We start from the raw sequence: 56,636 nt of genomic DNA, 5'->3' as shown, positions 1-56,636 counted from the left end.
GATGGTGTCGATGACGATGGGTTGTTCGCCGTCGCGGACCGCCGCCGCCTCGATCACCGCGACCAGGGAGCGTGCCTTGTCGGGGCTGTCGATATAGGGCTTGGTGACCATGCGGATCTCGACGTTCTCGAACTGGGCCAGCAGGCTGCGGCCCAGGGTTTCGGCGGTGATGCCGGTGCCGTCGGAGATAAAGAAGGCGGTACGTGGCATGCGGAGGACTCATGGCAGGGAATTTTCCCGATTGTCCCGGCTGGCGGCCCGGCCGGCAACTACAAGAATCGCCGCAAAAGGGCGATTGTTGTAAAAAATCTTCAGTGACTTCGCTGTTAGACCAATGGCGTAGGCGTCCCGCCATTGGTAGGGTGAAGCCCTCTAGTCAAGGTGCCCGCCTTTCGGGCGTCGCAAGGAATAAGGGGGTCGCGTGGAAGAGTACATTCTGTGGTTCGATCAACTCGGCATGGATGATGTCGAACGCGTCGGCGGCAAGAATGCCTCCCTGGGGGAGATGATTTCCAATCTGGCCGGGGCCGGCGTCAGCGTGCCCGGCGGCTTCGCTACCACCGCCCATGCCTACCGCGAGTTCCTCGCCCACGAGGGCCTCAACGAACGCATCAATGCGGCCCTGGCCAGCCTCGACGTGGATGACGTGGCCGAGCTGGCCCGGGTCGGCGCCGAGATTCGCCAGTGGGTGATCGATACCCCGCTGCCGCCGACCTTCGAGACGCACCTGCGCGCGGCCTACGACGCCCTGCTCGCCAAGCACCCCAACCTCAAGGTGGCGGTGCGCTCCTCGGCCACTGCCGAGGACCTGCCGGACGCCTCCTTCGCCGGCCAGCAGGAGACCTTCCTCAATATCGAGGGCTTCGACAACATCAAGCGCGCCGTCCACGAGGTATTCGCCTCGCTGTTCAATGATCGCGCCATCTCCTACCGGGTGCACCGCGGCTATGCCCACGAGAACGTGGCGCTCTCCGCCGGTATCCAGAAGATGGTGCGCTCCGAGACCGGCGCCAGTGGCGTGATGTTCACCCTGGACACCGAGTCCGGTTTCCGTGACGCCGTCTTCGTCACCGCCTCCTGGGGTCTCGGCGAGACGGTGGTGCAGGGGGCGGTCAACCCCGACGAGTTCTATGTCCACAAGCCGACGCTGGCCGCCGGTCGCCCGGCGGTGCTGCGCCGTAACCTGGGCTCCAAGCTGATCAAGATGGTCTACACCGACGATGCCAGCGCCGGCAAGTCGGTGGCCACCGTGGACGTGCCGCTGGCCGAGCGTGGCCGCTTCTGTGTCCATGACGACCAGGTGATGGACCTGGCCCGCCAGGCGGTAATCATCGAACAGCACTACCAGCGCCCCATGGATATCGAGTGGGCCCTCGACGGCGACGACGGCAAGCTCTACGTCGTCCAGGCCCGCCCGGAGACCGTGGTCTCCCAGCAGGAGGGCGGCAAGCTGGAGCGCTTCCAGCTCAAGGAGAAGGGGCGCACCCTGGTCACCGGTCGTGCCATCGGTCAGCGCATCGGCCGTGGCGCGGTGCGGGTGATCCTCTCCCCGGAGGAGATGGACAAGGTCCAGGAGGGCGATATCCTGGTCACCGACATGACCGACCCGGACTGGGAACCGATCATGAAGCGTGCCTCGGCCATCGTTACCAACCGCGGTGGGCGCACCTGCCACGCGGCGATCATCGCCCGTGAGCTGGGGATCCCGGCGGTGGTGGGCTGCGGCGATGCCACCGAGGTGCTGGCGGAGGGCCGCGAGGTCACCGTCTCCTGCGCCGAGGGCGATACCGGTCACGTCTACGAGGGCCTGCTCGACTTCGACTGCCGCACCTCCAGCGTCGATGCCATGCCGGAAATCCCCTTCAAGATCATGATGAACGTGGGCAACCCGGATCGTGCCTTCGGCTTCGCCGGCCTGCCCAATGCCGGGGTCGGCCTGGCACGCCTGGAGTTCATCATCAACCGCATGATCGGCGTGCACCCCAAAGCGCTGCTGGACTACGACACCCTGCCGCTGGAGCTGCAGCAGACCATCGATGCCCGCACCGCCGGCTACACCGACCCGGTCAGCTTCTACGTGGACAAGCTGGTGGAGGGGATCAGCACTCTGGCCGCGGCCTTCTACCCCAACCGGGTCATCGTGCGCCTGTCGGACTTTAAGTCCAACGAGTACGAGAACCTGATCGGCGGCAAGCTCTACGAGCCCGGGGAAGAGAACCCCATGCTCGGCTTCCGTGGCGCCTCCCGCTATATCTCCGACGCCTTCCGGCCCTGCTTCGAGCTGGAGTGCCAGGCGCTGAAGCGGGTCCGCGACGAGATGGGCCTGGATAACCTGGAGATCATGGTGCCCTTCGTGCGCACCCCCGACGAAGCCCGCCAGGTGGTCGAGCTGCTCGCCGACAACGGCCTCAAGCGTGGCGACAACGGCCTCAAGGTGATCATGATGTGCGAGCTGCCGGCCAATGCGCTGCTCGCCGAGGAGTTCCTGGAGCACTTCGATGGCTTCTCCATCGGCTCCAATGATCTGACCCAGCTGACCCTGGGCCTGGATCGCGACTCCGGGATCATCGCCCACCTCTTCGACGAGCGGAACCCGGCGGTGAAGAAGCTGCTGGCCATGGCCATCGCCGCCTGCAAGGCCCAGGGCAAGTACGTGGGCATCTGCGGCCAGGGGCCCTCCGATCACCCGGACCTGGCCAAGTGGCTGATGGAACAGGGCATCGACTCCGTCTCCCTCAACCCGGACGCGGTGCTCGAGACCTGGTTTATGCTGGCCGGCGAGACCCTGGAGTAACGCCTTCCGGCGGCTCCATCGGGCCCGGGCGACGCTGTCGCCCGGGCCTTTTCGTGTCGAGTGGTTCGTCTCGGCCCTTTGCGGTGAAGTCGGGCTATGCTGATACCCTGACCGAATCCCCAGACAAGGAGTGTTGTGATGGCCATGCGCTTTCCCCGCCGCCGCCTGGTCCCGGCGGCGCTGATGCTGTCCTTGAGTGTCCCCGCCGCCCAGGCCGATTTCCAGTACGATCTGCCCGCCATTGCCCCGGAAGTCGCCTCCGAGACCACCGACAAACCGGGCTGGGCGACCCAGCGCTTCGCGGTGGCCGCCGCCAACCCGCTGGCCACCGACGCCGGCTATCAGGTGTTGCGCGCCGGCGGCTCCGCCCTCGATGCCGCTATCGCCGTGCAGATGGTGCTGACCCTGGTGGAGCCCCAGTCCAGCGGTATCGGCGGCGGCGCCTTCCTGGTCCATCACGACGGCGAGGCGGTGGTGGCCTATGGGGGGCGCGAGACCGCCCCCGCCGCGGTGGACGAGACCCTCTTCCTGGATGAGCGCGGCGAGCCCTTGCCCTTTATGGACGCCGCCGCCAGTGGCCTCTCGGTGGGCGCGCCCGGGACCGTGGCGATGCTCGAGCTGGCCCATAGAGAGCAGGGCCAATTGCCCTGGGCCTCCCTCTTCGAGCCCGCCATCGCCCTGGCGGAGCAGGGGTTCCCGGTGAGCCGACGGCTGCACGACAGCCTGGCGGCGGAGCAGCCCCTGCGCGACGATCCCCTGGCCGGGCCCTTCTACTACCCCGGGGGCGAGCCCCTGGCGGTAGGCGAGACCCTGCGCAACCCGGCCCTGGCGGCCATTCTGCGGGAGATCGCCGCCCACGGCAGCGAGGCCTTGCGGCAGGGGCCCATCGCCGAGGACCTGGTGGCGCGGGTGCAGGGCCACGCCGGGCGTCCCGGCAGCCTCAGCCTGGCGGACCTGGCCGGCTACGAGGCACGCCGCCGGGAGGCGCTGTGCAGCCCCTGGCGCGCCTATCGAGTCTGCGGCTTTCCGCCACCGTCCTCCGGCCATCTGACGGTGATGCAGATCCTCGGCCTGCTCGAGCGGTTGCCGGCGGTGCCCCCCCTGGACGAGGCGGGCAGGCCCAGCGAGCCCTGGCTGCATCAGTTCCTGGAGGCCTCGCGGCTGGCCTTCGCCGACCGTAACCGTTATATCGCCGACCCGGACTTCGTAGACGCCCCCGGCGGCGACTGGTCGCTGATGCTCGATCCGGACTATCTGGCAGGGCGCGCCGCGCTGATCACTGAGGCCAGCCTGGGCAGCGGCGGCGCCGAGCCGGGGCACCCCGGGCCGCTCACCACCGCCTGGGCGAGCCAGCCGACCCAGCCGGAGTATGGCACCAGCCATATCAGCATCGTCGATGAGGCGGGCAACGCCCTGGCCATGACCACCACCATCGAGTCCGCCTTCGGTTCGCGGATCATGGCCGATGGCGGCACCGGGCTCGCCGGGGGCTACCTGCTCAATAACGAGCTCACCGACTTCTCCTTCGTCCCGTCCGATGCGGCGGGCGTGCCCATCGCCAACCGGGTGGAGCCGGGCAAGCGCCCCCGTTCCAGCATGAGCCCGACCCTGGTCTTCGATGGCGAGAGCGGCGACCTGGTGGCGAGCCTCGGGTCGCCGGGTGGCGCGGCGATTATCCACTACACCGCCAGGTCACTGGTGGCCATGCTCGACTGGGGGCTGGATGCCCAGCGGGCCCTGGACCTGCCCCATGCCATCACCCTGGGCGGGCCGGCCTACCTAGAGGAGGGGCGCTTCCCGGCAGCGACCCGGGAGGGGCTCGCCGAGCGCGGTCATGAGGTCCAGGAACGGGAGCTGGTCAGCGGCCTGCAGGCGATCCGCGCCACCGAGTCGGGGTTCTTCGGTGGCGCCGATCCTCGTCGCGAAGGCATCGTGATGGGGGAGTGATGGGGGAGGGATCGGTGGCGCGCGAACGCCAGGACCCCGGCGTCGCGAAGGCATCGTGATGGGGGAGTGATGAGGGATTAGTCCTGAACTAGCTGCGTAGCCAGTTACGCAGCTTGATCAGCAGCAGCTCGCCGTCGCTGAGGGTGTCGCGCTCGGCGAGCAGCGCCGCCAGGCGCTCGGGGCGGTCGGTGATAATGGCGTCCACCCCCAGGTCGATCAGCCGCGACATTCGCGCCGGGTCATTGACCGTCCAGGCATGAATCTCATAGCCGTGGCGCCGCGCCAGGCGTACCTCGCCGGCGGTGATGCGGTTGTGGCGCAGGCCCAGTGCATCGAAGCCGCGGCGTTCCAGGGTGCCGGGCAGGATCAGCTGGGCGAGCAGGGTGAGGCGCAGCCGCGGCTCGCGCTGGGCGATCAGTCGTTGCACCGCCGGCGACTGGGTGGCCAGCCGGGTCTCGGCGATCACGTCGGGATCACCGCAGCGTGACCACAGTGGCAGAGGCTGCGTCTCGCGACAGCGGCGGCGCTGCACGGCCTCCTGGCGCAGGGCCCGCAGCACGCCATCCAGCAGGGCCGCCTCCTGCCCCGGGTCGGGCTTGAGATCGATCATCAGCCCGGCGTGCCCGCGCACCGCGGCCAGCGCCTCCTCCAGGGTGGCGATACCGAGGCCGGCATGGGCATCGCCGAACCAACTGCCCAGGTCGACGGCCGCGAGCGCCTCGAGGCTCAGCTCGCTCAGCCGGCGCGGGTCGCCGGCCAGGCGGCGCAGGGTCGCGTCATGATAGAGCACGACCCGCTGGTCGGCGGTAAGCCGCACGTCCAGTTCCACCGCGTCGGCGCCGTCGGCGACGGCCCGCTCGATGGCTGGCAGGCTGTTCTCCGGGGCCAGCGCCGAGCTGCCCCGGTGGGCGATAATGGCCACCTCGTCGCGCAGCTCGACTCGGTTGAGCACCAGGCCCGCCTGAACGGCGAGGACGATGATCACCGCCACTTCCAGCAACCAGGCCAGGCGCTCCGGGTGAGCCCCGTGGCGAGGCAGGCGCAGGCGCGTAGGCTCCAGGCGCATCAGTAGGGCGCCGGAGAGCAGGCTATTGGCGGCCAGGCCCAGGAAGGTCAGCGCCAGGGTCAGCAGCAGGTAACCGAGCAGATAGAGCAGCATGGCCGGAACCAGCAGGGCCGCGTGCTCCGGGACCCGTGACAGCAGGGGGGTGAAGAGCCGATCGTAGCCCCAACTGCTCAAGGGCGGCAGCAGCAGGATCAGCGCCAGCAGGCTCAGCAACAGCAGGGCGATGCGCCCCAGGTGGCCGTGGGTCAGCCGCCAGCTGCGTCCGAGTGCCTGGCGTGGCGTGTCGTCCTCCAGTACCAGGGCCGGCAGGGCCAGGCTCCAGCGCAGATAGAGGCCGGCGGCCAGGATGGCCCAGCTCAGCGTCGGCAGCAGGGCGGTGGCGAGGAAGGCCCAGAGGGCCGGGGGACGGCCGTGCTGCACATAGTAGGGGTCCAGGTCACCGAGGAAGTGCGCGTAGAGCAGCGCCACCACCAGGGCGAAGGGGGCGAGCAGTAGCAGGTGAGCGCCGACCTGGAGGCTCGCCAGGCCGGCCAGCCGCGGCAGCCGCCAGAAAACCCGCCCCAGGGCCTCGAAGGCGCGCCGATAGCGGTTGCCCTGAGGGCTGACCGCCACCAACAGGAAGCCGGCCTGCTGCAGGTAGAGCATCACGAAGGTCAGGGCCAGGGTGGCCAGCAGCCAGAGGCCCCCGGGGGCGCTAGTCAGGGCGCCGAGCAGGTCACTGGTGGCGATCACCGGCCGCCCCAGCTGCCTCAGCAGGGTGGCCAGGCTCCAGGCGATGGCCGGCAGCAGCACCAGGGAGGCGAGCAGGGTAAAGGCGAGGTGATAGGCGAGCAGGGGACGCCGGTGATCGACCAGCGCACGCAGCACATCCTTGGCGAGGGTGGAAATCCGCATAGGGCCTCGTGGTTACCACAATGCCTCGAGCCTGCCACCGAGCGGTCGTCCTTGGCAACGAGGCCGCCGCGACCGCCAGGGTTGGCAAGGCTCCTGTGCCGTAAAGCTTAGGAGTCGCCTGGGGGCCTGCCAGCGCTGAGGCGTGCTGACCATCCTTGGCTATTCCCGCCATGAGATCCCTGGTCGAGAAAATAAAGGTAGTGATCATTCGCTATAAAACGGGTGATAAATTCTGTTTTTTTATTTGTTGGTAGTCGTTATACCATGCGCGCTTCGTTTTTCTAGACAATCAGAATGGGCAGTACCTATGACGAAGCGCATGTTAAGCAGTATCGGCGTGCAGGTGGTGATCGCCATGCTGGTGGGGGCCCTGGTGGGGGGCCTGATGGGCGAGGCCGCGGCGGTTTTTGCGCCACTGGGGCGTCTCTTCATTCATCTGATCATGATGCTGGTGGTGCCGCTGATCGTGGTGGCCATCGTCTCCGGGGCCGCCGGCCTCGGCGCCAGCCCGGCGGCGGGACGCATCGGCCTGGCCACCTTCGCCTTCTTTATGCTCACCTCGGCGGTGGCCGTGGCCCTGGCGCTCGCCATGGGGGCCCTCTTTCAGCCCGGTAGCGGCCTGGCGCTGGGCGCCGTGGAAGCGATGTTCTCCGCCGAGTATGCCGATCGCGGCGAGGTGCCCGGGGTCTTCGCCACCCTGCTGGGGATGATTCCCACCAATGTTTTCGCCGCCCTCGGCGACGGCAATATCCTGCAGATCCTGGTGTTCTGCCTGTTCCTGGGTCTGGCCCTGTCGCGGCTCGATAGCGAGCGCACCGCACCGCTGATGGCCGGCATGTCGACCCTGATCGACGCCCTGGTGTGGATGCTCAACGTCGTGATGCGCTTCGCCCCCGTGGGCGTCTTCGGGCTGATGGCGGATGCGGTGGGCACCTTCGGCTTCGATGTGCTGATGCTGGTGTCGAAGCTGTTCGGCGTCTATGTGCTGGCCATTGCCCTCTACGGCTTCGTCTTCTACCCCCTGGTGGTCAAGGGCGCCACCGGCATGCCGGTACGCCACTTCCTGGGCCGCATGAAGAAGCCCCAGGTGGTGGCGCTCTCCACCGCTTCTTCCATGGCCACCCTGCCGGTGACCCTGGAGGTGGCGACCCGTGAACTGGGGGTGTCGCGTGCCACTTCCGCCTTCGTGCTGCCCCTGGGGGCGACCATCAATATGAGCGGCAACGCCATCTACTATGGCCTGGTGGCGATGTTCTTTGCCCAGTTGTTCGGCGTGGAGCTGGGCCTGGGCGCCTACCTGGCGATCATCTTCACCGCGACCCTGGGGGCCATCGGCCAGGCCGGGGTACCGGGTCCCTCCTTCCTGGTGGTGGCGGTGCTGCTCGCCGCGGGCATTCCGGTGGAGGGGCTGCCGCTGCTGTTCGCCCTGGATCGGATCTTCGACATGATCCGCACCGCCCTGAATATCACCGGCGATGCCGCCTGCGCCACGGTGGTGGATCGTCTGGTACCGGAAGCCAGCGAGGTCGAAGCCGAGGCGCATCCGGTGTCGTCCCAGGCCACTTGAGTTGCCCCCGTATCGGGCATAAAAAAGCCGCCGCGGCTCTGCCGCGGCGGCTTTCTGTGCGTCATGCCCGAGGCTCAGGCTTGTAGGGGAAGCTCGGCCTCGGCCACCAGGATGCCGTTGTTGTCGGCATAGAGCCACTGCCCGGGAGCCAGGGTCACGCCAGCGAAGGTGACCGGGATATCGCGGCTACCTTCGCCGCGCTTCTCGCTCTTGCGCGGATGGGCACCGAGGGCCTGGATACCCAGCTCGGTCTCCGCCAGCACGTCCACGTCGCGCACGCAGCCGTACATCACCACGCCGGCCCAGCCGTTGTCGGCGGCCTGTTCGGCGAGCATATCGCCGAGCATGGCGCAGCGGCTGGAGCCGCCGGCATCCACCACCAGCACCGCGCCCTCGCCGGGCTCGGCCACCGCCTGCTTGACCAGGGAGTTGTCCTCGAAGCACTTGACGGTGCGGATGGGGCCATGGAAGGCCTCCCGGCCCCCGAAGTTAACGAACAGCGGGTCCAGGACCCGAACCTCGGGGTGAGCGTCGCAGATATCCGGGGTAACGATCTGGGGCATGGGGCGTCTCCTTGCGATGGAAGTCGAAATGGCATGATGGCAAAGAAAAACGCCCCGCACGAGGCGGGGCGTTTCGGTCATCGGCTCTGCCCTTGGGCATGCGATATGGCGAGCATCGGAGTCGATGAGGCGCCGGCGAGGGGAGGGCCTCGGTCCTCCCACCCACCGGCCTCGGTGTCCCGGGCGGCGCTTAGGCCTCCTGGGTTACCGGAATCACGTTCGAGGCGGCCTTCTGGTACTCCTCGATCTCGTGGAAGTTCATGTAGCGATAGATCTCGCCGGAGAGGGCATCGAACTCGCTCATGTACCCCTGGTACTCCTCGACGCTGGGCAGGCGGCCCACTACGGCGGCCACGGCGGCCAGCTCCGCGGAGGCCAGGAAGACGTCGGCGCCGTCGCCCAGGCGGTTGGGGAAGTTACGGGTCGAGGTGGAGACCACGGTGGACTTCGGCGCCACCCGCGCCTGGTTACCCATGCACAGCGAGCAGCCCGGCATCTCCATGCGAGCCCCGGCGCGACCATAGATGCCGTAGTAGCCCTCTTCGGTGAGCTGATGCTGGTCCATCTTGGTGGGCGGCGCCAGCCACAGGCGGGTCTTCAGGCTGCCCGCGGGCTGCTTTTCGAGCAGCTTGCCGGCGGCACGGAAGTGGCCGATGTTGGTCATGCAGGAGCCGATGAACACCTCATCGATCTGCTGGCCGGCCACATCAGACAGCAGGCGAGCGTCGTCCGGGTCGTTGGGGGCGCAGAGGATCGGCTCCCGGATCTCGTCCAGGTCGATCTCGATCACCTCGGCGTACTCGGCGTCCTTGTCGGCGCGCATCAGGCTCGGGTTGGCCAGCCACTCTTCCATGGCCTGGATGCGACGCTCGATGGTGCGCACGTCGCCATAACCGTTGCTGATCATCCACTTGAGCAGGGTGATATTGGACTTCAGGTACTCGGCGACGCTCTCTTCGCTCAGGGTGATGGTGCAGCCCGCGGCGCTGCGCTCGGCGGAGGCGTCGGAGAGCTCGAAGGCCTGCTCCACGGTGAGGTCCTCGAGGCCCTCGATCTCCAGCACGCGGCCTGAGAAGGCGTTCTTCTTGCCGGACTTCTCGACGGTCAGCAGGCCCTGCTGGATGCCGTAGTAAGGGATGGCGTGGACCAGGTCACGCAGGGTGACGCCGGGCTGACGCTGGCCCTTGAAGCGCACCAGCACCGATTCCGGCATATCCAGCGGCATCACCCCGGTGGCGGCGGCGAAGGCCACCAGGCCGGAGCCCGCCGGGAAGGAGATGCCCATCGGGAAGCGGGTGTGGGAGTCGCCACCGGTGCCCACGGTGTCGGGCAGCAGCATGCGGTTCAGCCAGGAGTGGATGATGCCGTCACCGGGGCGCAGCGAGACGCCGCCGCGGTTCATAATGAAGTCGGGCAGGGTGTGGTGAGTCTCCACGTCCACCGGCTTCGGGTAGGCGCTGGTGTGGCAGAAGGACTGCATCACCAGGTCGGCCTGGAAGCCCAGGCAGGCCAGGTCCTTGAGCTCGTCACGGGTCATCGGACCGGTGGTGTCCTGGGAACCCACGGTGGTCATCTTCGGCTCGCAGTACATGCCCGGACGCACGCCGTCCAGGCCGCAGGCCTTGCCGACCATCTTCTGGGCCAGGGTGAAGCCGCGGCCGGTGTCGGCGGGCTGCTCGGGCAGGCGGAAGACCTCGGACTGGGGCAGGCCGAGTGACTCGCGGGCCTTGCCGGTCAGGCCGCGACCGATGATCAGCGGGATGCGGCCGCCGGCACGCACCTCGTCGAGGATCAGCTGGGTCTTGAGCTCGAAGGTGGTCAGCACCTCGTCGGTGCCGTGCTTGCAGACCTTGCCTTCGTAAGGATAGACGTCGATGACATCGCCCATCTCGAGCTTGGAGACGTCCATCTCCACCGGCAGGGCGCCGGAGTCTTCCATGGTGTTGAAGAAGATCGGGGCGATCTTGCCGCCGAAGCAGAAGCCGCCGGCGCGCTTGTTGGGCACGTTGGGGATGTCATCGCCGAAGAACCACAGCACCGAGTTGGTGGCGGACTTGCGCGAGGAGCCGGTGCCCACCACGTCGCCGACGTAGGCGACCGGGAAGCCCTTGGCCTTGACCGCTTCGATCTGCTGGAGCGGGCCGGTGGTGCCGGGCACTTCCGGGGCGATGCCGTCGCGCTCGTTCTTGAGCATGGCGCGGGCATGCAGCGGAATATCGGGGCGCGACCAGGCGTCCGGGGCGGGGGAGAGGTCGTCGGTGTTGGTCTCGCCGGGAACCTTGAAGACGGTGAGGGTGATCTTCTCCTCCAGGGCCGGCTTGGAGAGGAACCACTCGGCGTCGGCCCAGGACTGCAGCACTTCCTTGGCCACGGTATTGCCGGCCTTGGCGCGCTCTTCCACGTCATGGAAGGCGTCGAACATCAGCAGGGTATGCTTGAGCTGTTCGCCGACTTCCTTGGCCAGGTCGGCGTCGTCGAGCAGTTCGACCAGGGAGGCGATGTTGTAGCCACCCTGCATGGTGCCCAGCAGCTTGACCGCGTGGATCCGGTCGATCAGCGGGGACTCGGCCTCGCCCTTGGCGATGGCGGTCAGGAACCCGGCCTTGACGTAGGCGGCCTCATCGACGCCCGGGGGCACGCGATCGGTGATCAGCTCGAGGATGAACTCTTCTTCGCCGGCGGGCGGTGCCTTGAGCAGCTCCACCAGGGCGGCGACCTGCTCGGCGTTCAGCGGTTTCGGCGGGACGCCTTCCTGGGCGCGTTCCTCGACATGTTGGCGATATGCTTCAAGCACGATTGGGCCCTCATCAAGTTGCTTTGCCAGGGCGTTGAGCCGGCCGGACCGGGCCTTGACGGCCTCTGCGGGGTCGGCGACGGGTCAGGATGGGTCGCCCTGGAGCCTGTGGTAACCGTGGTTCAGGTGAAGCGGATTCTACGGGAAACTGTCGACAATGTTAAGCGAGCCCCCCAGCCGCGGGCCTCGTACTTTGGTCGGCGGCTGCCCTCGGCGTCGCCGGGGGAGTGTCCCGCGGGGCCAGTGACGGGTAAGATGCCCGAGCTTGGATCGACCCAGAGAGGAAGCCCATGTCTCAGCGAATCGGCACCCCCTGCGTGGGGGTCTGCTCCACCACCGTCGGCGATACTGTGTGCCGGGGCTGCCAGCGCCATCTGGACGAGATCCGCGACTGGCTCGGTTACGACGAGGCCGAGCGCCGCCGGCGCATCGACGAGCTCGACGCCCTCAGGGTCGCGGTCGCCGCCCGCTTCCTGGCGGTGAGCGACGAGGTCCTGCTGGAAACCCAGCTGGTGCGGCACCGCATCCGGGTGCGCCCGGAGCAACCACCGCTGTCCCGCGCCGTGGAACTGCTGCGAGTGGGCCGCGAGCGTATCCAGGAGCTCTCCCGCTATGGCCTGGTGCGCCAGGGCGATGGCCTGGACCTGACGCCGGCGCGGCTCTTCGCTTGCCTCAACGAGGCCCTCGGCCAGGCGGCCCGGGCGCGGGTCGATCACTCCCTTACCGATAGCCAGTATTCAGGATGACCATGCAAGACAGCCCTACGGCCCTGTTGCCCCCGGACCTGCTCTCCTTCCTGCGCTGCCCCACGCCCCAGGCCTGGGTCGAGGCGGCGTTAGTCAATCAGGAGGTGCTGTTGATCGATCATGCCCAGTGCGAGAAGAAGGCGGCCTCCACCGCCATGAGCCTGATGTACCGCTACGTGGATCGTCCCCTGCTGCTGACCAAGATGTCGCAGCTGGCCCGGGAGGAGCTGCTGCACTTCGAGCAGGTGGTCAAGCTGATGGAGTCCCGGGGCATCGTCTATCGTCACCTTAGCGCCTCCCGCTATGCCGAGGGGCTGCGCCGCCACTTGCGCGGCGAGGACCCGCTGCGCCTGGTGGACCTGCTGATCGTGGGCGCCCTGATCGAGGCGCGTAGCTGCGAGCGCTTCGCCTGCCTGATCCCGCGGCTGGACACCGAGCTTGCCAAGTTCTACCGCAGTCTGGTTAAGTCGGAAGGGCGTCACTATGAGGATTACTTGATGCTGGCGCGGCTCGTCGCCGAAGAGGCGGGGGACGAGGCGGTGGAAGCACGGATTGCCTTCCTCGCCGACTGCGAGGCGCGCCTGATCGAGGCCCCGGACGGTGACTTCCGCTTTCATAGCGGTGTCCCCGAGGCGGCCTGAGATCCAGGGAACCGACGGCAAGGCGCTTGCCGATGACACAATAAACGCGGGAACGAAGACGATGCGGGATCCATCCGTCGATGAGCGACTGACACTGCTCGGCCATTTCTCACTGAGCCTGGGCGAGGACACCCTGACCCAGTTCAGCTACGACAAGGTCAAGGGGTTGATGGTCTACCTGCTGCTCCACGAACAGCCGGTCAACCGCTCCACCCTGGCCGAACTGCTGTGGCCCGACCAGGGGCTCTCCTCCGGGCGCACCAACCTGCGCCATGCCCTGCACTGCCTGCGCCAGTCGCTGGGCGAGCAGGCCGAGCGAGTGCTGGTGGTGTCACGCCAGACCATCGCCTTCCAGCTTCCCGAGGATTGGCGTTTCGACCTCCACGAGCTCCAGGCGCTGCTGCGCGAGCCGCCGGATATCGACACCCTGGAGGCGCTCCTGGCGCTCTATCAGGGCGACCTGGTGGAGGAGTTGCAGCTCTCCGCCTGCGCCGAGTTCCAGCGCTGGCTGCTGCGCGTGCGCAACGAGTGGCGCCAGCGGGTGATCGCCTTCGCCGAGGCGGTGCTGGAGGCCCATGGCGAGCTGCCCGAGTCGCTGCTGCGCGACCTGGTGAGCCGCTTCTCCGGCTATGGTCCCTTCCATGAGCGGTTGGTGCGCCAGCTGGCGGAGCAGGGCCAGGCGGCGGCGGCCCACGAGCAATACAATGCCTACCTGCAGTTGCTGGCGCTCTCCGGCCAACAGCCGGAGCCCACCTTCCTGCAATTGGCCCGCTACTGGTCCGACGGCCAGACCGAGATCCAGCGCCTCTCGCCCCAGGGCGCCTTCTCCCGGGCCCTGGCCCTGGACAGCGCGCCGCTGCGTGACGACGAGATCGAGCAGCGTCAGCTGTCGGTGATGGCCATTCGCCTGAGCCTGGAGGAGGACCTCTCCGCCCGGGACGCCACCCACGCCAGCCTGGCGCTGCAGATCGAGCTGATGCGCTGGCTGGAGCAGCAGTGTCACCACCTGGGCGGGTTCTGGTTGCCCGGCGCCACCGGTGGCCTGGGCCTGGCCTGCTTCGGCACCCATGGGCCGGCGCACCAGCTGGCCGAGCTGGTGGCCCTCTACGAGCATTGCCGCAAGGCGCTGCCCGAGGAGAGCGCGCGCCACTGGGGCGGGGAGGGCGGCGTGCCGCGCTTCACCCTGGCGGCGGGCCTCAACAGCGGCCGGGTGGTCTATCTGCCGGAGCGTCAGCTGGCCGACCCCCTGGGGCAGGTTACCCAGAAGGCCCTGGCGTTAATGAGCGCCGCCGAGGGCGGCGAGCTGGTGATCTCCCAGGAGGCCAGCCAGCATATGCCGCCGGCCCTGGACCTGCAGCCGCGCCTCTCCTCGCGGCTGGTGGCCTGTGATGGCAAGGTGCGCCTGCGAGCCCTGGTGCTGGGCACCAACGAGGGCGGCCGCGAGGCGCTGCCGCCCAGCCTGGTGGGGCGCGAGGCGGCGCTGCGCAAGCTGCGCGATGCCCTGGCCCGGGCCGGGATCGGCCTGCGCCAGAGCGTGCTGGTGCGCGGCGCCTCGGGCATGGGCAAGTCGGCGCTGCTGGTGGGCTTCCGCCAACTCGAGCAGAGCCGCGACACCGCCATCTGCTGGCAACCCACCACCCGCCTCTCGGTGCACTCCCCCTACGGGGTGGCCCGCCAGCTACTGCGCTGGCACCTGGGCGGCGAAGTGGACGAGGCACGCCTGGGGCGCCTGCTGGAGGACTACCCGGGGCTGGCGGACTCCCCGGAGCGGCGTCAATTGCTGGAGGAGGCGCTGGGCATTCGCGAGCCCGCCGAGGTGGCGGTGCTGGCCCAGAGCGGCGAGGCCCTGGAGCTGGTCGTGCAGTTGCTCCAGGCGCTGGTGGAGACCCTCACCGCCCGACGCACCTTGGTATTGATGATCGACGATATTCAATGGCTGGACGAGCCCTCCTTCAAGGTGCTCTCCAGCCTGCAGGCGCGGTTGCCGATCAACTGTCCGCTGCTGCTGGTGGCCAGCCACCATGGCCGCGAGTCGCTGCCGGCGCGGCTGCACTGGGATCAGCAACTGAGCCTGGGGCGCCTGGACGCCCTGCAGTCGTCGCGGCTGCTGTCGCAGCTGGCGCGGCGCTACCGGCTGCATCTGAGCCCGCGGCTGCGCAGCCAGCTGATCGAGCGCTGCGACGGCGTGCCCCTCTATCTCCAGGAGATCTGCCGGCGGCTGGACATGGACCGCCGCGAGGGGCGCAGCGTCCAGCTCGATGACCTGCCCCAGGGCCTGCTGGGCCTGCTGGCCGGCCGTATCGATCAGCTCGATGCCGAGCGCGAGGTGGCCCATGTGGCGGCGGTGCTGGGGCGCCAGTTCCGCGTCGACCTGCTCGCCGAATGCAGCGGCTGGTCCGGCGAGCGCCTCAAGCGGGCCATCGAGCAGATGATTCGCCTGGAGATCATCGAGGCCTGCCCGACGGGGGGCGAGTACGAATACCAGTTCAGCCATCAACTGCTCCAGGAGGCCGCCTACCTCTCCTGTCCGCGGGACGTGCGGGTAGCGATCCATGGCCAGGTGGTGACCCTGATCGAGGAGCGTTTCCCGATGTGGATCAGTCGCCATCCCGGCGACTTCGCCACCCATCTGCGGCGCAGCGGCCATTATGCCCGGGGCGCCCGCTACTTCGAGCTGGCCGCTCGGGAGGCCCTCAAGGTGAGTGCCAACCGCACCGCCCTGCGCATGGCCGACGCCGGCCTGGCCAGCCTGCGCCATGTGGAGGGGCAGCAGGAGCGGGAGGTGAGCCTGCTGACGGTGCGCGGCCAGGCGGCCTTCGCCCTGGAAGGACACGGCTCGCCCACCGCCCACGACAGCTTCGTGCGCGCCCAGGAGCTGCTGCCGCCGCGCGGCGACGAGGAGGAGTCCGACGACCTGGAGCAGCGCTTCCTGGTCAAGTGGGGCCTCTGGGTCGGCTGCAGCCAGCGCCATGCCCATGCCGATGCCTTCTCCCTGGCCGCCAAGCTGGCCACCCTGGCGGACGAGCTGGAGGATCCCCGCTACCGGCGCCTGGCCGACTACGCCCGGGCCCATTGCGAGTACTGGGCGGGGCGTATCCGTCAGGCCTATGACCACCTGGAGGAGATCGACCCCCTCAATGCGCCGATGCTCATCGAGTGGCTGCCGTTCTCCGACCATCCCCAGGTGGCGGCGGCCTGCTTCCAGGGCTGGGCGCTCTGCCTGCGCGGCGACTATCAGCGCGCCGAGCAACAAGCGGAGGCGGCGATCCGCCTCGCCGAGGGCTTCAACCATCCGGGGTCCCTGGCCATGGCGCTGCTCTTCTCGGCGGCCATGTACCGCCAGTTGGGCCATGTGCACCTGGCCGGGATGCGCGCCCAGCGCGCCTTCGACCTGACCGGCACCCCGGACCTGCACCTGTGGCAGATGTCGGCCCAGGGCATGCTTGGCTGGCAGCGGGCCCTGGCCGGCGACCGGGAGGGGCTGGCCCTGCTCGAGGCGGGCATGGAGGAGTTCGATGAGGTCACCGGCCGCGATCGCTACCAGCGTCCGGTGCTGTGGTTCGTCGATGCCTGCGTGGCCCTGGGAGAGTTGACCCGCGCCGAGGATTACCTGGATCAGTGCCTGCTGATCGCCCAGGAGCGGACCTCGCTCTATGTGCCGGAGCTGGCCATCCAGCTGGCGCGGGTGCGCCACCAATTGGGGCGCCCGGGCCAGGAAGTGCGTCTGCTGGTGGAGCAGGCGCTGCGCCAGGCCGCCCTGCACGAGAACCTGCATCAGCAGCTCAATGCCCTGGAGCTGTGGCTGACCCTGGTGGACCCCCAGGATGGCCAGGCCCGCGAGCGGTTCCGGCGCCTGCTCGGCGAGGTCTCGCCCAGCGATGCCCCGGTGCTGGTGCGCTGGCGAATGCTGCTCGATCAGCGCCAGGAGCAGACCGCGCGACTGGAGTCCTGACTCCCTCCGCGGCAACGACTCGGGCCCCGGCAATGCCGGGGCCCGAATCGTTTCCAGGGGGCGTCAGGTCATCGCCTCCAGCTCGCGGATCCGTATCAGGGCCTGGTCGCGATGCTCGCCGCACAGCGCGGCGTCGAAGGCGAAGCGCTCGCACACCGCCGGGCGTCGCGGGTCGCCGAATAGCCGACACAGGTTGGCCTCGTCGAGCTGCACGCAGCGCACCCCGGCGGGTTTGCCCTGGGGCATGCCGGGAATCGGCGAGCTGATGGAGGGCGCGATGCAGCAGGCGCCACAGCCGGGGCGGCAGCCCGCCTCGTCCTGGCGTTCGGTCATGGGGTGCCGGCCTCGGCGAAGGCACCCTTGCCGATGCCCTCGAAGGCCTGGACCCGAATGCGCCCGCCCTCGGCGGCGGCGATCGTCTCGGCGAGCCACAGGGCGATGCGCTCCACCGTGGTCTGGCTGGGCAGCACCCGGCAGCGCTCGGCGGGCAGGCGCAGGCGAAACTCCCCCTGGGGGGCCCGGTAAGCGCAGCTCAGCTGCCGCGGGTCGTCGTCGGGATCGCTCACCAGGTCGTCGCCGTCGACCAGGTAGCTGTCCGCCAGATGCGCGGCCCAGCGGGCCTCGAGGTCCGGGGCGCGGTGGCCGTTGCGCCAGATATGCAGCCGTGAGCGGTGCCCGTGGGCGATGCGCTGGCAGTTGCCGGCATGCTGGCGCAGGCCATGGCTGTAGGTGTAGGCGGCGCCGTCGATGGCCTCGTCGCGCAGGGTCAGGCGGATGGCCGAGACCCGTGGCGGCGGGCGACGCATCAGCTCGCCGGCCAGGTGCTCGGCCAGGGCCTCGCGGCGCACCTCGGCCCAGGGCAGCAGGGTGAAGGCCTGGCGCGGGGCGCGCAGCTCCAGGGGGTAGGGGGCGCGGGTGGTCAGGCGCAGCCCCTCGCGACATTCCTGGATCGTCACTCCCGGGGCCCGGGTCGGCACCAGCAGGGTGTGGTCGGCGCCGTCATCCAGGCGCGACTTGATCCACGGCTTGACCTCGCCGAAGTCGAACAGCATGCCGTCCTCGCCCAGCTCGCCGTCCAGCTCCGCGTCCACCGCCCAACTGATGCCGATCAGGCCGCGGCGAGGGCACCAGAGGGAGGCGTCCAGGTGGGTCAGGTTATCGACGAACAGGCTCATCGGTCGATCCCCGCGATCATGGTGAGGGTCTGCATCATCAATCGATCCCCGCGATCTTGTGAGTCTGCAGCGATAGGTGCCACTGGGGGTGGGCGAGGCAGTAGTCGACGCAGGCGTCGAGGGTGGTGCCGGTCCCGCCGCGTGGGGTCAGGTCCATGGGCTGCAGGCAGAAGTGGGCGAAGTCCAGGGCCTGGAAGCGTTCCGGCGGTGCCTCCGCCTGGGGGTAGACGAGTTTCAGCTCGTCACCGCCATCGACCGCCAGTTCGGCACGGCCCTTGGGGCTGACGCAGAGCCAGTCGATGCCCGGCGGCGGTAGCAGGGTCCCGTTGGTCTCCACCGCCACCTCGAAGCCGAGGCGTTGCATGGCCTGGATCAGCGGGGGGTCGAGCTGCAGCAGGGGTTCGCCGCCGGTGAAGACCACATAGGGGGTGGCCACGCCCCGGGAGTCGGGCCAGAGGGCGCAGAGGTGGGCGGCCAGGGCCTCGGCGTCGGCGAAGCGGCCGCCGTTCTGGCCATCGCTGCCGATGAAGTCGGTGTCGCAGAAGCGGCAGATGCTGGTGTCGCGATCCGCCTCGCGCCCCGACCAGAGGTTGCAGCCGCTGAAGCGGCAGAAGACGCTGGCGCGGCCGGCCCGGGCGCCTTCCCCCTGCAGCGAGTAGAAGGCCTCCTTGACGTGGTACATCAGCGGCCTCCCGCCAGGTCGGGGCGCGGGCTATCGGCCGCATAGGCCAGGGGATCGACCACGCCATTGGCGGCGAAGGCGGCCAGGCGCTCGCGACAGCTGCCGCAGCGCCCACAGGCCAGGGCCTCGCCCCGATAGCAGGTCCAGGTGTCGGCATAATCCAGGCCCAGCGCCAGGCCCGCGGCGAGGATCTCGGCCTTGCTGTTGTGCAGGAAGGGCACTGTCAGGCGCAGCGGCGCGAAGTCGCACACCTCGGCGGCGGCCTGCATGCGACGCACGAACTCGGGCCGGCAGTCCGGGTAGAGGTCGTGATCGCCGCCATGGGCGCCGTAGCGCACTTCCTCGGCGCCGATATTGATCGCCTTGGCCAGGGCCAGGGAGAGCAGGATCATATTGCGGTTGGGCACCACGGTGGCGGCCAGGTTATCAGCGGCGTAGTCGCCCTCGGGCAGGGCTTGGGCGGTATCGGTGAGCGCCGAGGCATCCACCAGGCCGTGGATGGCACGCAGGTCGACCACCTGATGGGGCACGCCCAGGGCCTGGCAGACGCGCCGCGCGGTATCGAGTTCGCGATGATGGCGCTGGCCATAGTCGACGGAGAGGGCGTGAACCTCGAGGCCCTCGGCCAGGGCCTGGTGCAGCACGGTAAAGGAGTCCATGCCGCCGGAATAGATGATCACGGCGCGTCGGCCGCGGGAGGGAGTCGTCATAGGGGTTCCTGTCGGAGAATTTGTCCTGCCCCGCCCATGGCGGGGGTGTCCGGGATCCGGTCCGGAGGGCGCTAGTGTAGGGAAGCCTTGACCGTTTGGCCAGTGGGCTGGTCAAGGCGTCCGGGGGTGGTTACTCTCGAAGCACCTCTCCCGGTGACGCAAGGACCAGCCATGGCCAGCATCGAACACAGCGCCGTCCTGTCGGCCCCCCCGGAGCGGGTCTTCGCCCTGCTGGAGCGGGTCGAGGACTTCGCCGACTATTCCGATCTGATCGATTCCATCGAGGCCCTGGGGGAGGGGCGCTACCGCTGGCACGTGCGTGCCGTGGGGATGGAGTGGGCCTTCCTGGTGATGATCACCGAGCGCGAGGCGCCCAGCCGACTGGCCTGGGAATCCATCGAGGGGGTGCGCAACCAGGGGCGCTATCGGCTCAGGCCGGTGCCCGAGGGTACCGAGGTGACCCTGAGCCTCGATTACGAGATCAAGAATCGCCTGGTGGCCAAGGCGGTACACCGCGCCGCCCAGCCACTGGTAGCCAGGGTCAGCCGCCAGATCCTCGAGCGGGTCGAGGCGCGGCTCTAGCGCTGGCTCCTCCGGGCCAACTGCCGGGCGTCTCGCTCAGGGCTTGCGCAGCGAGGCGTCCAGGTGATCGACCACCTCGGCCCAGTCGGCATCGTCCTCCAGGGCGTTGCGCAGCAGCTCCGCCTGGGACGGGCTCCAGAAGCTGGCCTCATGCAGTGCCACGCTTTCCGGCAGGGGCGCATGGCGCTGGATAAAGGCCTCGATGGCCTCGGCATCCGAGGCTAGGCCGAGCTGCTCGAAGAGTTCGCTGAAGTGATGTACCGGCTGTTCCATGATGGTCTCCTATGGCGGGGTTTCCCCCAACCATAGTCACTGGCAAGGCCTTTTGCCGCCTCCTAGCGTTCCCCGACCAGGGGGCTGCGAAAGCGCTCCCGGCGCTGGGCCTCGTCGAGGGGCTGGGCCAGCAGGTGAACCAGCTTGGTCAGCGCCGCCTCCGGGGTCATGTCATCACCGGAGAGCACCCCCGCATCGACCAGGCCCTGGCCCGCCGCATAGCTGCCGATCTCGATGGCGCCGAAGGGGCACTGGCTGATGGCCACCAGCAGTTGACCGCGACCGCTGGCCTCGGCCAACACCTCGAGCAGTGCCGGATCCGAGGGCACATTGCCGCCGCCCCATACCTCCAGCAGGGCGCCCTTGACGCCGGGGGCCTCGAGCCAGGCCGCGACCTGGCGTGCCTGGATCCCCGGCCACAGGGTGAGGCGAACCACCGGGGCGTCCCCCAGGGCCCGATAGTCGGCGAGCTCGAAACGCGGCGCGCCGCGCTGCTGCTCGTCCAGGCCGCGCCCCGGGTAGAACACCGGCTCGCCTTCCACCAGCTCCCCCAGCAGCGGATAGTTAGGGCTGATAAAGGCCTCGGCGTCCCGGGTGTGCCACTTGCGGCTACGCACGCCGCGCAGCAGTTTGCCGGCGAAGGCGATGGCCACCTCCTGGAGCTCCGCTCGGGCGGCGAAGCGCAAGGCGGCTTCGACATTGCCCAGGGCATCGCTGCCGGGGGCCTCCAGGGGCTGCATGGCACCGCTGACCACTACCGGCCGGGCGATTCCCTGGAGCTGATAGGCCAGGCTGCTGGCGGTCCAGGCCAGGGTGTCGGTGCCGTGCAGTACCACCAGGCCGCCGGCCTGATCATGGCATTCGGCCAGGCGCCGCCCCAGGGCCTGCCAGTCGGCGGGCGTGGCGGCACTGGAGTCGATGGGCTCCGGGGTGGCCTCGAAGACGAAGTCGGGCAGGCTGGCGCGCCGCGCTGGGGGCAGGGTCTCCAGGGCGCGGCGCAGGCGTGCCTCGAAGTCACGCCCCGGGGCCAGGCCCTGGGGGCCCGATTCCATGCCCAGGGTGCCGCCGGTATAGATGACGCGAAGCGGGGATGGCATAGGGACTCCTGTGGAATAAGCGAAGGCGCATAATACCGCAATCGCTCAGCGGCTTCTCGCGGCGTCCACCGGCGGTGCCTCGCCGTCGCCCCAGGCGTCGCTCAGGAAGTCGATGCCGGCGGCGATGGCCGGGCCGCGGGTCAAAAAGCCCAGGAAGTGGCCGCGCAGGGACTGGTAGTGGAGACGACTGGGAATGCCGCGGGCACGCAGGGCGGCATGGAAGTCCGCGGCGTGATCGCGGGGCACCAGGGTGTCGAGGCTGCCATGGAAGAGGAAGAAGGGCGGGGCGCTGTCGCCGAGCTGATGGTAGGGCGAGGCGAGGCGGTAGCGCTGGGGCACTTCGGCGCGGGTGCCGCCGAGGAATTCCACCACCAGGCGACCATCGGCGAACTTGAAGAGATCGGTGGGGGTGCCGCCGGTCAGGACGCCGGCCAGGCGGGCATGTTCGCCGCCATAAGGCCGGTCCAGGGGATGGCCCTCGCCGATCACGCCCAGCAGGCTCACCAAATGGCCGCCGGAGGAGTAGCCGACGCCGATGATCCGCCGGGTATCGATACGCCAGCTCGCGGCCTGGCGGTGTATCCAGGCCATGGCCTGCTGGAGGTCATGGAGCTGGGCCGGGAAGGGGTGCTCGGGAGCGAAGCGGTAATCGATATTGATGGCCACGAGGCCCGCGGCGGCTAGTTGGCGGGCGGTGGCCTCCATGTCGCTGCGATCGCGGCGCTGCCAGCCGCCGCCGTGCACCACCAGGGCCGCCGGGCGCGCTCCCGTGTCCTGCCCAGGCGGGGGGAAATAGACGTCGGCATAGAGGGCCTGGGCCCAGTCGTCGGGGCTATAGCGGAGGTCTTCCAGGCGCTGTATCTCGGTGGCGGGCAGGACGCTGCAGGCGCTCAGCGCGAGGCTCGCCAGCGCGGCTAGCAGGGGGCGTGACATGCGAAGGCTCCAGTTGGTTTTCTATACAATCTATGTACATAAAACCTTTCCTGCAACGAAAGGCGCCGAGCCCAAGGGGCTCGGCGCGGCGCTGACTCGCGGGTGTGGCTTCAGGCGTCGGCGGTGGCCTCGCTGGGGGTGGCCAGGCGGCGCACCATGGCCTCCACCATCTGGGCGGAGTGAGTCGCGGCCTGATCGATAAAGGCCGTGAAGCTGAGATTGGACTCCTTGCCGGCGATGTCCGAGAGGGCGCGGATCACCACGAAGGGGCAGCCATAGAGGTGGCAGGTCTGGGCGATGGCGGCGGCCTCCATCTCGGCGGCCAGCATGGTGGGGAAGCGCTCCCGGGTCTGGCTGACCGCCTCGGGGCAGGCCATGAAGCTGTCGCCGGTGGCGATCAGCCCCTCGACCACGCGCAGCTCGCCCAGTTCTTCGATGCACTCGCGGGCCACCTGGACCAGTCGCGGGTCGGGCAGGTAGGCCGCGGGCATGCGCGGCACCTGGCCGGGCTCGTAACCGAATACCTCGACGTTGACGTCATGGTGGCGCACCTCGGAGGAGATCACCACGTCGCCGACGTCCAGGTCGGCGCCGAAGCCGCCGGCGGAACCGGTATTGATGATCGCCTCCGGCTGGTAGCTGTCCAGCAGCAGGGTGGTGCCCACGGCGGCATTCACCTTGCCGATGCCGGATTGCAGGATCACCACCTCGACGCCATGCAGGCGGCCGGAATAGAAGGTGCAGCCGACCTGTTGGCGGCTTTCCATGCCTTCCAGTCGGGACGTGAGGAGGGCGACTTCTTCCGGCATGGCGCCGATGATGCCAATACGTTTCATCTGGGCTCTGTTCTCGCTGAATCGTTGGGAGCGGATTCTACCTCAAGCGTCCTGGCGTTGCATGGCGTCGTGGAGCTCGGCGGCAAACAGGGTGTTCTCCAGCAGGGAGGCCACCGTCATGGGGCCGACGCCGCCGGGCACCGGGGTGATATGGCTGGCGCGCTCGGCGGCGGGGGCAAACTCCACGTCGCCGACCAGGCTGCCATCTTCCCGACGGTTGATGCCCACGTCGATAACGATGGCTCCCGGCTTGACCCACTCGCCCTTGACCAGGCCCGGCTTGCCGACGGCCACCACTAGCAGGTCGGCGCGACGCACATGGGATTCCAGGTCCTCGGTGAAGCGGTGACAGATGGTAGTGGTGCAACCGGCCAGCATCAGCTCCAGGGCCATGGGGCGGCCGACGATATTGGAGGCGCCGACGATGGTGGCATCCAGGCCGCGCACCTTGAGGCCGCTCTCCTGGAGCAGGGTCATCACGCCCTTGGGGGTGCAGGGGCGCAGCACCGGTAGGCGCTGGGCCAGGCGGCCCAGGTTGTAGGGGTGAAAGCCGTCGACGTCCTTGTGGGGAAGGATGCGCTCGAGAATGGGGCGCGGGTCCAAGTGGTCGGGGAGGGGCAGCTGCACCAGGATGCCGTCTACGCTGTCGTCGGCGTTGAGGCGGTCGACCAGGGCCTCCAGGTCGGCCTGGGTGGTGTCCGCCGGCAGTTCATGGCGCAGCGAGAGCAGGCCCGCCTCTTCGCAGGCGCGATGCTTGTTGCGCACATAGACGGCCGAGGCCGGGTCTTCGCCCACCAGGACCACGGCCAGGCCGGGAATGCGCTCGCCGGCCTGGCGCCGAGCCTCTACCTGACGGGCGACTTGCTGGCGGACGTGAGCGGCAATGGCCTTGCCATCGATCAGTTGTGCGGTCATCGACGATTCCCCTGGAAGCAATGGACACCGCCGGCGGCGGCGACGAAATCTGGGCGGTGATTTTCGCATGAGCCGGCCGCGAGTCAAAGCGCCTTGATCGAGTCGATTGCGACAGATGCTTGACCAGCAAGGAAAGATCCGTAGAATACGCCACGCACTGACGAGCTCACGGGGTCGTCAAGGCCGTGCGACAAGCCGGCGGGGTGTAGCGCAGTCTGGTAGCGCGCCTGCTTTGGGAGCAGGATGTCGGGGGTTCGAATCCCTCCACCCCGACCAATGGCAACTCATTGATTTTTATTAAGATGTGGGTTGCAGGCAGGAGTGTGAGGCCGTACAATGCGCCCATAGCTCAACCGGATAGAGCAACGGCCTTCTAAGCCGTGGGTTGCAGGTTCGAGTCCTGCTGGGCGCGCCACCCTGCGAAGCGAGTATGCAGAGTGGGTCCGGTGGGTCGCGATAGACGAATATGGTGGATGTAGCTCAGTGGTAGAGCCCCGGATTGTGGCTCCGGTGGTCGTGGGTTCGATCCCCATCATCCACCCCATTGCCTCAGTATTCCCCGAAAGCGCCGGCGTCTGCCGGCGTTTTTGCGTTTTTGCTACCGCCGCCTGGCGGTTCTGCCATTTTCCCCTTGTGATCCTCGCGTATCGTCCCCATCTTACGGGCATGGCGCTTGCCAGCGCGCACCGGGCTTCTTAAAATCAGCCCTTTGATCTTTCAATGCATTCGTAACGAACGCCCCCAGTCGGTAGAGGATAATTCATGCAAGTTTCCGTCGAGACGACCTCCAGCATCGAGCGCCGCGTCAAGGTTCAGGTTCCCGCGGCCGAGGTCGACCAGGCCGTGGCGGCGCGCCTTCAGGACACCGCCAAGAACGTGCGCCTCAACGGCTTCCGCCAGGGCAAGGTGCCGATGGCCGTGGTGCGCCAGCGCTTCGGCGGTCAGGTGCGCAACGAGGTGGTGGGCGAGCTGATGCGTGAGCGCTACGTCCAGGCGATCACCCAGGAGAGCCTGAACCCGGCCGGCTACCCGGCCATCGAGCCCACCGTCAACGAATCCGGCAAGGATCTGGAGTTCGTGGCCACCCTCGAGATCTACCCCGAGGTCGAGCTCAAGGGCATCGAGGGCGCCGAGGTGGAGCGTCCCCAGGTCGAGATCACCGATGCCGACGTCGAGCAGATGATCGATACCCTGCGCAAGCAGAACGCCTCCTGGGCCGAAGTCGAGCGTGCCGCCGCCGACGGCGATCAGGTCACCATCGACTTCCAGGGCTTCCTGGGCGACGAGCCTTTCGAGGGCGGCAGCGCCGAGGGTCACCAGCTGGTGCTGGGCTCCAACAGCTTTATTCCCGGTTTCGAAGCGCAGCTCGAAGGCGCCAAGGCCGGTGAAGAGAAAGAGATCAAGGTCACCTTCCCCGAAGACTACCAGGCCGAGCACCTGGCCGGTCAGGAAGCCACCTTCAAGGTCAAGGTGCACACCGTCAGCGGCCAGGAACTGCCCGAGGTGAATGAGGAATTCATCAAGCAGTTCGGGGTCGAAGAGGGTGGCGTCGAGGCCTTCCAGGCCGAGGTGCGCAAGAACATGACTCGCGAGGCCGCCCAGGCGGTCGAGAATCGCGTCAAGCAGCAGGTGCTGGAAGCCCTCAAGCAGGCCAACGAGATCGAGGTGCCCCAGGCGCTGATCCAGCAGGAGACCGACGGCCTCAAGCGCCAGGCGGCCCAGCAGTTCGGCCTGGGCGAGGACTTCGACGTCTCCCAACTGCCCAACGAGCTGTTCGCCGATCAGGCCAAGAGCCGTGTGCAGGTGGGCCTGCTGCTGGCCGAAGTGGTCAAGGTCAATGAACTCGACGCCAGCGACGACGAGATCAAGGCCAAGGTCGAGGAACTGGCCGAGCAGTATCAAGATCCGCAGCAGGTGGTCGATTACTACCTGAGCAACGAGCAGCTCAAGAGTCAGGTCAAGTCCGGCCTGCTGGAAGAGAAGGCCGTAGAGCTGCTGCTCGGCCAGGCCAAGGTCGAGGACGTGACGATGTCCTACGAGCAGGCCCTGGCCGCCGCCAACCAGCAGCCCGGCGACGATGCCGAGGCCGATGCCGAAGAGGATGCCGACGCCAAGGCGTAAGGCAGGGGACGCCGACCTCGCGGTCGGCGCTTCCGAGGGACGGGACCCGGCAAGCGCCGGGGGCACTTACCGGAAGAAGGACGCCACAGCGATGGGCAACGACTTCGAGATCAAGAATGCCGGCGGCCTGGTGCCGATGGTGGTTGAGCAGAGTGCACGGGGCGAGCGCGCCTACGATATCTACTCGCGACTGCTCAAGGAGCGCGTGATCTTCCTGGTGGGCCCGGTGGAAGACTACATGGCCAACCTGGTGGTGGCACAGCTGCTGTTCCTGGAGTCGGAGAATCCCGATAAGGACATCCACCTCTATATCAACTCGCCGGGTGGCTCGGTGACCGCCGGGATGTCGATCTACGACACCATGCAGTTCGTCAAGCCCGACGTCTCCACCGTCTGTATCGGCCAGGCCGCCAGCATGGGCGCCCTGCTGCTGGCCGGTGGGGCCGCCGGCAAGCGCTACTGCCTGCCCAACTCGCGGATGATGATCCATCAGCCGCTGGGTGGCTACCAGGGGCAGGCGTCGGATATCGAGATCCACACCAAGGAGATCCTCAGTATCCGTCACAAGCTCAATCAGATCCTCGCTCACCATACCGGTCAGGATATCGACACCATCGCCAGGGATACCGATCGTGACAACTTCATGAACGGCGCCCAGGCGGCGGAGTATGGCCTGATCGATGCCGTGCTGGATAAGCGTCCGGACTCCTGATAGCTTGATCTGAAGCGCATCCACGACATGCAATTTCCGGCGGCCCGCGGGTCGCCGTTCATCAAGAGGTACGCGAATGGCCGACGGCAAAGGCAAGGACGAGGGCAGCAAGCTGCTTTATTGCTCGTTCTGCGGCAAGAATCAGAACGAAGTGCGTAAGCTGATCGCGGGCCCATCCGTCTACATCTGCGACGAGTGTGTCGATCTGTGCAACGACATCATTCGTGAAGAGGTTCTCGAGGCCGATGCGGAGAGCGAGGAGGATCGCCTGCCGGCGCCCCGCGAGATCCGTCATACCCTCGATGATTACGTGATCGGCCAGGATCGCGCCAAGATGGTGCTGTCGGTGGCGGTCTATAACCACTACAAGCGCCTGCGGGCCGGGGTCAAGGGCGACGACGTCGAGCTCGGCAAGTCCAATATCCTGCTGATCGGTCCCACCGGTAGCGGCAAGACCCTGCTCGCCGAGACCCTGGCGCGGCTGCTCAACGTGCCCTTCACCATCGCCGATGCCACCACCCTCACCGAGGCGGGCTATGTCGGCGAGGACGTGGAGAACATCATCCAGAAGCTGCTGCAGAAGTGCGACTACGATGTGGAGAAGGCCCAGCGCGGCATCGTCTACATCGACGAGATCGACAAGATCTCGCGCAAGTCGGACAACCCCTCCATCACCCGCGACGTTTCCGGTGAAGGGGTGCAGCAGGCCCTGCTCAAGCTGATCGAGGGCACCACCGCCTCGGTGCCGCCCCAGGGCGGCCGCAAGCATCCCCAGCAGGAGTTCCTGCAGGTGGATACCGGCAATATCCTGTTTATCGTCGGCGGCGCCTTCGCCGGCCTCGACAAGGTGATTCGCGACCGGGCCGAGAAGGGCGGTATCGGCTTCAATGCCGAGGTCAAGAGTAAGGACGAGAGCAAGGGCGTCGGCGATGTGCTGATGGACGTGGAGCCGGAGGACCTGGTCAAGTTCGGCCTGATTCCCGAGTTCGTCGGTCGCCTGCCGGTGATCGCCACCCTGACCGAGCTCACCGAGGATGCCCTGATCCAGATCCTCACCGAGCCCAAGAACTCCCTGATCAAACAGTATGCCAAGCTGTTCGAGATGGAGGGGGTCGAGCTGGAGTTCCGCGAGGACGCCCTGCGGGCGGTGGCCGCCAAGGCCATGGCACGCAAGACCGGGGCCCGCGGGCTGCGTTCGATTCTCGAGGCGGTGCTGCTCGACACCATGTACGAGATCCCCTCCCTGGAGGGCGTCACTCAGGTGGTGATCGACGCCTCGGTCATCGCCGGCGAGAGCGAGCCGCTGTTGATCTACTCTCAGCAGGATGAGGGCAAGGTGGCCGGCAAGGACGGCTAGGCGCCTCCCCGCCTCATGGGGCCGCCCCGGCGGCCCTTTTTTGTGTGCCACGCTTGCAAAGCGCCCGGCTCGCCCCCATCACCTGACCAATCCCTTCGAGTTTTGAGGAACGTCTGCGATGCAGCAGAATGCCGAACAGACCCAGAGTCTGCCCTTGTTGCCCCTGCGCGATGTGGTCGTCTACCCGCAGATGGTCATTCCGCTGTTCGTGGGCCGCGAGAAATCGATCCTGGCCCTGGAGGCCGCCATGGCCGCCGACAAGCGCGTGCTGCTGGTGGCGCAGCGCGAGGCGGGTCAGGACGACCCCGATCGTAATGACCTCTTCGCCGTGGGGACCGTGGCGGAGATCATGCAGTTGCTCAAGCTCCCCGACGGCACCGTCAAGGTGCTGATCGAGGGCGAGTCCCGTGCCGACGTGACGCGTCTCGACGAGGTCGATGGCTACACCCGCGGCGAGGTGCGCCTGCGCGAGAGTGAGCCGCTGTCCGAGCGGGAGCAGGATTCCCTGGTGCGGGTGCTGCTCAATCAGTTCGAGCAGTACGTCAAGCTCTCCAAGAAGGTGCCCAACGAGGTGCTCAACTCCCTGGCCGGCATCGAGGATCCGAGCCGGCTGGTGGATACCATCTGCGCCCATCTGTCGCTGAAGATCGGCGACAAACAGGAGCTGCTGGAGATGGATCGGGTGCGCGATCGTATCGAGCACCTGATGGCCCTGATCGAGGCGGAGATCGACCTGCTGCAGGTCGAGAAGCGCATTCGTTCCCGGGTCAAGGACCAGATGGAGAAGTCGCAGCGGGAGTACTACCTCAACGAGCAGATGAAGGCCATCCAGAAGGAGATGGGCGAGCTCGAGAACGTGCCCAGCGAGGCGGAGAAGTACGAGACGGCGATCCAGGAATCCGGCATGCCCAAGGAGGCCGCCGAGAAGGCGACCCAGGAACTCGGCAAGCTGAAGATGATGGCGCCCAACTCCGCCGAGGCCACGGTGGTGCGCTCCTACCTGGACTGGCTGATCTCGGTGCCCTGGAAGAAGCGCACCCGGGTCAAGCATGACCTGGTGCGGGCCGCCGAGGTGCTGGACGAGGACCACTACGGCCTGGAGGAGGTCAAGGAGCGGATCCTCGAGTACCTGGCGGTGCAGAAGCGCGTCAAGAAGCTCAAGGGGCCGGTGCTCTGCCTGGTGGGGCCGCCCGGGGTGGGCAAGACCTCCCTGGGGCAGTCCATCGCCCGGGCCACCAACCGCAAGTATGTGCGCCTGGCCCTGGGCGGGGTGCGCGACGAGTCGGAGATTCGTGGTCACCGCCGCACCTATATCGGCTCCTTGCCCGGCAAGCTGATCCAGCGCATGAGCAAGGCGGAGGTCAAGAACCCGCTGTTCCTCCTCGACGAGGTGGACAAGATCGGCATGGATCACCGCGGCGATCCCGCCTCGGCGCTGCTCGAGGTGCTCGACCCGGAGCAGAACGACAAGTTCAGCGATCACTACCTGGAGCTGGATTATGACCTCTCCGAGGTGATGTTCATCTGCACCGCCAACTCCATGAACATCCCCGGGCCCTTGCTGGACCGCATGGAGATCATTCGTCTGCCCGGCTACACCGAGGACGAGAAGCTGGCCATCGCCAAGCGCTACCTGGTGCCCAAGCAGCTCAAGGCCAATGGCTTCAAGGAGGACGAGCTGAGCCTCGCCGACGATGCCATCCTCGAGCTGATTCGCTACTACAGCCGCGAGGCCGGGGTGCGCGAGCTGGAGCGGCAGATCGCCAAGGTGTGCCGTAAGGTGCTGCGCGAGCGCCTCGAGGCGGAGGCCAAGGAGGGCGCCCAGGCGGCCCGCGAGCTCAAGGCCGCCGATATCGAGCACTATGCCGGGGTGCGGCGCTACAGCTATGGGCTGGCCGACCAGGAGAACCAGGTGGGGCGGGTTACCGGCCTGGCCTGGACCTCGGTGGGTGGCGAGCTGCTGAATATCGAGTCGGTGGTCACCCCGGGCAAGGGGCGCCTCAACAAGACCGGCTCGTTGGGCGATGTGATGAAGGAGTCGGTCAGCGCCGCCCTGACGGTGGTGCGCTCCCGCGCCCAGGCCCTGGGTATCGACCCGGAGCGTTTCGAGAAGGAAGACCTGCATATTCATGTGCCGGAAGGGGCGACCCCCAAGGACGGCCCCAGCGCCGGTATCGCCATGGTCACCGCCATGGTCTCCGCCTTCAGCGAACGCCCGGTGCGCTGCGACCTGGCGATGACCGGCGAGGTCAACCTGCGCGGCGAGGTGCTGCCCATCGGCGGCCTCAAGGAGAAATTGCTGGCCGCCCGGCGCGGTGGTATAAAGATTGTGCTAATACCAGAGGAGAACCGGCGCGACCTCAAGGAGGTCCCGGACAATATCAAGGAAGCCCTGGACATCAGGCCCGTGCGTTGGATCGATGAGGTTCTCGATACGGCACTGGTGGAAAAGGCAGATGTCGATGGCGAGAAAAAACGCCCCGATGACCCGACATCTTCCCGTTCGGTGGTTAGTACTCATTAAGGTGGTTTTTTGCATCATGGTGGGCAGAAAAGCCCGCCATATGCGCGCTAGCGCTAGAGGTTGCTTGACAGGTCTTTCGCCGCATTGCTATAAAAAGCGCCTTGCTGTGATCGCGTAAGCCGCCTCGAGCCAGCGCTGCCACATGTCAATTTTTGCAATATTCAAGGGGTGAAGTGTGAACAAGTCCGAGCTGATCGAAGCCATTGCCGCGTCTGCCGATATTCCCAAGGCTGCGGCCACCCGCGCACTGGATGCCATGGTTGAGGCCGTTACCGACAGCCTGAAGAAAGGGGATTCCGTCTCCCTGGTCGGTTTTGGTACCTTCGCCGTCAAGGAGCGTGCCGCGCGCACCGGTCGCAATCCGCAGACCGGTCAGCCCATCGAGATCAGCGCCGCCAAGGTGCCCAGCTTCAAGGCCGGCAAGGCGCTCAAGGATTCGGTCAACTAAGGGCAGACACGCCTGCGGTCGACTCCGTACTAGGCGCATCGTCTCGGCGATGCGCCTTTTTGTTGTCCGTTGATGCCGCCTGGTCCGCGGGGCCCGGGGCCGGCTATCATCGTCTGCGCACCTTCTTGCCATATTCTTTGCCGAGGGCATCATGCTGCAAAGTATTCGCGATCGCTCCAAGAGCTGGGGCGCCAAGATCATTATCGGCGCCATCGTCCTGACCATGGCGCTGTTCGGGGCCGACGCCCTGATCGGGCTCTTTACCGGTGGCGCCAATGACGTCGCCAAGGTCAATGGGGAGCCGATTACCCGCCAGGAGGTGGAGCTTCAGGTGCAGCGTGCCCTGCGTAGCGGCCAGGTACCGCCGGAGCAGGAGCGCGCCCTGCGTGGCCAGGTGCTCGATGAGCTGATTACCCTGCGCCTGCTGGATCAGTACGCCGGCGACGGCGGCCTGCACCTCTCCGAGGAGCAGCTCGATCGCATCCTCCTGACCCTGCCGCAGTTCCACGACCAGGAGGGGCGCTTCGATCGGGAGATCTTCCGCAATCGCCTGGCCAGTGCCGGCTATACGCCGCTCGGCTTCCGCGAGCAGCTGCGCAGCGACCTGCGTCGCGAGCAACTGCAGAATGGATTGATTCTCAGCGACTTTACCCTGGAGAGCGAGCGCGAGCGCCTGGCGTCCCTGCAGCGTCAGGTGCGCAGCTTCCGTTATCATCGGCTGACCGCCGACGACCTGGAGGCGCCGGTCACGGTGAGCGAGGCGGAGATCGCCGCCTACTACGAGGCCAATGCCGAACGTTACCAGCGCCCGGAGCAGGTGCGCCTGGCCTATGTGCTGCTCGATCGTCAGCGCCTGGCCGATGAGCGGGAGGTCAGCGAGGAGCAGCTGGAGGCGGCCTATGCCGAGCGGGCGCGCGATGCCGAGCGCCGGGTCTCGCATATCATGGTGACCTTCGGCGATGAGCGTGGCCGTGACGAGGCCGAAGCGCGCCTCGAGGAAGTGCGTGAACGCCTCGCCGAGGGCGACGATTTCGCCACCCTGGCCGCCCGCTACTCCGACGATACCAGCTCCGCGGAGCAGGGCGGTGACCTCGGCTTTATCAGCCGCGGGTTCTTCGGCGAGGCCTTCGAGGATGCCGCCTTCGCCCTGGCACCCGGGCAGGTCTCCGAGATCGTCGAGACCGACAATGGCCTGCATTTGGTCGCCGTTACCGAGCTCGATCTTCCGCCGCTGGAGGCGCTGCGCGACGAGCTGCGCGAGGAGGTAGCCCTGGCCGCGGTGAGCGATGATTTCAATCGCTTGAACCAGCGCCTGATCGATGAGAGCTTCGCCGCCGATGATCTGGTCAGCGTGGCGGATGACCTGGGGCTGGCACGGCAGGAGAGCGACTGGCTGACCCGCGAGCATGCGCAGGGCGTGCTCGGCGAGCCGGGGGTGATGCGCGAGGCCTTCAGCGACGAGGTGCTGACCGAGGGCTTCAACAGCGAGGTGATCGAGCTTGACGAAGATCGCCGCCTGGTGGTGCGGGTGGCCGAGCATCGTCCGGCCGCGACGCCGCCCCTGGAAGAAGTCCGCGACCGGGTGGTCGCCGAGCTGACCGCCGAGCGCCAGCAGGAGGCCCTGGTCGCGCTCGCCGAGACGCGCCTGGACGCCCTGCGGCATGGTGATACCCCCGATTGGGCGTGGACCCGCGTCGAGCAGGCGAGTCGCACTGGTGACGAAGCGGTCCCCGCGGCGGTGCTCGCCGAGGCCTTCCGCCTGCCGCGTCCCGACGAGGCGCCGCGCTATGGCATCGCCAGTAGCGAGCAGGGCGTCGCCGTGGTGGCCCTGGAAGCGGTAAGCGAGGGCGAGGCCGACGCCGAACTGGAAGCGCTGGTCGGGCGCATGGCGGAACGGCTGCGGGCGCAGTCGGCGCTGACCGGCCTGCTGGAACACCTGCGTGATGAGGCCGAGGTCGAACGCCTCTAGCAGCTAGACGACGCACGGCCGAGGCCGTGCGTTTTTTTCGGCGTATAATGTTATTAAGTAACAATAGCGGAGGCGTTATGCGGATCGTCACGCCGATTCCGGTCCATGTAGTCACCGGTTTCCTGGGTAGCGGCAAGAGTACCCTGATCCATGAGCTGCTTAGGCTCAAGCCCGCCGGCGAGCGCTGGGCGGTGGTGGTCAACGAGTTCGGTCAGGTGGGGATCGATCAGGCGATGTTCGAGGCCGGCGACGAGATCATCGTCAAGGGGGTGCCCGGGGGCTGTCTCTGCTGCCAGCTCTCCTTCGTGCTCCAGGCCTCCCTGGTCAACCTGCTGCATCGCCAGCGTCCCGATCGCCTGCTGATCGAGCCGTCCGGGCTCGGTCATCCCGCCGGCCTGCTGGACCTGCTGCGCGGCGAGGCCTTCGATGGGGTGCTGGAGGTGAAGGAGGTGATCGCGGTGCTCGATCCGCGTCGCCTGGACGAGCCTCGGGTCCAGGCCAATGCGACCTTCCATGATCAGCTGGCCCTGGCCGATGGCGTGGCCCTGACCCTGGTGGATCAGGCCAGCGAGACGCAGCGTCTCGAGGCCCGGCGTCATTTGGAGGGGCTCTGGCCGCCCAAGCGCTGGATCTGTGAGGCGCCTTTCGGGCGCCTGCCGGCCTCGCTGCTCTTCGACAGTCCCCGGCGGGATGCGGGGCACGACGAGCGGCCGGCGGCCCACCAGGCGTTGCGCCCGCCGGCCGAGTACCGGGAGGCGCCGCAGGAGGAGGCGCCGCCCGAGCCGGGACGACCGATCTTCCGGCGCGGTGAGTCCCTGGGGCATGTGAGCCTGGGGTGGCGCTGGCACCCGGCCGCGGTCTTCGACCTGGATCGCCTGAGTCACGGACTCGGCGAACTGGCCGGCGACTTGCGGATCAAGGCGGTGATTCATGCCGAGGCCGGCTGGTGGCTGTATAACCGTGCCGAGGGTCGGGTCAGCCTGACCGAGAGCGCCTGGCGTCGGGATTCGCGTCTCGAGCTGATCGGCGAGAGCGGTCGCTTGCCCGAGACGGAGGAGATCGAGGGCTTGCTGGAGGCGTGTCGGTTAACGGCAGTGCCGGGAGCTTAGCCACTCTGGCGTCGACTCTCTCATTCGGCCGCCTGGAGCTTATCGGCGAGAGCGGTCGCCTGCCCGAGACGGAGGAGATCGAGGGCTTGCTGGAGGCGTGTCGGCTTAAGCCCGGTGATGGGTAGGTAAACGGCCCGCTCCTGGGCGGGCCTTAATGCCGTCAGGCATCGAAGGGAAAGTCCCTAAGCTTGGGGGGCTGGCCCGCCTCCAGGCGAATCTCCCAGCCCTTGGTGGGTTGCCAGTCGCCCAGCACCAGGCGCCGGGCGGGCTGGCCGCCCAGCTCCATGGGATGCAGCGCGGGACGGTGGGTATGGCCATGGATCAGGGTGGTGACGTCGTGCTCGCGCATCACCCGCACCACCTCGTCCGGGGTCACGTCCATGATGTCCTCGGCCTTGTTGGAGTTGGCCTCGCCGGAGCGATCCCGTAGCTGTTGGGCCAGGGCCAGGCGCTCGGGGATCGGCATGGAGAGGATCTGTGCCTGCCATTGAGGATCCCGGGCCTGGGCGCGGAAGGTCATATAGGCCGCGTCCCGGGTGCACAGGCTGTCGCCATGCATCAGCAGTAGGCGCTGGCCGTCGATCTCCACCACGCTGGGGTCGGGCAGCAGGGTGGCGCCGCAGGCGGCGGCATAGTCGTCGCCGAGCAGGAAGTCGCGGTTGCCGTGCATCAGATAGATGGCGGTGCCGCTCTCGGCCAGGCTGGCGAGGGCGCGGGCCACCTCGGCGGCGAGGGCGGCGTGGCCGCTGGGGTCGGCATCACCGAGGGCCAGCAGGTCGTCGCCGATCCAGGCCTCGAAGAAGTCGCCGAGGATATACAGCGCCTCGGCGCCCCGGGCGCGCTCCAGGTAGGCGAGGAAGCCCGCGGTGATCTCGGGGGCTTGGGGGTGAAGGTGCAGATCGGAAATCAGCAGGGTGCTCATGGCTAATCTCGGGTCGAAAGGGCAAGAGGCTAGAGCAAAACGCCCGCACTGGGGCGGGCGTCAGGGGGCGAGGCGGGATCAGGCGTCCTGGAGGTAGGCGCGCTGGATTACCACGTCCTCGGCGGGGACGTCGGCGTGCATGCCGCGGCGGGTGGTGTCCACCGCCTTGATGCGCTCCACCACCTCCATGCCGGCCACCACGCGGCCGAAGACGCAGTAGCCCCAGCCCTGCAGGTTCTTGCCGCTGTGGTTCAGGAAGTCGTTGTCGGCGACATTGATAAAGAACTGGGCGGTGGCGGAGTGGGGGTCCTGGGTCCGCGCCATGGCGACGGTGCCGGTGTCATTGGTCAGGCCGTTGTCCGCCTCGTTTTCGATCGGCGCACGGGTCGGCTTCTGGTTGAAGTCGGTATCGAAGCCACCGCCCTGGATCATGAAGCCGCTGATGACCCGGTGGAAGAGGGTGCCGTCATAGTGGCCGTCGCGCACATACTGTTCGAAATTGGCCGCGGTTGCGGGCGCCTTGTCGTAATCGAGCTCGAGGGTGATGTCGCCGAAATTGGTCTGCAGAATGATCATCGATTCGGTCCTATTTCCATAAAGGGGTGCCTTGGCGTGGCGCCACCGCGTCACGCTATAATAGCGCTTTTGCCGCGATGCGCGAAGCGTCGGGGTGGCACATCGCCCCGTCCCTCGCGTAACGTCAGGCCCGCCGTCCAATCGAGAGGTTCTCGCACCCCTATGAGCACAGAGAGTAGCAGCGCGCCGAATTTCATTCGCAACCAGATCCGCGACGAAATCGAGGCCGGTCGCGCCGGCAAGATCGTGACGCGGTTTCCGCCGGAGCCTAACGGCTTCCTGCATATCGGGCACGCCAAGTCGATCTGTCTCAACTTCGGCCTCGCCGAGCAGTTCGGCGGCGACTGCCACCTGCGCTTCGACGATACCAATCCGGCCAAGGAAGAGCAGGCCTATATCGATGCCATCAAGGAGGACGTCCACTGGCTGGGCTTCGAGTGGGCCGGAGCGGTGCGCTTCGCCTCCGACTATTTCGATCGGCTCTATGCCTGGGCGCAGCACCTGATCCGCGAGGGCAAGGCCTATGTGGACGACCTCTCCGCCGACGAGATCCGCGAGTACCGCGGCACCCTGACCGAGCCGGGCCGGCCGAGCCCTTATCGCGAGCGGGCCCCGGAGGAGAGCCTCGACCTGCTGGAGCGCATGCGTATCGGCGAGTTCGCCGAGGGCGAGAAGGTGCTGCGCGCCAAGATCGACATGGCCTCGCCCAATATCAACCTGCGTGACCCCATCCTCTACAGGATTCGCCACGCCCATCACCACCAGACCGGCGACGCCTGGAAGATCTACCCTTCCTACGACTTCACCCATGGCCAGTCCGACGCCCTCGAGGGCATTACCCATTCTATCTGCACCCTGGAGTTCGAGGACCATCGCCCCCTCTACGAGTGGTTCCTGGACAACCTGCCGGTACCCGCCAGGCCGCGGCAGATCGAGTTCGCGCGGCTCAACCTCAACTACACCCTGACCTCCAAGCGCAAGCTCAAGCTGCTGGTGGACGAGGGCATCGTCGATGGCTGGGACGACCCGCGCCTGCCGACCATCTCCGGCATGCGTCGCCGCGGCTATACGCCGGCGTCGATCCGCAAGTTCTGCGAGATGATCGGGGTGACCCGCGCCGACGGTGGCCTGGTGGATATCGCCATGCTCTATCACGCCATCCGCGCGGATCTCGAGGACAATGCGCCGCGGGCCATGTGCGTGCTCAAGCCGCTGAAGGTGGTGCTGACCAACGTGCCCGAAGACCATGAGGAGGTCTACGAGGTGCCCGGCCACCCGGCTCGGGACGACCTGGGCGTGCGCCAGATCCCCTTGACCCGGGAGCTCTATATCGACCAGGACGACTTTATGGAGGAGCCGCCCAAGAAGTTCTTCCGCCTGGCCCCGGGCAAGGAGGTTCGGCTGCGCAACGCCTACGTGATCCGCTGCGATGAGGTGATCAAGGGCGCGGGCGGCGAGATCAGTGAGCTGCGCTGCTCGGTGGACTTCGACACCCTGGGCAAGAACCCCGAGGGGCGCAAGGTCAAGGGGGTGATCCACTGGGTCAGCGCCGCCCACGGCGTGCCCATGGAGGTACGTCTCTACGACAACCTCTTCCAGGTGGAGCAGCCCGACAAGGACAAGGATGCCGACTTCCTCGACCACCTCAACCCCGAGTCGCTGGTGGTCTGCCAGGCGATCGGCGAGCCGAGCCTGGCCAGGGTGACGCCGGAGAGCCGTTTCCAGTTCGAGCGGGTCGGCTACTTCTGTGCCGATCGCCACGCCGTGGCCGAGGGCCGGCTGGTATTCAACCGTACCGTGGGCCTCAAGGACAGCTGGGCCAAGATTCAGAAAAAGGGCTGAGGAATCGGATGCAGATCTACAACACCCTGACGCGCCGCAAGGAAGCCTTTACGCCCATCGAGCCGGGCCGAGTGCGCATGTACGTCTGCGGCATGACCGTCTATGACTACTGTCACCTGGGCCATGCCCGGGTGATGGTGGCTTTCGATGTGATTACCCGCTATCTGCGCCATCGCGGCTATGACGTCACCTATGTGCGCAATATCACCGATATCGACGACAAGATCCTGCGCCGCGCCGAGGAGAACGGCGAGAGCATCGGCGCCCTGACCGAGCGCATGATCGCGGCCATGCACGAAGACGAGGCGCGCCTCGGCGTCTTGCGTCCCGATGCCGAACCCCGGGCCACCGCGCATATCGACGATATCCTGGCGATGATCGAGACGCTGATCACCAAGGGCTATGCCTATGCCGCGGAGAATGGCGACGTCTACTACCGGGTTCGCCGGTTCGAGGGCTACGGCAAGCTCAATAACCGCGACCTCGACGAGATGCGCTCCGGTGCGCGCATCGAGGTGGACGAGCACAAGGAGGACCCGCTGGACTTCGTGCTATGGAAGGCCGCCAAGCCCGGCGAGGCGAGCTGGCCCTCGCCCTGGGGCGAGGGGCGACCCGGCTGGCATATCGAGTGCTCGGCCATGTCCACCTGCTGCCTGGGCGAGACCTTCGATATCCATGGCGGCGGGCCGGACCTGACCTTCCCCCACCACGAGAACGAGATCGCCCAGTCCGAGGCGGCCACCGGCAAGCCCTACGTCAATACCTGGATGCACGCCGGGGCGGTACGGGTCAATCAGGAGAAGATGTCCAAGTCACTGGGCAACTTCTTCACCATCCGCGAGGTGCTGGCGCACCATGACCCCGAGGTGGTGCGCTACCTGTTGGTGGCCAGCCACTACCGTAGTCCCATCAACTACGCCCCGGAGTCGCTCTCCGAAGCGCGCAAGTCCCTGGAGCGCTTCTACAACGCCCTGGATGGGGTAGAGGCCCAGGAGGGCGAGGTGGATGGTGGTTACCAGGCGCGCTTTGGCGCCGCCATGGATGACGACTTCAATAGCCCCGAGGCGGTCTCGGTGCTCTTCGAATTGGCCCGGGAGCTCAACCGGGCCAAGAAGGAGGCCCCCGCCGAGGCCCCGGCGCTGGCTTTCGCGCTCAAGCGCCTGGCGAGCGTGCTGGGCCTGCTGCAGCAGGAACCGGCGGCCTTCCTGAAGGGGGGCGCCGGGGAGCTGCCGCTCGCCGAGGCGGAGATCGAGGCGCGCATCACCGCCCGTGCCGAGGCCAAGCGGGCCAAGGATTTCGCCGCCGCCGATGCCATCCGCGACGAGCTCGCTGCGCTCGGGATCATCCTCAAGGATTCCCGGGAGGGCACCACCTGGGTCCTCGACAAGGGCAGCGAGAGCGACGACGGCTGAGGTTGCGGCCGCCGTGCACGCGCCCGCTCCTGCTTCGCAGGGGCGGGCGTTTTTGTCAGCGGGCGCCGGGCATGCATGGCGAATCCAGATTGAGCAGTATAATTCACGGTTTTTGATACTCCCCTCAATATTGTGCGCTATACTGCTCACTGTGGTGAGTATATGGCTATTATTGAGCGATATTATGCGCAGAGGCCTCTCTTGGAACTGACGGTACAGATTCACTTCGACCAGGCCTGGCATGACGCGGCCGTGTTGTCACTGCCGAGCCCCGAGCGGGGGGCCGGAGGTGTGTCCCGCCTCTGCTATACGATGGAGCATGCCGTCGACTGGATGTTTCACGATGATCGGCACGCCTGTAGCCTGTTGCTGCCCGTGGAGCTGATGCTGACCCATGAGTCGTCGCGTTGGTTCGGCTTCCTGGAAGATATCATGCCCGCCGGCGCCAGCCGCCGGTTCTGGGTGGATTACCTGGGCCTGCACGACTTGCCTGAGGGGCATCAGGATACGCAACTGCTGGCCAGGGGAACTATTGCCCCGATAGGCAACCTGCGCATTAAGGAAGCGGTGCCGAATAGTGCGGCCCGGGACGCCTTGGGCGAGCGGCGTTTCCCCATGCAGAGCGTGGTGGAGCGGGATACGGACTTTCTCGAGTATGCCCAGCAGATGGGAGCCGCCAGTGGGGGGGCCACGGGGGCCGGGGGGGAAGCGCCCAAGCTGCTGCTGCGGCTGTCCGCGGACGACCAGGTGTGGATCGATACCTGGCAGGATGATCATCACCAGCCGGATCGGCCCATGCTGGTGAAATTTCCTCGTGGCAGTCGCGGCGCTGACGACTGCGACATCCTGCGCGCCGAGTATCACTATTATCAGGAACTAGCATCGCTGGGTGTCGACACCATCGATGGCGAGGGAATGCGCCTGATCGAGGGAGGGCGGTATCCCTCCCTCTGGCTGCCGCGCTTCGATATGCAATACCGCGGCGGCGCCTGGATACGCCATGGGCTGGAGTCGGTCTATTCGCTGATGGGCGTCGCCACCGGAAGCTTCCTTCGCCATGGGGAGATTCTGCGCCGCCTGGTGACCCTGCTTGAGACACAGTATCGGGTGCGGGAACAGGGGGCGGAGTTCGATGCCCCGGCTCTCGCCATCGAGTGGGTGCGACGGGACCTGCTCAATGTCGCCTTCGGTAACTCCGACAATCATGGCCGCAATACGGCGCTGCTCAAGCGGCCTGACGGTCTCTGGCTATCGCCAGTCTATGACTTTGCTCCGATGAAGGCCGATCCTGAAGGCGTGACGCGGACGACGCAGTGGGGGCCGCCGTTGGAAGTGGGTGGTGAGTTCGATTGGTCGGGCATCGCCGCCTCCCTGGCGGATCTGGTGGAGCCCGAGCGGTTGATGGGGGAACTCCGGCGGCTCGCCGTCGACCTGGAGGGGCTGCACGAGCGCCTGGCCGCCCGTGGGGTGCCTGCGCGGATTCTCGACCTGCCGGCGGTGGGATTGTGTACCCTGGATGCCCGACTCAAGCGTTGGGGGCTGCTTTGAAACCTCGAGTTACCGATGATCGTGAAGCGGCGCTGGTGACGCTCCTCGGCCAGTTCTATGCCGGTGAGCTCACCGAGGGCAAGTTGCTGCGCGCCCTACGGCGCGATGTATTGGGGCTCTCCCAGGACCGCTACGCGGCCCTGGTCGGCATCAGTCGTCGCACCCTTTCCGACCTGGAAGGCGACAAGGGCAATGCCACCCTGGAGTTGATCAACCGCGCCTTCAAGCCGCTGGGCCTCGAGATGGGCCTGCTGCCACGCCAGCGTCGCCTGCTGGCTCAGGTGCTGGACCTGGCGAGTGACGCGAGGCCTTAGCCCGGGACCATTGCCGGGTGGGTCTCAAGCGGGGTAGGGCGGCAGGGGTAGTTTGCGGGGCCAGTCGTCGCCGACGATAAAGAGGCGCTGCCAATTTCCCCGACGATAGAGCACCAGGGGCTGGGGCATCACCGCCGGACGGGCAAAATGTGCGGCCAGGGGGCGCTGGATGGCGTCCAGCGGCACTAGCTGGACGGGGGCGGGCAGGGCCATCCAGTGGGGCTTGTGCAGCCGCGAGGCCAGGGTGTCCGCGGCCAGGGTATCGCGCAGCGCCGGCCAGTCCCGCCAGGGCAGCCAGAGGCCACGCAGGTGATCGGCGGTGGCCTCGCGAGGCGGCGGCAGGGCGTGGCACCAGGGATAGAAGAGCACCCCGGGCATGGCCAGACGCTGTTCGAGGTCTCCGTTCGCCTCACCGAGCAGGGCCCAGAGCGCCTCCCGGGCCTCCGGTCGCTCCGGCATCGGCAACTGATGGCGAACCAGATGCTCGCGCTTGCTGGCCAGGCTATCCACGCAGCCCGGTCCCACCCAGCGTGCCTGGTGCGTCTCGCCGCCGGGGCCCTCGGGCAGGCCCAGGTAGAACTTGATCGCGACTTCCAGATGGATCGGTCTGGGGTCGCCTCGGCGGCGATAGAGCAGGTCCAGCTCGCCGAGGGTGCGGCCCTGGCGATGGATCGCCAGGTTATGGGCCAGCAGCTCGGTGCCCGGGGCCCGAGTCAGCAGGAACTGCCAGAAGCGTTCGTGATAGAGGCCCAGGCGCAGGCCGCGGGGGTCGCCAAGGGTCGCCTCCAGGGCGTCGGGGGCGGCCTCCCAGCCATCCAGCCAGGCGATGAGCCGGCCGGGGTCGCCCAGGCCCAGCTCGTCGAGGCTGGGGCGCCCGGGACAGGTCGCGCCGGGCGCCTCACTGAGGGCAAGCAGGTCCGGGGCCAGGCAGAGCCAGGCCAGGTCGCGTACCAGGGGGTGGTGGTAGCGGCCGGCCAGGGCCATGGCGTCGCGTTGATCCAGGGTCTGACAGGGTTTCATCATTTCCTTATACTGGAACCACACTTGCCCTGCACGGAAATCGCGTCATGAACCAGCCGCTGATCGCCATCGCCGCCCTCGCCACCCTCCTCGGGACCGGCGCCGCCCAGGCCCAGGTCGTCGTCTCCTCGAAGATCGATACCGAGGGCTCGGTACTCGGCGAGATGATCGCCCAGACCCTGGAGCAGGGCGGGGTCGAGGTGCAGCGTCGCCTGCAACTGGGTGGCACCAGCATCGTGCGCGAGGCGATTCGCGCCGGCGAGATCGATATCTACCCGGAGTACACCGGCAATGGCGCCTTCTTCTTCGATATGGCCGACAGCCCGGTATGGAAAGACGCCGAGGCGGCTTACGAGACGGTGCGCGAGCGCGACCGGGAGGCCAACGACCTGGTGTGGCTCGCCCCGGCCTCGGCCAACAACACCTGGGCGATCAGCGTGCGCGGCGACTTGGCCCGGGAAGCGGGGCTGACCAGCCTCGAAGACCTGGCGGATTACCTGGCCGAGGGGGGCGATTTCATCTTCGCCGGCAGCGCCGAGTTCGTGGAGTCGGAGGCGGCCCTGCCGGCCTTCCAGGCAGCCTACGGCTTCAGCCTCGACTCCGATCAACTGGTGGTGCTCTCCGGCGGCAATACCGCCGCCACCATGCGTGCCGCCGCGCTCGGCACCAATGGCGTCAATGCCGCCATGACCTATGGCACCGATGGCGGCCTCCAGGCCCTGGACCTGGTGGTGCTGGAGGATACCCTGGGGGTGCAACCGGTCTACCAGCCGGCGCCGGTGGTGCGTGCCGAGGTGCTGGACGCCTACCCCGAGATCGAGACCCTGCTGGGGCCGGTCTTCGAGGCCCTGGACCTCGAGACCCTGCAGCGCCTCAACGGCGAGGTGGCGGTCAATGGCGCCGACCCGGCCGCCGTGGTCGGAGACTTCCTGGACGGCCTCGCCGACTAAGTGGCGGTGCACTCCTCATCCCGCGCGGCCAACCGGGTGCTGCTGGTCCTCGGCCTGGCCCTGTTGGCCGCGCTGTTGACCCTCGACCTGGCCAGCGTCGCCCCCAACCGCATCCTGCCCGGAGAGGGCGTCAGCCTCTGGGCCTGGCTGGGTCCCTGGTCGGCATCGGTCTGGGCCTTCCCGTTGCTAGTGATGGCGTTCGCCTGGCGTGGCTCGGCGCGAGCCCTGGTCCTGGCTAGGGTGGTGGTGGTGGCGGCCCTGGCATTGCTGCCCTGGGTCCTGGCCGCCTTCGCGGCGAGCCGCGTGCCGGACGCCTCGTCCCAGGCCCGGGTGACCCTGGGCGCCGGCTTCTGGGTCCTGCTCTTCCTGCTGCTGATGTGCTGGGTGGAGCTACATGCCCGCCTTAGGCACGGCCTCTGGCTGGTCCTGCTGCCGTTGCTCTCGCTGGGGCTGGCCTTGACTCAGGGCCATCTGGAGAGCCTGGCGCTGATACGCGAGTATGCCAGCCGCAGCGACGCCTTCCATGCGGCCCTGCGCTATCACCTGCTGCTGGTGTCGGCGGCGGTGGGCCTCAGCCTCTTGCTGGCCTTCGCCCTGGCCCTGGCCATGCGCCGCTTCCCGAGCCTGCGGCGTGGCGGTTTCGCCCTGCTCAGCCTGATCCAGACCATTCCCAGCCTAGCGCTCTTCGGCCTGCTGTTGGCTCCCTTGGCCTGGCTCGCCGCCCGTTACGCCTGGCTGGGCGAGCTGGGCGTGCAGGGCATCGGCTGGGCGCCGGCGTTGATCGCCCTGGTGGGCTATAGCCTGCTGCCCATGACTCGCAACAGCGTGGTGGCCCTCGATGGGGTGGACCCGCGCGTCGTCGAGGCGGCCCGAGGCATGGGCATGAGCCCGGCCCAGGTCTTCTGGCGGGTGCGCCTGCCACTCGCCGCCCCGGTGATCCTCGAGGGCATCCGCATTACCACCGTCCAGGCGGTGGGGCTGGCCGCCGTGGCCGCGCTGATCGGCGCCGGCGGCCTGGGTACCTTTATCTTCCAGGGACTGGGCCAGGCCGCCATGGATCTGGTGCTGCTGGGGGCCCTGCCGATCCTGGCCCTGGCGGTGGCCGCCGATAGCCTGCTTAGCGCCCTGGCACGACTCACCCGTCGTCAACCCGGCCGGGAGGCCCGATGACCCATGCCCTGCTCAGCGCCCTGGCGCCTCACACGCGTCGTCCGCGTCGTCAACCCAGCCGGGAGGCCCGATGACCAGCATCCAGCCCAGCGCCCTGGCGCCTAATACCCGCCTTCCGCGTAGCCGGGAGCCGATGACCAGCATCCAGCCCAGCGCCCTGGCGCCTGATACCCGCCTTCCGCGTAGCCGGGAGGCCCGATGAGCGAGACGCCGCGTATCGCCCTCAAGGCGGTCACCAAGCGCTTCGGCGCCGAGACCGCCGTGGACGCCATCTCCCTGGATATCGCCGCGGGGGAGTTCTGCGTGCTGGTGGGGACCTCCGGCTGCGGCAAGTCCACCACCCTGCGCATGATCAACCGGCTGATCGAGCACAGCGACGGTGAGATCCATATCGACGGCCAACCGATCCGCGAGATCGACCCGCAGCGGCTGCGTCGACGCATCGGCTACGCCATCCAGAGCACCGGGCTGTTTCCTCACTGGACGGTGGCACGCAATATCGCCCTGGTGCCGGGGCTGCTGAAGTGGTCCCGGGCGCGCACCCGCGAACGGGTCGAGGAGTTGATGGACCTGCTGGGGCTGGCACCGAGCGAGTTCGCCGACAAGTACCCGGCCCAGCTCTCCGGCGGCCAGGCCCAGCGGGTCGGGGTGGCCCGGGCCCTGGCCGCCGACCCGGAGATCCTGCTGATGGACGAGCCCTTCGGGGCCCTGGACCCCATCACCCGGGAGAGTCTCCAGGAGGAGCTGCGGCGCCTGCAGGGGCGCATCCGCAAGACCATCGTCTTCGTCACCCACGACATGGACGAGGCCCTGAAGCTGGCCGATCGCCTGGTGGTAATGCGTGCCGGGCGCATCGTCCAGCAGGGTAGCCCCGATGAACTGCTGGCGGCACCGGCGGATGACTTCGTGACCTCCTTGCTGGGTGGCCGCGATCGCGGCCTCAAGCGCGCGGCCCTGACCCCGGTGGCACGGCTGATGCGTCGCGTCGACGCCGGTCTGCCGGTGGAGCCCGCCGTCGCGCCCGACGAGGACCTGCGCCTGGCCCTGTCGGTGATGCTCTGGCATCGGGTCGAGTGCCTGGCGGTAGTGGATGGAAGGGGCCGGGTGTGCGGCAGCCTGCATCTCAGCGACCTGATGAGGGCCGGCATATGATCGCCGGGCTGGCGCCTTCCCTGAGCCGCTACGGTCGCGGCCTGGTGCCCCTGCTATGGGGGGCGGGGCTGGTGGGCCTGCTGACCTGGCTGCCCCGGGCCGAGGCCTGGTTTCGTTGGCTGGCCCCGGAGGCCCGGGAGGTGATCTACCCCCGTGACGACTTCGCCGTCCTGCTGCTCAATCACCTGGCCCTGGTCGGGGTGGCCTCGGGGCTGGCGATCCTGCTAGGGGTGGGGGCGGCCCTGGCGGTGACACGTCCCTGGGGGCGCGACTTCCTGCCCTTGGCCAGCCAGCTCGCCGCCATGGGCCAGACCTTCCCGCCGGTGGCGGTGCTGGCCCTGGCGGTGCCGAGCCTGGGCTTTGGCGCCCTGCCCACGGTGGTGGCCCTGGTACTCTATGGGCTACTGCCGATCCTACGCAACGGCCTGGCCGGCATCGAGGGGATCGACCCCGCGGTGCGCGAGGCGGCCCGTGGCATGGGCATGTCCCCGGGTCAGATCCTCTGGCGCCTGGAGTTGCCCCTGGCGGCGCCGGTGATGCTGGCCGGCATCCGCACCTCGGTGACGGTGGGTATCGCCACCGCCGCCATCGGCTCCACCATCGGTGCCAAGACCCTGGGCGACCCCATCATCGCCGGTATCGTCAACGGCAATAGTGCCTATATCCTCCAGGGGGCGCTGCTGATCGGTGTCCTGGCCCTGACCCTCGATAGTCTCTTCGAAGCGGTCACCCCGCGCCGGGGCTGAATCTACTGGCATTTGGTCGATATCCCAGAAAATTTCCTTGGCAGGGGCGACTTCGGCTGGTTATCTTAACGTTAACGTCAACTGCGGCGTCGTTGATCCAGCGCTGGAGCGAATCGCTGGCGGCTGACTAGAGTAGAGATGACACTTGCCCTCACAAGGGGCGAGAGATTCCTCACCACTACCCAAGGAAGAGGATCATGACCACAACAACAGCTTCCCAGGTCATCCATGAGCCGCGCTTTATGGATGGCGATGAATTCCATATCGCCACCTTCGCGCTGCTCCAGCAGGACGGCACCCTCTTCGAGGGCGCCCGGGCCCCGGAGCTCGGCCGCGAGACCGCCCGCCGCATCTACCACACCATGGTGCTGATCCGGGTGCTCGACGAACGCATGCTGGCGGCCCAGCGCCAGGGGCGACTCTCCTTCTATATGCAGTGCACCGGGGAGGAGGCGGCGGTAATCGGTAGCGCCGCGGCCCTCGATGACGACGACATGATCATGGCCCAGTACCGGGAGCAGGGCGCCCTGGCCTACCGCGGCTTCGGTATCGACGAGTTCATGAACCAGCTGTTCGGCAACGCCGAGGATTACGGCAAGGGGCGCCAGATGCCGATCCACTACGGCAGCGCCAAGCTCCACTACATGACCATCTCCTCGCCCCTGGCCACCCAGATTCCCCAGGCTGCCGGCTACGCCTATGGCCAGAAGCTCGACGGCCAGGGCCGCTGCACCATCACCTACTTCGGCGAGGGGGCCGCCTCCGAGGGCGACTTCCACGCCGCCCTCAACATGGCCGCGGTGCACCGGGCGCCGGTGATCTTCTTCTGCCGCAACAACGGCTATGCCATCTCCACCCCCTCGGTGGAGCAGTTCGCCGCCGACGGGGTGGCGCCCCGGGCCTTCGGCTACAAGATGCACGTGATCCGCGTCGACGGTAACGACGTGCTGGCGGTCTACGCCGCCACCCGCGAGGCGCGGCGCATTGCCGTGGAGCACAACCAGCCGGTGCTGATCGAAGCGATGACCTATCGACTGGCGGCCCACTCTTCTTCCGATGATCCCTCCGGCTATCGCAGCAAGAAGGAGGAGGCGCTATGGCGGGAGAAGGACCCGGTCAATCGCATGCGCCTGTGGATGCTGGCCCAGGAGTGGTGGAGCGATGACGAGGAGAAGACCCTCCAGGAGCAGCTGCGTCGTGAGGTGCTGGAGACCATGAAGCGCGCCGAGAAGCGCCCGCCGCCGCCCCTGGCGAGCCTGGTCGAGGACGTTTACGCCGAGGTGCCGGCGCGTCTCCAGGAGCAGCTCGACGCCCTGGAGGCCCATGTGCGCCGCCATCCGGAGGCCTATCCCAAGAGTGCCCCGGGCCTCGACCAGGGAGGAGCCTGAGATGCCGACCATGAACCTCTTGCAGGCGATCAATAACGCTTTGGATATCGCCATGGAGAGCGACCCGCGGGTGCTCTGCTTCGGCGAGGACGTGGGCGGCTTCGGCGGCGTCTTCCGCGCCACCAGCCACCTCCAGGAGAAGTATGGCCGCGAGCGCTGCTTCAACACCCCCCTGGTGGAGCAGGGCATCATCGGCTTCGCCAACGGCCTGGCGGCCCAGGGCCACAAGCCGGTGGCGGAGATCCAGTTCGCCGACTACATCTTCCCGGCCTTCGACCAGATCGTTAACGAGTCCGCCAAGTTCCGCTACCGCTCCGGCAGTCTCTTCGAGGTGGGCGGCCTGACCATACGCGCCCCCTATGGCGGCGGTATCTCCGGGGGGCTCTACCACTCCCAGTCACCGGAGGCCTATTTCGCCCATACCCCGGGCCTGAAGATCGTCGTCCCGCGCAACCCCCATCAGGCCAAGGGCCTGCTGCTGGCGGCGATCCGCGACCCCGACCCGGTGCTGTTCTTCGAGCCCAAGCGGCTCTACCGCGCCTCCACCGGCGAGGTGCCCGAGGCGGACTATCAGTTGCCCCTGGGTGAGGCCGAGGTGATCAAGGAGGGCAGCGACGTGACCCTACTGGCCTGGGGTGCCCAGGTGGAGGTCACCGAGAAGGCCGCCGAGCTGGCCGAGAAGGAGGGCATCTCCTGCGAGGTGATCGACCTGCGTAGTATCCTGCCCTGGGACGTCGAGACCGTGGCCCAGTCGGTGCTCAAGACCGGGCGCCTGGTAATCAGCCACGAGGCGCCGCTGACCGGCGGCTTCGCCGGCGAGATCGCCGCCACCATCGCCGAGCGCTGCTTCCTCTACCTGGAGTCGCCGATCCAGCGGGTGACCGGCCTGGATACTCCCTTCCCCCTGACCCTGGAGAAGGAGTACCTGCCCAATCACCTGAAGATCGTCGAGGCCATCAAGGCCAGCATCGACTTCTAGGCCGATATTCGAGGAGAGCGACAATGAGCGATTTTATGCTGCCCGATATCGGCGAAGGTATCGTGGAGTGCGAGGTGGTTAAGTGGCTGGTCAGCGAGGGCGAGACCATCAGCGAGGATCAGCCGGTGGCCGAGGTGATGACCGACAAGGCCCTGGTGGAGATTCCCGCCCCCTATGCGGGCAAGGTGACCCGGCTCTATTACCAAGAGGGAGAGATCGCCAGGGTGCATGCGCCGCTGTTCGCCCTGGTTGCCGAGGGCGAGGCGGAGGACGACGACCAGGGCAAGGTGGCAGCGACGCCGCCCGACAAGGCCCCGGGTAGCGAGCCCGGTGAGGCGGCGCCCGAGCCCTCCGCCAGCGCCGGCGAGGTGACCGCCGTCGGCAAGGACTTTATCCTGCCGGATATCGGCGAAGGCATCGTCGAGTGCGAGATCGTCGAGTGGCGCATCGCCGAGGGCGAGACGGTCGCCGAGGATCAGCCGGTGGTGGACGTGATGACCGACAAGGCGATGGTCGAGATCACCGCCCCGGAGGCGGGGCGGGTGACCCGGCTCCACTACGGCCAAGGTGAGAGCGCCCGAGTGCATACGCCGCTATTCGCCTACCTGCCGGAGGGCGGCGAGGCCGAGGCCGCGTCTCCCCAGCCGGCCCAAGGCGCCGCCCAGCGCCAGGCCGCGGCTCCTGCTCGGGGGGCAGCCCCGGCGCAGCCGACGCCCGTCAAGGAGACCCAGGAGCCAGTGAAAGGAAAGGGCTCCTATGGGCGGACCCCCGCCAGTCCCGCGGTGCGCCGCCTGGTGCGCGAGCACGGCCTGACCCTGGCGACGATTCCCGGCTCCGGCAAGGACGGGCGGGTGCTCAAGGAGGATGTACTGCGCTATCTGGAGTCGCCCCAGGGTGGCGAGAAAGAGCCGGCCACTGCGTCGCAACCGAGTCCCACGCCTGACTCGGCCCGGGCCGGTGGAGCGCCTCAGGGCGAAGTCCGGGTGGAGCCGCTGCGCGGCGTCCAGGCGGCCATGGCCAAGCGCATGGTCGCCTCGGCCCAGTCGATCCCCCATTTCGCCTATGGCGACGAGTTCGATGTCACCGAGCTGGTGACTCTGCGAGAGCGCCTCAAGGTCAAGGCCGAGGCCCGCGGCGCGCGCCTGACCCTGATGCCCTTCTTTATGAAGGCGCTGGCCCTGGCCGCGCTCGAGTACCCGATCCTCAACAGCCGGCTGGACGAGGCCGCCGCGGAGATCCACTACCTGCCCGAGGTCAACGTGGGCATGGCGGTGGATGGCAAGGCGGGCCTGATCGTGCCCAACGTCAAGCGGGTGGAGCGGCTCAGCCTGCTGGAGATCGCCGCCGAGGTGAGTCGCCTGACCGAGGCGGCCCGGGAGGGGCGCGTCGCGCCATCGGACCTCACCGGCGGCACCGTGACCATCTCCAATATCGGCGCCCTGGGCGGCACCTATGCGGTGCCGATCATCAATGCCCCGGAGGCGGCCATCGTCGCCATCGGCAAGACCCAGTGGCTGCCGCGCTTCGATGCCGACGGCCAGGTGGTACGCCGGGCGATCATGACCGCCACCTGGTGCGGCGACCACCGGCTGATCGATGGCGGTACCATCGCCCGCTTCGCCAATGCCTGGAAGGGCTATCTGGAGGATCCCGAGAGCCTGCTATTGGCGTTGTAGAACCTGTGCCCGGCGCCCCGGGGCTATCGCCGGCGTATGGTGAGGGGCGCTGGGGGCAGGCCGGAGCAAAGCGTCTTTTTCAGGGGTGAGGAGCATGTCTCCGCACGGGTAGGCCATGGAGGGACTACTCCGGCCCTGCAAGCGGAGCAGGATAGCGAAGCGCCGCAGGAAAAAGTCGAGCGTCCAGGGATGGATTTACAGCGTCTTTGCGCGGAGCCGGCCTTCCGGAGCGCCTGCCCCCAGGAAAGCCCCGGCATACCACCTCGGGTGTCCCGGGGCCCCAATCAGGAGAGTCGATGAGCCAGGCGCCCCTGCAGCAGTTCTATATTCCCGAAGAGCAGTCCATCTACCTGCTCAGCCAGGACGATGCCCGCAAGCTGCGTGAGTGGGTGGCCCTTTGCCGCACCCAGCTCGAGCAGCTCGGCTACCGGGAGATCGAGCTGGTGGGAAAGGGCGCCTACGGCTTCGTCTTCGCCGGGATCACCGCCCTCGGCCAGCAGTACGTCTTCAAGTTCAGCCGCGTCACCTTGCCGGCCCACCTCCAGGAACGCCTCGAGGAGGAGGCCTTTATGCTCGAGCAGGTGGAGCACCCCCGGGTGCCCCGGCTGATCGCCTACCAGCGGGTGCGCAACCAGTCGATCCTGGTGATGGAGCGGGCCCCGGGCCTCAACCTCGAGGAGGTGTCGCTCGGGGAGGGGCGACTGTCGCCGCGCCTGGTGGTGCGCATCGCCGATCAGCTGGCGGATATCCTGCGCCACCTGCGCCGGGAATCCGGCGTCACCGGCAAGCCGGTGATCCACGGCGATATCAAACCCTCCAACCTGGTCTTCGATGCCGCCCGGGAGGAGGTGGCGCTGATCGACTGGGGCTCCTCGGTGTTCGCCCAGTTGGACGCCAATGGCCAGTTCGTGGCGTCCAATGTCATGGAACTGATGTCCGACAACCTCCAGCAGACCAATGCCCGGCTGGGGGATGTCTACTTTATCGGCGAGGAGCAACTGAATGGGGCCCTCTCTTCGCCGCGCTTCGACGAGCAGGGCGCCGCCGCCACCCTCTATGCCCTGGCCTCGGCCCAGTCCTGCCGCTTCGGTCACCGGGTGATCCCCGCCATCTCCCTGGGCCTGCCCATGGAGTTCGCCCGCCTGCTGGATGCCATGCTCGACCCGGATCCCGGCCTGCGGGCCCGGGCCGGGGACTACTTCCTGCGCGAGATGCCGCGCCTGGCCCGGGTGGTAATGGTCGACCTGCCGACGCCCGCCGAGAGCGCCCAGGTGCCGGTCTGGGCGCGACCCGCCGGCCGCGAGATCGACACCGTGGTCTACTCCTCGCGCAAGGCCTTCCTGCGCGAGGAGCATGCCGAGGAGACCCTCAACGACGTCAACGACGTCCAACTGGATCGCTACTACAAGAACTTTATGCAGGGCATGGGCGAGACCGAGAAGGCCTTCCTGGCGGCGGTGAGCCGGCTCGGCAAGTACCCGGTGGTGGGGGGACTGGCGGTGCGCTGGGAGGCCGACGGCGTCTATATCGACACCTCCCTCAACCTGCATGACCCGGCGCTCAAGCCCGCCTTCGTGGCGGCGGTCAACAACCTGGTCAACCTGGCGCGGGGCATCTATCGCCAGGGCATCTTCAAGAGCTGCCTGTTCAATGCCCGGGACACCCTGCATATCGACCGCCACGGCCCGGAGCAGCCGTTTCGCCTCACGCCGGGCATGTGCCTGCCCTACGAGGTGAGCGCCGCCCCCGAGCTGGAGGACCGCAGCCGGGTCCACTCCTACTTCGAGGATGGCCCCGACCCGGAGGAGTTCCTGGTGCTCCCCGACGAGATCATCCTCTCCCTGGAGGCCCTCAACCAGATCCACCACACCGGCATGATCATCTTCGAGGCGCTGCCCAACCACCTCAAGATCCATAGCTACTACCGGCTGCTCGACCCGGCTCGGGAGGCGGAGTTCCGCCACTACCTGGACGATATCCTGAGCGCCGTGGGGCTGATCGAGGGACTCGGCGTCTCGGGCTTTATGAAGATGCCCTACAAGGACACCCGCTTCTTCTCGCATATCGAGCAGATGCCAGAGCGCTACTATCCCAAGAATCCCCGTCGCGTAGAGGCATGAACGACGGCGCCGCCCGAGGGCGGTGCCGTCGACGAGCGGGCGAGTCTTACAGCGAGGCGGCGGAGCGTGCCGCCTGATCATAGAGCCCCGACATGGCCCTGAGCATGCCGGCGATCTGGTGCATCTCCTCGCGGCCGATGCCCATGGAGGAGAGCGACTCCACCAGGCAGGCTTCGCGAATCTCCGCATACTTCATGCACGCCGCCCGGCCCGCCTCGCTGGTGCGGAAGAAGGTCTCCTTGCCGTGCTTCTCGCCGCCGACCAGGCCCAGCTTGGTGAGCTTCTTCAGCGCATAGGTCACCGTATGGGTGTCCTCCACGTTGAGCACCAGGCAGATATCCGCCTGGCGCTTGGCGCGCTCGCGGTGATTGACGCTATGCAGCACCAGCACGTCCAGGGCCCCCAGCTCCGGGTAGCCGCTGGCGGTCATGCAGCGCACCATCCAGCGGTTGAAGGCGTGGCTGGAGATGATCAGGCCGAATTCGAATTCCGAGAGCTCCTGGGCGCTGCGCGACAGGTGCTCGGAGGAGACGATGGGCCCGCGCGGATCGGCGGCGCTGCTTGGTGCTTGACTCATTTAGCGGTTCCCCATGGCATCGGGCAGATAGGTGACGATCTGCGGGAAGAGGGTGATGAGGATAACACCCAGCAGCATCAGTCCGAAGAAGGGCAGGGCGGCGCTGGCGATATGCAGGATGTTCTTGCCGGTCATGCCCTGCAACACGAAGAGATTGAAGCCCACCGGTGGCGTGATCTGCGACATCTCCACCACGATCACCAGGAAGATACCGAACCAGATCAGATCGATGCCCGCGGCCTCCACCATGGGCAGCATGATGGAGGTGGTTAGCACCACCACCGAGATACCATCGAGGAAGCAGCCCAGCACGATAAAGAACAGGGTCAGGGCCAGCAGCAGCATCAGCGGCGACAGCTCCAGGGTGGCGATCCAGGCGGCCAGCTCGCTGGGTAGCCGGGTGAATCCCATGGCCACGGTGAGGAAGGAGGCCCCGGCGAGAATAAAGGCGATCATGGTGGAGGTCTTTACCGCGCCGAGCAGGGCGTCGCGGAAGATCTGCCGGTTCATGGCACCTTGCACTCGGGCCAGTCCCAGGGAGAGGGCCACCCCTACCGCGGCTGCCTCGGTGGGCGAGGCCAGGCCGGCATAGATGGAGCCGATCACCCCGACGATCAGTCCCATCATCGGAATCAGGCGCTTCGAGCGGCGTAGCTTCTCCCGGAAACTGGTGCGCTCGTCGGCGGGGGGGACCCGCTCGGGGTAGCGCCAGGACCAGAGCATCAGATAGCCCGTGAACAGGGCGATCAGTAGCAGTCCTGGGAAGACCCCGGCCATAAAAAGTCGCGCGATGGACTGGTCGGTGGCCACGGCGAAGACGATCAGGATGATCGACGGCGGAATCAGCAGCCCCAGGGTGGCGGACCCGGCCAGGGTGCCCAGCACCAGGCGGTCGTCATAGCCGCGGCGGCCGAGTTCCGGGAGGGTCATCTTGCCCATGGTGGCGCAGGTAGCGGCGGAGGAGCCGGAGACCGCGGCAAACAGGCCACAGCCCACCACATTGGTGTGCAGCAGGCGTCCCGGCACCCGCTGCATCCAGGGCGAGAGGCCACTGAACATGTCCTCGGCGAGGCGAGAACGAAACAGGATCTCGCCCATCCAGATAAACATCGGCAAGGCGGTCAGCTCCCAGCTGTAGCTGGCGCTCCAGATGGTGCTGGCCATGACGTCGCCGGTGGGCACATTAGTGAAGGCGGCGATACCCAGCCAGCCCATGCCCAGCAGGGCGAAGGCCACCCAGACGCCACTGCCCAACATGATCAGCAGGGCCACGAAGAGAAGGGTCATCATCAACAGCATGGTGGACTCCGGGCTTATTCGTGGCCGGCGTCGTCGATGCGAAAGCTCGACGGGCGGGTCAGGGCGATAACGAGGGTGATGAGCCAGGCTTCCAGTAGGGCCAGGCAGAACAGGACCACGCCGGCCAACATCGCCGACTGGGGGATCCACAGGGGGATGCTTAGTAGCCCATAGGAAGTCTCGCCGAAGGCGATGCTGTCCTCCAGCAGCCAGAAGAGGTTCCAGCCCAGGTAGACGGCCAGGAGAAGTGCCAGGCTAAGGCAGAGCAGTTCCACCTGGACGCGCCACGCGGGGGGCAGGCGGCCGATCAGCAGGGTCACGCGGATATGGCCGCCGTGGATAAAGGTGTAGGCCAGCCCCAGGAAGCTGGCGCCCACCAATAGGAAGCCGGAGATCTCGGCGAGGCCGGGAATCGCCAGGCCGATGCGGTCGAAGCCGAGCTGGATGGCGAGCCGGTCGACGATGCGGCCGAGGATCTGGGCGGTGATCAGGCCGCAGATCAGGCATAGGCAGGTGGCGGCCAGGTAGCCCCCCAGGGTGTAAAGGGGGCGGAGTCGATAGCGCATGGGAGTCACCGTAATGCGGTCGGCAAGGGCAGGCCGGGCCCCGCGGGGCCCGGAATCCCGCTAGCGGGCGTTGAGGTAGTTGCCGAGGATGGCGGCGCCCTGGTCGCCGGCGCGCTCGACCCACTCGTCGGTCATGGTGGCGCCGACCTGTTCGAGCAGCTCGGCAAGCTCGGCGCTGGGCTCGCTGACCTGGATGCCATTCTCGGCGAGTACCGACAGCGCCTCCTCGGTCTCCCGGCGGCTCATCTCCCAGCCCCGACGCTCGGCCTCGGCGGCGGCCTCGAGTAGGGCCGCCTGGGTGGCTTCGTCGAGTCGCGAGAAGCTTCGCTCGTTAACGATCACCATGTTCTTGGGCAGCCACAGCTGGGCATGGTTGAAATGGCTAAGATAATCCCAGGCCTTGGTGTCGGCGCCGGTGGCCGGCGAGGTGACCATGGCCTCGACCCGGCCGGTGCTGAAGGCGGTGGGGATGTCCGGTACCTCCACCTGGGTTGGCACGGCACCGGTCAATTGTGCCAGGCGCTCGCTGGCGGTGTTGTAGGCGCGCATGCTGAGGTTGCGCAGGTCATCCGGCGACTCGATGGCCCGCTGGGTGAAGATCCCCTGGGGGGGCCAGGGCACCGCGAAGAGCAGACGCAGGCGCTGGCTGGCCAGCTCCTCGGCGATGATCTCCCGGGAGGCCTCCCACAGGGTCCAGGCGTCCTCGTAGTTGGCCGCCAGGTAGGGCACCGAGTCGACCTCGTAGATGGGGTTTTCGTTGGCCAGCCGCGACATGATCAGCTCGCCCATGGGCACGATACCGCGGCGTACCGAGTTCTTGATCTCGGGGTGACCGATCAGCGAGCCGTTGGAATGGACGGTGATATCCAGCTCGCCGTCGGTGCGCTCGCGCACCTCGTCGGCGAACTCGCGGATATTGACGGTATGGAAGGTGCGATCACCATAGGGAGTGGGCATGTCCCATTGGGTGGCGGCCTGGGCGCCGGTGCCGAGGGTGGTGAGGCCGAGGCCCAGGGCGGTGGAGGTCAGCCCTGCCAGTAGACGGGTCTTCATCGAATCTTCCTCGTGGTTGGTCGCTATTGTTGTTTCGGTCGCCAAAGCGCCGGGACTCAGTCGCAGCTTAGTCGCTGGTGTGATGGGAGGTTAGGTCTCAGGAAGACGATACGTCAACGTTTCTAAGACTATTTGATGATGAAATGGCATCAATTTATCTATAAATTATTTTTCAAAGCACTGTGACGTCATCGCCATGACGAGGAGCCCTGACATGACCCGACTACGACTCAATGCCGATATGGGCGAAAGCCTGGGGCCCTGGGTGATGGGCCGCGACAGCGAGCTGATGCCTCATGTCGACCTGGCCAATGTGGCCTGCGGCTTCCATGCCTCCGACCCGGATACCATTCGCGCCACGGTCCGCCTGGCGGTGGCCCATGGCGTCACCGTGGGGGCGCACCCCGCCTATCCGGACCTGGTGGGCTTCGGGCGGCGCTCGCTGGCCTGCAGTCCCGAGGAGGTGGAGAACCTGCTGCTCTATCAGCTGGGTGCCCTGGCGGGCATCTGCCGCGCCGAGGGCGCCCCACTGGGCTATGTGAAGCCCCATGGCGCCCTCTATAACGACATGATGCGTGATCCCGAGATGCTCGCGGCGGTGATGCGGGCGGTGGCGGCCTATGACCCCAAGCTGCCCTTGATGGTGATGGCCACCCGCGACAACGCCCCGGCCCAGCGCCTGGCCGAGCATCATGGCCTGACCCTATGGTTCGAGGCCTTCGCCGATCGTGCCTACGATGGCCAGGGGCGCCTGGTCTCGCGCCGCGAGCCCGGCGCCGTGCACCATGATCCGGCGCTGATCGTCGAGCAGGCGCGTCGCATCGCCCGGGGCGAGCCCCTGGCCGCCAGCGACGGCAGCGAGTTGGTGCTCGAGGCCGAGACGCTCTGCGTGCATGGTGACAATCCCGAGTCCATCGCC

General features: G+C 67.4%; 48 protein-coding genes and 3 tRNA genes (2 of these 51 running past the window's edge). 31 read left to right on the top strand and 20 right to left on the bottom strand.

The window, feature by feature from the left end; translation table 11 throughout:
* Positions 1-210, bottom strand: partial view of a posphoenolpyruvate synthetase regulatory kinase/phosphorylase PpsR gene (gene ppsR / locus HPA02_RS01965; protein ID WP_146801367.1) — the beginning only. It extends 624 nt beyond the left edge of the window; only the first 210 of its 834 coding nucleotides appear in the window; it begins with the start codon at positions 208-210; the stop codon falls past the left edge of the window.
* Positions 211-421: 211 nt separating this feature from the next.
* Between ppsR and ppsA the strand changes: the two genes are divergently transcribed.
* Both ppsA and HPA02_RS01955 read left to right on the top strand, forming a co-directional pair.
* Entirely contained in the window at positions 422-2,794 is a 2,373-nt protein-coding gene (gene ppsA / locus HPA02_RS01960; protein WP_146801365.1) for a phosphoenolpyruvate synthase, read from the top strand.
* A 138-nt stretch (positions 2,795-2,932) separates the two neighbouring features.
* The gene (locus HPA02_RS01955; RefSeq protein ID WP_146801363.1) at positions 2,933-4,741 is read left to right on the top strand and encodes a gamma-glutamyltransferase family protein; all 1,809 of its coding nucleotides are present in this window, start codon (positions 2,933-2,935) and stop codon (positions 4,739-4,741) included.
* 88 nt (positions 4,742-4,829) lie between these two features.
* On the opposite strand, the gene HPA02_RS01950 is transcribed toward HPA02_RS01955, so the two are convergent.
* Entirely contained in the window at positions 4,830-6,701 is a 1,872-nt protein-coding gene (locus HPA02_RS01950) for a glycerophosphodiester phosphodiesterase family protein (RefSeq protein ID WP_146801362.1), read from the bottom strand.
* A 319-nt stretch (positions 6,702-7,020) separates the two neighbouring features.
* Between HPA02_RS01950 and HPA02_RS01945 the strand changes: the two genes are divergently transcribed.
* Complete coding sequence (locus HPA02_RS01945) at positions 7,021-8,268, top strand: dicarboxylate/amino acid:cation symporter (RefSeq protein ID WP_222593968.1); 1,248 nt, start codon at positions 7,021-7,023, stop codon at positions 8,266-8,268.
* Between the two features lie 74 nt (positions 8,269-8,342).
* Here HPA02_RS01945 and rraA read toward each other — a convergent pair whose 3' ends face one another.
* The gene (gene rraA, locus HPA02_RS01940) at positions 8,343-8,831 is read right to left on the bottom strand and encodes a ribonuclease E activity regulator RraA (protein ID WP_146801357.1); all 489 of its coding nucleotides are present in this window, start codon (positions 8,829-8,831) and stop codon (positions 8,343-8,345) included.
* Positions 8,832-9,021: 190 nt separating this feature from the next.
* Entirely contained in the window at positions 9,022-11,625 is a 2,604-nt protein-coding gene (acnB, locus tag HPA02_RS01935) for a bifunctional aconitate hydratase 2/2-methylisocitrate dehydratase (RefSeq protein ID WP_146801355.1), read from the bottom strand.
* 290 nt (positions 11,626-11,915) lie between these two features.
* Here acnB and HPA02_RS01930 point away from each other — a divergent pair, with 290 nt between their 5' ends.
* From HPA02_RS01930 to HPA02_RS01920, 3 genes are all read left to right on the top strand, one after another.
* Positions 11,916-12,371 (top strand): DUF1289 domain-containing protein, encoded by a 456-nt coding sequence (locus tag HPA02_RS01930; protein ID WP_146801353.1) that lies wholly within the window; start codon positions 11,916-11,918, stop codon positions 12,369-12,371.
* Positions 12,372-12,373: 2 nt separating this feature from the next.
* Entirely contained in the window at positions 12,374-13,012 is a 639-nt protein-coding gene (locus tag HPA02_RS01925) for a MiaE family protein (RefSeq protein WP_244945838.1), read from the top strand.
* Positions 13,013-13,073: 61 nt separating this feature from the next.
* Positions 13,074-16,964, top strand: a complete 3,891-nt coding sequence (locus HPA02_RS01920; protein ID WP_146801348.1) for an ATP-binding protein — start codon at positions 13,074-13,076, stop codon at positions 16,962-16,964.
* A gap of 63 nt (positions 16,965-17,027) precedes the next feature.
* On the opposite strand, the gene HPA02_RS01915 is transcribed toward HPA02_RS01920, so the two are convergent.
* From HPA02_RS01915 to queC, 4 genes are read right to left on the bottom strand one after another with little or no spacing between them, the layout of a single operon-like run.
* Complete coding sequence (locus HPA02_RS01915; RefSeq protein WP_146801346.1) at positions 17,028-17,297, bottom strand: YkgJ family cysteine cluster protein; 270 nt, start codon at positions 17,295-17,297, stop codon at positions 17,028-17,030.
* A complete protein-coding gene (locus HPA02_RS01910; protein WP_146801344.1) occupies positions 17,294-18,139 on the bottom strand; it encodes a 6-carboxytetrahydropterin synthase in 846 nt (281 codons plus the stop codon). The genes HPA02_RS01915 and HPA02_RS01910 overlap by 4 nt, the downstream gene beginning before the upstream one ends.
* 37 nt (positions 18,140-18,176) lie before the next feature.
* Entirely contained in the window at positions 18,177-18,821 is a 645-nt protein-coding gene (gene queE / locus HPA02_RS01905; RefSeq protein ID WP_146801342.1) for a 7-carboxy-7-deazaguanine synthase, read from the bottom strand.
* Positions 18,821-19,531: a 7-cyano-7-deazaguanine synthase QueC gene (queC, locus tag HPA02_RS01900; RefSeq protein WP_146801340.1), complete on the bottom strand. Its 711-nt coding sequence runs from the start codon at positions 19,529-19,531 to the stop codon at positions 18,821-18,823. Before queC ends, queE begins: the two co-directional genes overlap by 1 nt.
* A gap of 171 nt (positions 19,532-19,702) precedes the next feature.
* Between queC and HPA02_RS01895 the strand changes: the two genes are divergently transcribed.
* The gene (locus tag HPA02_RS01895; protein ID WP_146801338.1) at positions 19,703-20,113 is read left to right on the top strand and encodes an SRPBCC family protein; all 411 of its coding nucleotides are present in this window, start codon (positions 19,703-19,705) and stop codon (positions 20,111-20,113) included.
* A 36-nt stretch (positions 20,114-20,149) separates the two neighbouring features.
* Here HPA02_RS01895 and HPA02_RS01890 read toward each other — a convergent pair whose 3' ends face one another.
* The 5 genes from HPA02_RS01890 to folD all read right to left on the bottom strand — a co-directional run bounded on the left by HPA02_RS01890 (position 20,150) and on the right by folD (position 24,167).
* The gene (locus tag HPA02_RS01890) at positions 20,150-20,386 is read right to left on the bottom strand and encodes a DUF2789 domain-containing protein (RefSeq protein WP_146801336.1); all 237 of its coding nucleotides are present in this window, start codon (positions 20,384-20,386) and stop codon (positions 20,150-20,152) included.
* 62 nt (positions 20,387-20,448) lie between these two features.
* Positions 20,449-21,483: an asparaginase gene (locus tag HPA02_RS01885; RefSeq protein WP_146801334.1), complete on the bottom strand. Its 1,035-nt coding sequence runs from the start codon at positions 21,481-21,483 to the stop codon at positions 20,449-20,451.
* Between the two features lie 45 nt (positions 21,484-21,528).
* Entirely contained in the window at positions 21,529-22,416 is an 888-nt protein-coding gene (locus HPA02_RS01880; protein ID WP_146801333.1) for an alpha/beta hydrolase, read from the bottom strand.
* A gap of 110 nt (positions 22,417-22,526) precedes the next feature.
* Positions 22,527-23,252, bottom strand: coding sequence for a 5'-methylthioadenosine/S-adenosylhomocysteine nucleosidase (gene mtnN, locus HPA02_RS01875; protein WP_146801331.1), 726 nt, complete (start codon positions 23,250-23,252; stop codon positions 22,527-22,529).
* A 42-nt stretch (positions 23,253-23,294) separates the two neighbouring features.
* The gene (gene folD / locus HPA02_RS01870; RefSeq protein ID WP_146801329.1) at positions 23,295-24,167 is read right to left on the bottom strand and encodes a bifunctional methylenetetrahydrofolate dehydrogenase/methenyltetrahydrofolate cyclohydrolase FolD; all 873 of its coding nucleotides are present in this window, start codon (positions 24,165-24,167) and stop codon (positions 23,295-23,297) included.
* A 199-nt stretch (positions 24,168-24,366) separates the two neighbouring features.
* On the opposite strand from folD, the gene HPA02_RS01865 reads away from it, so the two are divergent.
* The 10 genes from HPA02_RS01865 to HPA02_RS01820 all read left to right on the top strand — a co-directional run bounded on the left by HPA02_RS01865 (position 24,367) and on the right by HPA02_RS01820 (position 34,407).
* Positions 24,367-24,443, top strand: a tRNA-Pro gene (locus HPA02_RS01865).
* A 62-nt stretch (positions 24,444-24,505) separates the two neighbouring features.
* A tRNA-Arg gene (locus tag HPA02_RS01860) sits at positions 24,506-24,582 on the top strand.
* Between the two features lie 54 nt (positions 24,583-24,636).
* Positions 24,637-24,711 (top strand) — tRNA-His (locus HPA02_RS01855).
* 218 nt (positions 24,712-24,929) lie between these two features.
* Entirely contained in the window at positions 24,930-26,288 is a 1,359-nt protein-coding gene (tig, locus tag HPA02_RS01850; RefSeq protein ID WP_146801327.1) for a trigger factor, read from the top strand.
* 91 nt (positions 26,289-26,379) lie between these two features.
* Positions 26,380-27,000, top strand: a complete 621-nt coding sequence (gene clpP / locus HPA02_RS01845) for an ATP-dependent Clp endopeptidase proteolytic subunit ClpP (protein ID WP_146801324.1) — start codon at positions 26,380-26,382, stop codon at positions 26,998-27,000.
* A 76-nt stretch (positions 27,001-27,076) separates the two neighbouring features.
* On the top strand, positions 27,077-28,357 hold the full coding sequence (clpX, locus tag HPA02_RS01840) for an ATP-dependent Clp protease ATP-binding subunit ClpX (protein WP_146801322.1): 1,281 nt from the start codon (positions 27,077-27,079) through the stop codon (positions 28,355-28,357).
* Positions 28,358-28,475: 118 nt separating this feature from the next.
* Positions 28,476-30,881 carry an endopeptidase La gene (gene lon / locus HPA02_RS01835; protein WP_146801320.1) on the top strand — a complete coding sequence of 802 codons (2,406 nt, stop codon included), beginning with the start codon at positions 28,476-28,478 and terminating at the stop codon, positions 30,879-30,881.
* Between the two features lie 175 nt (positions 30,882-31,056).
* Positions 31,057-31,329 carry a non-specific DNA-binding protein Hbs gene (gene hbs / locus HPA02_RS01830; RefSeq protein WP_146801318.1) on the top strand — a complete coding sequence of 91 codons (273 nt, stop codon included), beginning with the start codon at positions 31,057-31,059 and terminating at the stop codon, positions 31,327-31,329.
* 151 nt (positions 31,330-31,480) lie between these two features.
* Complete coding sequence (locus HPA02_RS01825; protein WP_146801316.1) at positions 31,481-33,298, top strand: SurA N-terminal domain-containing protein; 1,818 nt, start codon at positions 31,481-31,483, stop codon at positions 33,296-33,298.
* Positions 33,299-33,375: 77 nt separating this feature from the next.
* Entirely contained in the window at positions 33,376-34,407 is a 1,032-nt protein-coding gene (locus HPA02_RS01820; RefSeq protein ID WP_146801314.1) for a CobW family GTP-binding protein, read from the top strand.
* Between the two features lie 160 nt (positions 34,408-34,567).
* Here HPA02_RS01820 and HPA02_RS01815 read toward each other — a convergent pair whose 3' ends face one another.
* Positions 34,568-35,329, bottom strand: a complete 762-nt coding sequence (locus tag HPA02_RS01815; protein ID WP_146801312.1) for a UDP-2,3-diacylglucosamine diphosphatase — start codon at positions 35,327-35,329, stop codon at positions 34,568-34,570.
* Positions 35,330-35,407: 78 nt separating this feature from the next.
* The gene (locus tag HPA02_RS01810; RefSeq protein ID WP_146801310.1) at positions 35,408-35,905 is read right to left on the bottom strand and encodes a peptidylprolyl isomerase; all 498 of its coding nucleotides are present in this window, start codon (positions 35,903-35,905) and stop codon (positions 35,408-35,410) included.
* Positions 35,906-36,067: 162 nt separating this feature from the next.
* Here HPA02_RS01810 and HPA02_RS01805 point away from each other — a divergent pair, with 162 nt between their 5' ends.
* The 4 genes from HPA02_RS01805 (at position 36,068) to HPA02_RS01790 (ending at position 41,021) form a co-directional block, all read left to right on the top strand.
* The gene (locus HPA02_RS01805; RefSeq protein WP_146801308.1) at positions 36,068-37,747 is read left to right on the top strand and encodes a glutamine--tRNA ligase/YqeY domain fusion protein; all 1,680 of its coding nucleotides are present in this window, start codon (positions 36,068-36,070) and stop codon (positions 37,745-37,747) included.
* A gap of 8 nt (positions 37,748-37,755) precedes the next feature.
* Positions 37,756-39,159 carry a cysteine--tRNA ligase gene (gene cysS, locus HPA02_RS01800; protein ID WP_146801306.1) on the top strand — a complete coding sequence of 468 codons (1,404 nt, stop codon included), beginning with the start codon at positions 37,756-37,758 and terminating at the stop codon, positions 39,157-39,159.
* A gap of 201 nt (positions 39,160-39,360) precedes the next feature.
* On the top strand, positions 39,361-40,707 hold the full coding sequence (locus HPA02_RS01795; protein WP_232340885.1) for a type II toxin-antitoxin system HipA family toxin: 1,347 nt from the start codon (positions 39,361-39,363) through the stop codon (positions 40,705-40,707).
* Positions 40,704-41,021 carry a helix-turn-helix domain-containing protein gene (locus HPA02_RS01790; RefSeq protein ID WP_146801301.1) on the top strand — a complete coding sequence of 106 codons (318 nt, stop codon included), beginning with the start codon at positions 40,704-40,706 and terminating at the stop codon, positions 41,019-41,021. The genes HPA02_RS01795 and HPA02_RS01790 overlap by 4 nt, the downstream gene beginning before the upstream one ends.
* A gap of 24 nt (positions 41,022-41,045) precedes the next feature.
* On the opposite strand, the gene HPA02_RS01785 is transcribed toward HPA02_RS01790, so the two are convergent.
* Positions 41,046-42,041, bottom strand: a complete 996-nt coding sequence (locus HPA02_RS01785) for a DUF1853 family protein (protein WP_244945837.1) — start codon at positions 42,039-42,041, stop codon at positions 41,046-41,048.
* A 47-nt stretch (positions 42,042-42,088) separates the two neighbouring features.
* Between HPA02_RS01785 and osmF the strand changes: the two genes are divergently transcribed.
* From osmF to HPA02_RS01745, 9 genes are all read left to right on the top strand, one after another.
* Positions 42,089-42,991, top strand: a complete 903-nt coding sequence (gene osmF, locus HPA02_RS01780) for a glycine betaine ABC transporter substrate-binding protein OsmF (RefSeq protein WP_146801299.1) — start codon at positions 42,089-42,091, stop codon at positions 42,989-42,991.
* Between the two features lie 6 nt (positions 42,992-42,997).
* Positions 42,998-44,161: an ABC transporter permease gene (locus HPA02_RS01775; RefSeq protein WP_146801297.1), complete on the top strand. Its 1,164-nt coding sequence runs from the start codon at positions 42,998-43,000 to the stop codon at positions 44,159-44,161.
* 70 nt (positions 44,162-44,231) lie between these two features.
* The gene (locus tag HPA02_RS18525) at positions 44,232-44,363 is read left to right on the top strand and encodes a hypothetical protein (protein WP_276508195.1); all 132 of its coding nucleotides are present in this window, start codon (positions 44,232-44,234) and stop codon (positions 44,361-44,363) included.
* Positions 44,360-45,313, top strand: coding sequence for an ABC transporter ATP-binding protein (locus HPA02_RS01770; RefSeq protein ID WP_146801295.1), 954 nt, complete (start codon positions 44,360-44,362; stop codon positions 45,311-45,313). Before HPA02_RS18525 ends, HPA02_RS01770 begins: the two co-directional genes overlap by 4 nt.
* The gene (locus HPA02_RS01765) at positions 45,310-46,059 is read left to right on the top strand and encodes an ABC transporter permease (protein WP_146801293.1); all 750 of its coding nucleotides are present in this window, start codon (positions 45,310-45,312) and stop codon (positions 46,057-46,059) included. Before HPA02_RS01770 ends, HPA02_RS01765 begins: the two co-directional genes overlap by 4 nt.
* Positions 46,060-46,256: 197 nt before the next feature.
* Positions 46,257-47,447 (top strand): thiamine pyrophosphate-dependent dehydrogenase E1 component subunit alpha, encoded by a 1,191-nt coding sequence (locus HPA02_RS01760; protein ID WP_146801291.1) that lies wholly within the window; start codon positions 46,257-46,259, stop codon positions 47,445-47,447.
* A gap of 1 nt (position 47,448) precedes the next feature.
* A complete protein-coding gene (locus tag HPA02_RS01755) occupies positions 47,449-48,426 on the top strand; it encodes an alpha-ketoacid dehydrogenase subunit beta (RefSeq protein ID WP_146801289.1) in 978 nt (325 codons plus the stop codon).
* 23 nt (positions 48,427-48,449) lie between these two features.
* Entirely contained in the window at positions 48,450-50,102 is a 1,653-nt protein-coding gene (locus HPA02_RS01750) for a dihydrolipoyllysine-residue acetyltransferase (RefSeq protein WP_146801287.1), read from the top strand.
* 296 nt (positions 50,103-50,398) lie between these two features.
* A complete protein-coding gene (locus HPA02_RS01745; protein WP_146801285.1) occupies positions 50,399-52,222 on the top strand; it encodes a protein kinase domain-containing protein in 1,824 nt (607 codons plus the stop codon).
* Positions 52,223-52,268: 46 nt separating this feature from the next.
* On the opposite strand, the gene HPA02_RS01740 is transcribed toward HPA02_RS01745, so the two are convergent.
* From HPA02_RS01740 to HPA02_RS01725, 4 genes are read right to left on the bottom strand one after another with little or no spacing between them, the layout of a single operon-like run.
* On the bottom strand, positions 52,269-52,799 hold the full coding sequence (locus HPA02_RS01740; RefSeq protein WP_146801283.1) for a winged helix DNA-binding protein: 531 nt from the start codon (positions 52,797-52,799) through the stop codon (positions 52,269-52,271).
* Positions 52,800-54,098, bottom strand: a complete 1,299-nt coding sequence (locus tag HPA02_RS01735; protein WP_146801281.1) for a TRAP transporter large permease — start codon at positions 54,096-54,098, stop codon at positions 52,800-52,802.
* Between the two features lie 14 nt (positions 54,099-54,112).
* Positions 54,113-54,664: a TRAP transporter small permease gene (locus HPA02_RS01730; RefSeq protein WP_146801279.1), complete on the bottom strand. Its 552-nt coding sequence runs from the start codon at positions 54,662-54,664 to the stop codon at positions 54,113-54,115.
* Positions 54,665-54,724: 60 nt separating this feature from the next.
* The gene (locus tag HPA02_RS01725; RefSeq protein WP_146801277.1) at positions 54,725-55,717 is read right to left on the bottom strand and encodes a TRAP transporter substrate-binding protein; all 993 of its coding nucleotides are present in this window, start codon (positions 55,715-55,717) and stop codon (positions 54,725-54,727) included.
* Between the two features lie 214 nt (positions 55,718-55,931).
* Here HPA02_RS01725 and HPA02_RS01720 point away from each other — a divergent pair, with 214 nt between their 5' ends.
* Positions 55,932-56,636, top strand: partial view of a 5-oxoprolinase subunit PxpA gene (locus HPA02_RS01720; protein ID WP_146801275.1) — the 5' portion only. Its footprint extends 39 nt past the window's final position; only the first 705 of its 744 coding nucleotides appear in the window; the start codon lies at positions 55,932-55,934; its stop codon lies beyond the right edge, outside the window.

The sequence above is a fragment of the Bisbaumannia pacifica genome (assembly GCF_007989625.1).
Classification (GTDB): Bacteria; Pseudomonadota; Gammaproteobacteria; order Pseudomonadales; family Halomonadaceae; genus Bisbaumannia; species Bisbaumannia pacifica.
Note: the sequence above shows the minus strand (reverse complement) of the source record. Positions and strands in the feature narration are given on the sequence as shown.

Excerpts from the sequence above, each read along its gene's own strand:
- HPA02_RS01930 (WP_146801353.1), top strand. The coding sequence starts at position 11,916 with ATGTCTCAGCGAATCGGCACCCCCTGCGTGGGGGTCTGCTCCACCACC.
- HPA02_RS01730 (WP_146801279.1), bottom strand. The coding sequence starts at position 54,664 with ATGCGCTATCGACTCCGCCCCCTTTACACCCTGGGGGGCTACCTGGCC.
- HPA02_RS01785 (WP_244945837.1), bottom strand. The coding sequence starts at position 42,041 with ATGAAACCCTGTCAGACCCTGGATCAACGCGACGCCATGGCCCTGGCC.
- HPA02_RS01805 (WP_146801308.1), top strand. The coding sequence starts at position 36,068 with ATGAGCACAGAGAGTAGCAGCGCGCCGAATTTCATTCGCAACCAGATC.
- HPA02_RS18525 (WP_276508195.1), top strand. The coding sequence starts at position 44,232 with ATGACCAGCATCCAGCCCAGCGCCCTGGCGCCTAATACCCGCCTTCCG.
- HPA02_RS01825 (WP_146801316.1), top strand. The coding sequence starts at position 31,481 with ATGCTGCAAAGTATTCGCGATCGCTCCAAGAGCTGGGGCGCCAAGATC.
- queE (WP_146801342.1), bottom strand. The coding sequence starts at position 18,821 with ATGTACCACGTCAAGGAGGCCTTCTACTCGCTGCAGGGGGAAGGCGCC.
- lon (WP_146801320.1), top strand. The coding sequence starts at position 28,476 with ATGCAGCAGAATGCCGAACAGACCCAGAGTCTGCCCTTGTTGCCCCTG.
- HPA02_RS01770 (WP_146801295.1), top strand. The coding sequence starts at position 44,360 with ATGAGCGAGACGCCGCGTATCGCCCTCAAGGCGGTCACCAAGCGCTTC.
- tig (WP_146801327.1), top strand. The coding sequence starts at position 24,930 with ATGCAAGTTTCCGTCGAGACGACCTCCAGCATCGAGCGCCGCGTCAAG.
- rraA (WP_146801357.1), bottom strand. The coding sequence starts at position 8,831 with ATGCCCCAGATCGTTACCCCGGATATCTGCGACGCTCACCCCGAGGTT.
- HPA02_RS01885 (WP_146801334.1), bottom strand. The coding sequence starts at position 21,483 with ATGCCATCCCCGCTTCGCGTCATCTATACCGGCGGCACCCTGGGCATG.
- HPA02_RS01725 (WP_146801277.1), bottom strand. The coding sequence starts at position 55,717 with ATGAAGACCCGTCTACTGGCAGGGCTGACCTCCACCGCCCTGGGCCTC.
- queC (WP_146801340.1), bottom strand. The coding sequence starts at position 19,531 with ATGACGACTCCCTCCCGCGGCCGACGCGCCGTGATCATCTATTCCGGC.
- HPA02_RS01750 (WP_146801287.1), top strand. The coding sequence starts at position 48,450 with ATGAGCGATTTTATGCTGCCCGATATCGGCGAAGGTATCGTGGAGTGC.
- HPA02_RS01815 (WP_146801312.1), bottom strand. The coding sequence starts at position 35,329 with ATGAGCACCCTGCTGATTTCCGATCTGCACCTTCACCCCCAAGCCCCC.
- HPA02_RS01925 (WP_244945838.1), top strand. The coding sequence starts at position 12,374 with ATGCAAGACAGCCCTACGGCCCTGTTGCCCCCGGACCTGCTCTCCTTC.
- HPA02_RS01755 (WP_146801289.1), top strand. The coding sequence starts at position 47,449 with ATGCCGACCATGAACCTCTTGCAGGCGATCAATAACGCTTTGGATATC.
- osmF (WP_146801299.1), top strand. The coding sequence starts at position 42,089 with ATGAACCAGCCGCTGATCGCCATCGCCGCCCTCGCCACCCTCCTCGGG.
- HPA02_RS01910 (WP_146801344.1), bottom strand. The coding sequence starts at position 18,139 with ATGAGCCTGTTCGTCGATAACCTGACCCACCTGGACGCCTCCCTCTGG.
- HPA02_RS01920 (WP_146801348.1), top strand. The coding sequence starts at position 13,074 with ATGCGGGATCCATCCGTCGATGAGCGACTGACACTGCTCGGCCATTTC.
- HPA02_RS01895 (WP_146801338.1), top strand. The coding sequence starts at position 19,703 with ATGGCCAGCATCGAACACAGCGCCGTCCTGTCGGCCCCCCCGGAGCGG.
- folD (WP_146801329.1), bottom strand. The coding sequence starts at position 24,167 with ATGACCGCACAACTGATCGATGGCAAGGCCATTGCCGCTCACGTCCGC.
- HPA02_RS01745 (WP_146801285.1), top strand. The coding sequence starts at position 50,399 with ATGAGCCAGGCGCCCCTGCAGCAGTTCTATATTCCCGAAGAGCAGTCC.
- HPA02_RS01950 (WP_146801362.1), bottom strand. The coding sequence starts at position 6,701 with ATGCGGATTTCCACCCTCGCCAAGGATGTGCTGCGTGCGCTGGTCGAT.
- HPA02_RS01735 (WP_146801281.1), bottom strand. The coding sequence starts at position 54,098 with ATGCTGTTGATGATGACCCTTCTCTTCGTGGCCCTGCTGATCATGTTG.
- HPA02_RS01890 (WP_146801336.1), bottom strand. The coding sequence starts at position 20,386 with ATGGAACAGCCGGTACATCACTTCAGCGAACTCTTCGAGCAGCTCGGC.
- clpP (WP_146801324.1), top strand. The coding sequence starts at position 26,380 with ATGGGCAACGACTTCGAGATCAAGAATGCCGGCGGCCTGGTGCCGATG.
- cysS (WP_146801306.1), top strand. The coding sequence starts at position 37,756 with ATGCAGATCTACAACACCCTGACGCGCCGCAAGGAAGCCTTTACGCCC.
- clpX (WP_146801322.1), top strand. The coding sequence starts at position 27,077 with ATGGCCGACGGCAAAGGCAAGGACGAGGGCAGCAAGCTGCTTTATTGC.
- HPA02_RS01945 (WP_222593968.1), top strand. The coding sequence starts at position 7,021 with ATGTTAAGCAGTATCGGCGTGCAGGTGGTGATCGCCATGCTGGTGGGG.
- HPA02_RS01760 (WP_146801291.1), top strand. The coding sequence starts at position 46,257 with ATGACCACAACAACAGCTTCCCAGGTCATCCATGAGCCGCGCTTTATG.
- HPA02_RS01810 (WP_146801310.1), bottom strand. The coding sequence starts at position 35,905 with ATGATCATTCTGCAGACCAATTTCGGCGACATCACCCTCGAGCTCGAT.
- HPA02_RS01820 (WP_146801314.1), top strand. The coding sequence starts at position 33,376 with ATGCGGATCGTCACGCCGATTCCGGTCCATGTAGTCACCGGTTTCCTG.
- mtnN (WP_146801331.1), bottom strand. The coding sequence starts at position 23,252 with ATGAAACGTATTGGCATCATCGGCGCCATGCCGGAAGAAGTCGCCCTC.
- HPA02_RS01955 (WP_146801363.1), top strand. The coding sequence starts at position 2,933 with ATGGCCATGCGCTTTCCCCGCCGCCGCCTGGTCCCGGCGGCGCTGATG.
- HPA02_RS01765 (WP_146801293.1), top strand. The coding sequence starts at position 45,310 with ATGATCGCCGGGCTGGCGCCTTCCCTGAGCCGCTACGGTCGCGGCCTG.
- HPA02_RS01880 (WP_146801333.1), bottom strand. The coding sequence starts at position 22,416 with ATGTCACGCCCCCTGCTAGCCGCGCTGGCGAGCCTCGCGCTGAGCGCC.
- HPA02_RS01915 (WP_146801346.1), bottom strand. The coding sequence starts at position 17,297 with ATGACCGAACGCCAGGACGAGGCGGGCTGCCGCCCCGGCTGTGGCGCC.
- HPA02_RS01740 (WP_146801283.1), bottom strand. The coding sequence starts at position 52,799 with ATGAGTCAAGCACCAAGCAGCGCCGCCGATCCGCGCGGGCCCATCGTC.